The sequence below is a fragment of the Leucobacter sp. wl10 genome (assembly GCF_003569785.1).
GTDB lineage: Bacteria > Actinomycetota > Actinomycetes > Actinomycetales > Microbacteriaceae > Leucobacter.
Map to the genome: position 1 here is coordinate 1 of NZ_KZ984009.1, position 55986 is coordinate 55986.

Genomic DNA, 55986 nt, shown 5'->3' on the forward strand with positions numbered 1-55986 from the left:
GCCGGACCCCACACACCGTTCATCGGACAGACCCTTAGGCTTCCGCGACAGCGTGCGTCATGCGTGGAGTGCGCGGTCGATGTCGGCGCGGTGGGGCGCGGTGGCGGGGCCGGTTCGGGTGACGGCGAAGGCGGCGGCGATGTTCGCGCGTCGAACTGCATCGTGCAGGTTGTCGCCGCGGGTGAGTGCGGCGGCGAGCACACCGGTGTGGGCGTCGCCGGCACCGTTGGTATCCACGGCTCTTACTCGCATGCCGGGGATGAGGGGCGGTGTGTGCTCGGAGAGGTAGGCGCCGGCGTTCCCGTCTCGAAGAATCACGCGGCCGTGGAGATGGCCGGCGAGGGTGTCGAGGAGGGTGCGCGGGTCTTCCGCGGGGGCGTTGAAGCGGGTGGCGGCGAGGGCGGCTTCCCGGACGTTGAGGGTCCAGATCGTTGCGCGCTGCTGTAGAAGCGTCCACGCCTCATCGGCGATCTCGTGCACCAGCGGGGACGGGTCGAAGATGATGGTCGTCGCGGCAGGGAGGGTGGGGATCCACTTCAGCAGGGAGGCGCGATTGTGCTCGTGGAGGAGGGAGTAGCCGGTGACGTAGACGATGTCGTGTGCGCTGACCGCGGTGCCGGTGAGGTGCTCGAGCTGCACGTAGGTTTCCGCGCCCGGCGAGGTGACGAATGTGCGTTCCGTGCTGTCGTCGACCATCGCGACGGAGAACCCCGTGTCGGTGCCGGTCACGGGCGGGTTCGGCACCTCGATGCCCTCGGTTTTGAGGGCGCTGGTGACGATGTTCGCGAACGGGCCCTCGCCGATGGCGCCGAGGTAGGTGACGGGTGCGCCGTCGCGGGCGGCGGCGGCCATCACGTTGAACCCGCCTCCAGCCGTGATGTCGGTGGCGGAGGCGAGCACGTCCCCACCCGCTGATGGCAGGGCGGGGATGCGCAGCACGATGTCTGCAATCGCCTGACCGGTGTGCAGCACGCGCGGGGCCCGAGTGCTCATGCACGCACCTCATTCACTGGCGTGGCGCGTGGGGTGCGGGCGCCGCTGAGGGCGAGGTAGCCGAGGAACGCGACGGCAAGGGTGATCGCCCAGCCGAGCCCGTTCTGCCCGAACCAGGTGCTGTGGAGGGGCCCGGTGAACCAGGGCGCTGCCGCGGGGCCTGCCTGAGTGAACAGATAACCGATGATGATCGCGGCCGCCCACACCCCGGTCGCCCGCCACTCGATGCCGCCTCGGTACCAGTAGACCGAGCGTGAGGACAGCTCGAGCAGCGCGTCGCCGCCGTAGTCGCGGCGGCGGAGCATGTCGGCGATGAACACGCCCACCCACGCGGTGATCGGAACGGCTAGGAGCACGATGAAGGAGATAAACGGGTCGTAGAAGTTATCGGCGATGAGGAGGAAGTAGATGGCGCCGATGGTGGTGACGATGACATCGACGATCACCGCGTACACTCGCTTGATCCGCACCCCCAGGGTGAGGGTGGTCAGGCCGGCGGAGTACACCGACATGTGGTTGCTGACCAGCAGCCCACCGAACGCCGTGACCAGGTAGACGATCGCGAGCCACGGGGGCATGGCCTCGGCGAGGGCGCCGACGGGTCCGTTGGCGGCTGCGGCCAGGCCGGCCTCGCCGGCGCCGAGGACGCTCCCCAGGCCGATCAGCAGCACCAGCGGGATCCCCGCCCCGGCGGCGGCGCTGACGATCAGGCTGCCTGCCGAGACTCTGTCGCCCTGGTAGCGGGACATATCCGCGCCCGCGTTCGCCCACCCGATGCCGGTGCCGCCGGCGATGGTGCCGATGCCGATGATCACGGCGGCGGTCGATCCCGCGGGGGTGTTGAAGACGACCGACCAGTCGATGCGGGTGAGCAGGAAGATCGCGACCACGATGTTCAGGCCGCCGAACACCCAGGTCGCCCATTTCTGGATCACCATGAGCGTCGCGTGTCCGAGCCCGGACACGATCACGGTGCACACGACGAAGATGCCGATGCTGACCAGGGCGATCACCGGCACGTCTTTCGCCTTACCGCTGGTGCCGAACAGCAACGAGCTCAGTGCGATGAGCGCGAACGCGGCCGTCGCGGTATTCACCGTCTCCCACCCCAGCCGGGACAGAAGCGATACGACCGTCGGTCCGATGTTGCCGCGCACACCGAAAATCGCTCGCGACAGGGTCAGGCTCGGGGCATGGCCGCGTCGCCCGGCGATCGAGATCACCCCGACGATCGCGAACGATCCGAACGCGCCCACGGCCGCAGCGATCAGCGCCTGCCACAGGTTCAAACCGCCGTTGATGAGCGAGATACCCAACGGCAAACCGAGGATGGAGATGTTCGCGGCGAACCACGCCCAGAACAGCTGCATCGGCCTCCCCGTCCGCTCAGCCGGGGGTACCGGTTCGATACCGCGCTGCTCCACCGACCCCAATCTGGCGGGAACCGTCGCCACGCTGACACCGCCCGGCGACGCACTGGCGCCCGTCGAAGCGGGGCCGGCAGCTTCCGCGGGGCCGGTCGGTGTGATGCGGGTGGGGTCGGACATGGGGCTCTCCTCTGAGTCGTGAAAATTCCGAAGGCGGGTTCGCCGGTCAGGCCTGGACGCGGGTGTTGGATGCGGAGGTGGGGGTGCGCAGTGCGAGCAGCGCGGTTGCCAGCGGGTGCAGATCGAGGTCGTTGCGTTCCAGCACCTGGGCGGTGACCGCTTTCGGCCAGGCGGTGGTTCCGTGGCGGGCTCCGAGCACTGCTCCGGCGATCGCCGCGATCGTGTCGGTGTCGCCGCCGATGTTGGCCGCGTGCAGGAGCGTGCGATACGGGTCGGCACCGAACCTCGCGATCAGTGCGAACGCGGCAGGGACAGACTCCTGCGACGCGACTGAGGTACCGACGATCTCAGCGATAAACTCCACCGCCTCCGCCTCGCCCAGATCCGCCGCCGCCGCACTCGCCCACCGAATCCGCGCCCCCACAGATGCTCCCGCCACCCAATTCCCCGTCCCGGTCAACGCGTCAGCAGCCTGAGACGCTGCTGCGGTCAGCTCCGGGATACCGGTGGCGGGGTCCTCGAGAGCGACCGAGATCGCCGCGGCGACCGCCGCCGCCGCGGACAGTCCCAGCCCGGTGTTGTGGGTGATCCAGGACGCCTCTACCACCGCGGGCAGCAGGATGTCCTGATCGGGGCGGAAAGCGATGCCGATCGGAGCGATACGCATCGCCGCGCCGTTGGTAGTCCCGAACCGGCCGGGATCGTCATCCAAGGACGCGCCCTGCTGGATCGCCGCGATCGCGGCCTTCGTGGACGGGCCGAGCAGATCCCGCGACCCCTTCGCTTCCATGCCCCGTTCCCAGCTCGCGAGCGCGTCCGCGAACGTGCCGGCCGCGATCCGCCCTCCCCCGGAAACCAACAGCTCGCCGACCAGCAATGCCTGCTCGGTGTCATCGGTGATACTGCCTGCCGGCATTGACGGGGCGATCGGCTGCGCGTCGACCGCGTCCACCAAACCCGTGATCGACCCGTACGTGTCTGCGATCCGCTCTCGGCTCATCGACTGGGTCGGCATGCCCAACGCGTCCCCCACCGCCAGTCCCAGCAGTACTCCCACGGCACGGTCGACCAGGGGCGAGTGTTCGGAGCGAGGCGGGGCGGTCATGCGGGGTCTCCAAACATGACGGTGAGCCGGAAATGATCGGGGTCCAGGCGCGCGGTCACAAACTCCACCAGTCGCCCGTCCGCGCCGTAGGACCAGCGGTCGGTGCGTAAGAAGACCGCCCCCGCATCCTGCTCGAGCAACGCCGCTTCGGTCTCGTCTAGACGGGCCAGCCGCACATCCTGGGTGCCCGTCATCGCCCGCAGTCCCGCCCGGGACAGCGACGCCCATATCGAACCGTCCACCAACCCCGTCGCAGGCAGCTCGCGAAGGACGCCGGTCGCGGGTACGAACGACACCTCGTAGGATACCGGCTCCCCGGAGGCCATTTCGCGCACTCGTCGGATGCGCACCGCGTGCGCGCTCGAGCGCACAGCGTCCGCCGCGTCGACCTCAGGTGCTTGCGCCCAGTCGACGATGTCGATGCCGATCACGCGGGTGGCGACCTTGCCGCCCGCCTGCCGCAAGGCGCGCGCCCAGCCGAGGGACTGCTGCAAGGCGACTCCGTCGAAGGTCACAAACGACCCCACCCCGCCCACGGTGGTGACCAGGTTGCGCTGCTTCAGCTCGTCCAACGCCTGGCGGATGGTGCCGCGCGACACCGAGAACTGCTCGGCCAGCGCGACCTCGCCATCCAGCTGCTGGCCGTTGCGAAGCTCTCCGCGACGAATGTTCGTCTCGATCGCTCGCACCACCTGCGCCCGCTTCCCGAACCGCGTCCGAGCCCCGGCACCACCCGCCTGAGAGGGTTCCAGAGACCCCTCACCAATGATAGACATGTTCATACTTGTACACCTATTTGCGGTCGAAGGCAAACCCGGCGGTGCCCGCGCCTTCTTCCCGCGAAGCCGTGCTGCGGAGCGACGCGAGGGCAATGGGCACCTCCGCACCGCATCCACTCAGGGCGGTAACGGAAACAGCAAAGGCCCGGAACTCCGTAAGTGCTCGATGGACGCAACCGGCGCGGCGATCGCGACCGGATCCACTTCCACTTCCGGCGCGGCCTCCTGTACTGCGCCGAATGCTCCGACGAGGGACGGCTCAGTCGCCTCGTCTGCAGCCGGAACACCGGGCACGGCGGCACCTACGAGTACTACGTCTGCACCGCGAAACAGCGCGGGAAGTGCCGCATCCGCACCGTTCGCCTGAACGACATCGAAGCAGCCGCCGAACGGGCCGTCGCAGCAGAAAAGTTTCACACCGACGAACTCTCCGAAATACGTGACGAGGTGCGCCGCGCACTCCAACGCATGCAAGCCACAGAGAACGAGGAAAAAGACACTCTCCGTAGGCAGCTGCAGAAGGTCGAAGCTCAAGAAGAGCGCCTGATCGACCTCGCAGCAGAAGGCACCGTCACAAGCGCCAAGCTCCACGAACGCCTCGAAAACGTCACCCTGCACAAAGGCGCCCTCCAAGAGAGACTCAACCGCACCGGCACGCAACTGCAACACGGCATCGACGAAGTCCTCGCGTACGTCGACCTCCTCGAATACCCCGGCGAAATCTACCAGGTACTCCCCGAGAGTGTCCGTCGAGACCTTCTCGGTGCGTTCTTCGAGCGGCTGTTCGTACGCGTCACCGATGACAGCTTCCAACTCACCAGCGAACGCTCTGAAATCAACGCCGCCTTCCAGACCTGGCGCGCACGGCACCACCACACCGACCCGCGAGTAGGCAAGAAAAAGAGCAGGGCCTCCCGCGTTTCCATGGAAGACCCTGCTCAATACGTTTACCCACCTACTCAAACCAAAGGTTTGAACAAGCCGGTATTGGTCGGGATGACAGGATTTGAACCTGCGACCCCGTCGTCCCGAACGACGTGCGCTACCAAGCTGCGCCACATCCCGATCGCGTTTTCACGCAGGGATTACTCTACCGCGTTTCCCGCACGGGAGAAAATCGACGCTCACGAGGCGCGAACACCGAAACGCCCGCTGCCTCACTCGAGCGCCCGGCGCACCTCCCCCAGGATGGTGTCGGGCCCGATCCCGAGGCCGCGCATCCCCGACACGTACGCCGCCACCAGATCCGCCGCCCTGCGCTGGGTCTCCGCGTCGACGGCTGCCACCGGCGCGACGACGGTGCCGTTGCGGCCCCGCGTGATGAGGTACCCGTCGGCCTCCAACTCGCGGTACGCGCGGGCGACCGTGTTCGGGGCGAGCGCCAGCTCCGCCGCCAGGCGACGAACGGCCGGCAGCTTCGTTCCGGCCGGGATCTCCCGGCTCATGATCCGCTCGATCAGTTGGGTCCGCAACTGCTCGAACGGGGGACGCGGGTCCCGAGGATCGATCCTCGCTTCGATGTTCACGGTCGCTCCCCTCGATAGGCCGGATCACTGACGGAGGCGCGGGCGGCCCCTACTTCTGGTTCTTGAGGCGCGAGGCCGCACGCGCACGCAGCGAGCCCTCGAGCTCCACCTTGCGGATGCGCACGTTCTCGGGGGTCACCTCGACGCACTCGTCCTCGCGCGCGAACTCGAGGCACTCTTCGAGCGTGAGCTTGCGTGGCGGAGTCATCGACTCGAAGGTGTCGGCCGTGGAGGAGCGCATGTTGGTGAGCTTCTTCTCCTTGGTGATGTTCACGTCCATGTCCTCGTTGCGCGAGTTCTCGCCGATGACCATGCCCTCGTAGACCTCCTCGGCGGGCTGCACGAAGAAGGTCATGCGCTCCTGGAGGTTCATGATGGCGAACGGCGTGGCGACGCCGGAGCGGTCGGCCACGATGGATCCGTTGTTGCGGGTCGTGATGACGCCGGCCCACTCGCCGTAGCCGTGCGAGATCGCGTTGGCGATGCCGGTGCCGCGGGTGATGGTCATGAACTCCGAGCGGAAGCCGATGAGGCCGCGCGACGGCACGATGAACTCCATGCGCACCCAGCCGGTGCCGTGGTTGACCATGTTCTCCATGCGGCCCTTGCGGGCGGCCAGGAGCTGCGTGATCGCGCCGAGGTGCTCCTCGGGGGTGTCGATCGTGAGGTGCTCGTACGGCTCGTGGGTCTTGCCGTCGATCTCCCGGGTGACCACCTGGGGCTTGCCCACGGTGAGCTCGAAGCCCTCGCGGCGCATGTTCTCGACGAGGATCGCGAGCGCGAGCTCGCCGCGTCCCTGCACCTCCCAGGCGTCGGGGCGATCGGTGCCCAGCACGCGCAGCGACACGTTGCCGATGAGCTCGCGTTCGAGGCGATCCTTGATCATGCGGGCGGTGAGCTTGTGCCCCTTGACCTTGCCGACGAGCGGCGAGGTGTTGGCGCCGATGGTCATGGAGATCGCGGGCTCGTCGACCGTGATCGTGGGCAGCGGGCGCACGTCCTCGGCGTCTGCGATGGTCTCGCCGATGGTGATGTCCTCGATGCCCGCGATGGCCACGATGTCGCCCGGTCCCGCCTGCTCGGCCGGGTAGCGGGTGAGCGCCCTGGTGAGCATGAGCTCGGTGATCCGCACGTTCTGCACGGAGCCGTCGTGCTTCACCCAGGCCACCGTCTGGCCCTTCTTGATCCAGCCGTGGTGCACGCGCAGCAGGGCGATGCGGCCGAGGAAGGGCGAGGAGTCGAGGTTGGTGACGTGGGCCTGCAGCGGGTGCCCGTCGTCGTACCGCGGTGCGGGAACGCGCTCGAGGATCGTCTCGAACAGCGGTTCGAGGTCGGGGTTGTCGGGCAGCGAGCCGTCGGCCGGGCGGGCGTGCGAGGCGGCGCCGGCACGACCCGAGAGGTACACGGTGGGCACGTCGAGCACGGCGTCGACGTCGATGTCGGGGTGGTCCTCCGACAGGTCGGAGGCGAGTCCGAGCAGCAGATCCTGCGCCTCCCCCTCGACCTCCTCGATGCGGGCGTCGGGGCGGTCCGTCTTGTTGACCGCGAGGATCACCGGGAGGTGCGCCTCGAGCGCCTTGCGCAGCACGAAGCGGGTCTGCGGCAGCGGGCCCTCCGAGGCGTCGACGAGCAGCACGACGCCGTCGACCATGGAGAGGGCGCGCTCCACCTCGCCGCCGAAGTCGGCGTGCCCCGGGGTGTCGACCACGTTGATGACGATGGGGCCGTTCTTCGCGTGCGCGCCCTGGTAGGTGATCGCCGTGTTCTTGGCGAGGATCGTGATGCCCTTCTCGCGCTCGAGGTCGTTGGAGTCCATGACCCGGTCGTCGACCTCGGCGTGCGCATCGAACGAGTCGGTCTGACGCAGCATGGCGTCGACGAGGGTGGTCTTGCCGTGGTCGACGTGTGCGACGATGGCGACGTTGCGGAGGTCTTCGCGAGTGGCGAGAGCCATAGAGGTGGAGTCCTAACGAGACGAGCGGAGCGTCGGCGCGGCAGGAGGCCGGGTGCGGTGCGAGGCCTCGCACGCTGGCACCGAAAAGGCCGACGTGCAATTCTAACGGACGGAGCGTCTCCGGCTGCACCCCGATCGCATATTATCTGAGGGATGACCGCGCGCCGCAGACTCACCCCGGGACTGCTCGCGGTGCTCTCGTTCCTCGCGGCGGTGGGACCCTTCGCCACCGACATGTATCTGGCCTCGTTCACCGCCATCGCCCGGGATCTCGGCGCCCGGCCCTCGTCGGTGCAGCTCACGCTCACCGCCTTCCTCATCGGCATGGGCGTCGGGCAGCTGCTGCTCGGGCCGCTCTCGGACCAGAGCGGCAGGCGCCCCGTGCTCGTCGTCTCGCTCGCGGTCTTCGCCGCGTCCAGCGTCGCGATGGTGTTCGCTCCCAACATCGCGGTCTTCGTCGTGCTGCGCGCGCTTCAGGGCATGTCGGGATCCGCCGGCGTCGTCGTCTCCCGCGCCATCGCGGTCGACCTTTCGAAGGGGCCCGCCGCGATCCGCGCCATCAGCCTCATCGCGATGTTCGTGGGGCTCGGGCCGCTGATCGCCCCGCCGGTCGGCGGAGCGATCCTCACGCTCGGCGACTGGCGCGCCGTACTCGCGGCACTCGCCGCGATAGCGGTCGCCATGTTCGCCCTCGCCGCGTTCTTCGTGCCAGAATCGCTGCCCCGCGAGTCGCGCGGCTCCGGCCTGCGCACTGCTCTGCGCAGCTTCGGCGCGCTGCTCGGCGATCGCCGCTTCCTGCTGCTCATGTGCGTGTTCGGGCTCGGCTTCGGCGGCATGATGTCGTACATCTCGGCGTCGCCGTTCGTGGGTCAGGTGGTGCTGGAGATGCCGCCGCTGCTCTACTCGCTCGCGTTCGCCGCCGGCGCGGCGGCGATGATCCTGGCCAACTTCACCAATGCGCGCCTCGCCGGCCGCGTGCCCGCCAGGCGCATGATGCTGATCGGCACCCTCCTCTCGCTCGCCGCGGGTGCCGCCCTCACCGCCCTCAGCGCTAGCGGCGCTCTCTCCCCTGCGCTGTTCATCGCGTGCGCGTTCGCGCTCACCGGCGGCTCGGGCCTCGTCATGTCGAACTCGAGCGCCATCGCGCTGTCGCTCGCGGACGACACGCGGGGATCGGGATCGGCGCTGCTGGGGGCCTCCCAGTTCGCCGTCGGCGGCCTCGCATCGCCCCTCGTGGGAGCCTGGGGCGAGCACACGGCCCTGCCGATGTCGCTGTTCGTGCTCACCGCGTCGGCGCTGGCCTGCGCCGGTGCGCTGCGCTACGCGCTGCTGGCGCGGTAGCCGCGTCGACGCCGGCCGCGCCTCCGGGCGTCACGCCGAGGCCTCGCCCTCCCTCAACGCCCGCGCTAGTGCGCGGCGCTCGGCCTGTTCGGCCGGGTCGGGCACCGGCAGCGAAGCGAGCAGGCGCTGGGTGTAGGTCTCACGAGGTCGATTCAGGATCTCTTCGGCCGGTCCGCTCTCCACGAGTTCGCCGTGATAGAGCACCCCCACTCGATCCGCGAGCGCGTCCACGACCGCGAGGTCGTGCGTGATGAACAGCGATGCGAACCCCAGCTCGGCCTGCAACTCGGTGAAGAGCTCGAGCACGCGGGCCTGCACGGAGACGTCGAGCGCGGAGGTCGGCTCGTCGGCGATGAGGAGCTTCGGGTCGAGCGCGAGCCCGCGCGCGAGGGAGGCGCGCTGCCGCTGGCCGCCCGAGAGTTCGTGCGGGAAGCGATCCCCGTACCCCTTCGGCAGCTGCACGGCCTCGAGCAGCTCGTCGACGCGCTTCCGCGCACCGGCCGCGTCGCGCGCGAGGCGGTGCACGACGAGCGGCTCGGCGACGTTCTCCGCGATCGTGAGCAGCGGGTTGAAGCTCGACGCCGGATCCTGGAACACGAAGCCGATGTCGCGGCGCGCAGCCTTGAAGCTGCGCTCCCTGACTCCGACCATCTCATGCCCGAGCACCCGCAGCGATCCCCCGGTGGCGGTGGTGAGGCCGGCGATCGCCCGCCCGATGGTCGACTTGCCGGATCCCGACTCTCCCACGAGCCCGTACACCTCGCCGGCCGCGATCTCGAAGCTCACCCCGCGAACGGCCCTGAAGCCCGGGCGCCCCAGCCGGCCCGGATACTGGATCTCGAGCCCGTTCGCCGCGACGACGGCCTCGCTCGGCGCTTCCGCTTCGGAGCGGGCCCGCACACGGATCTTGCCGCCGCCCAGCTTCAGCACGGCCCCGAGCAGGTTGCGGGTGTACTCCTCGCGCGGGCTCGCGAACAGCTCCGCGACGGGGGCGCGCTCCACGACCTCGCCCCGGTACATGACCGCGACGTCATCGGCGAGATCGGCCACCACGCCCATGTTGTGCGTGATGAGCAGGATCGCGGTGCCGAACTCGTCGCGCAGCTTGCGCAGCAGGTCGAGGATCTCGGCCTGCACCGTCACGTCGAGCGCGGTCGTCGGCTCGTCGGCGACGATGAGCCCGGGCTCGAGCGCGAGCGCCATCGCGATCATCACGCGCTGCTTCTGGCCGCCGGAGAGCTGATGCGGGTAGTAGTCCACGCGCTCGCGCGGCTCGGGGATGCCGACCCGCTCGAGCATCTCGATGGCCCGCTCGCGCGCCTGCTTCCTCGACAGCCTGCGGTCGTGGGCCCGCAGTCCCTCCGCGACCTGCCAGCCGATGGTGAACACCGGGTTGAGCGCGGTCGAGGCCTCCTGGAACACCATGGCGACGTCGCGGCCGCGCACCCGGCGCATCTGCTCGGCGCTGAGATGCAGCACGTCGTTCTGCTCGGATCCGTCGCGAGAGTTGAGGATCACCGAGCCCGCGGCGACCGCGGTCTCGGGGAGCAGCCCGAGCACGGTGCGCGCCGAGACGGTCTTGCCCGATCCGGACTCGCCCACCACCGCGAGCACGCGCCCGGGTTCGACCGTCAGCGAGACGCCGTCCACTGCCTTCACCGGGCCGCGGTCGGTCGAGAAGGTCACCTCGAGATCCCGGATGTCGAGCACCCGATCGGTCCGGCTCATCGCCCGTCTCCTTCCGCCGCGTCCTCGGCGTTCACCGCTGCCGCCGACCCGTTCCGGGTCGCCTCGTCCGCCCCCACCGAGGTGTTCGCCACCGAGCCGCTTCCGGCCTTCGCACGGCGACGGCTGCGCAGCCTCGGGTCGGCGAGGTCGTTGAGGCTCTCTCCGGTCAGTGTGAGGCCCATCACCACGAGCACGATCGCGAGCCCCGGCCAGAGGCTGGTCCACCACACGCCGTTGGTCACGTCGGCGATCGCCTTGTTGAGGTCGTACCCCCACTCGGACGCGGAGTTCGGCTCGATGCCGAAGCCCAGAAAGCCGAGGCCCGCGAGGGTGAGGATCGCCTCCGACGCGTTCAGCGTGAACACGAGCGGCAGCGACCGCGTCGAGTTGCGCATCACGTGGCGGAACATGATCCGCCAGTGGCTCGCGCCCACCACCCGCGCCGACTCGACGAAGGCCTCGGCCTTCACGCGGATCACCTCGGAGCGCACCACCCGGAGGTACTGCGGGATGAACACCACCGTGATCGAGAGCGAGGCCGCCCAGATGCCGCCCCACAGATCCGACTGTCCTCCCGAGATCACGATCGACATCACGATCGCGAGCAGCAGGGACGGGAACGCGTAGATCGCGTCGGCGAGCATCACGAGCACGCGGTCCAGCCAGCCACCGACGTAGCCGGAGAGCAGCCCCAGGAACGAGCCCGCGAAGATCGAGCTGATCACCGCGATGACGATCACGAGAAACGCCGTGCGGGCGCCCCAGATCACGCGGGAGAGCACGTCGTACCCGGCGATCGAGGTGCCGAGCGGATGCGCCGCAGAGGGCGCCTGCAGCGATCCGAAGTCGCCGTCGGGGCCGGACAGCGCCGAGTAGCTGTAGGGGGCGAGGAGCGGAGCGAACAGCGCGGTGAGCGCGAACAGGCCGACGAGCACGAGGCCCGCGACCAGCATGCCCCGCTGCAGCCCGACGCTCTGGCGCAGCTGCTTGATCAGCGGCCAGGAGTGCCAGGCGCGCTCGCGGACAAGGGGGGCCGCGGTATCGACGGTCGTCATGTCAGTACCTCACTCGCGGATCGATCAGCGCGGCGATCACGTCGACGATGAAGTTGGTCAGCGCCACGATCACGGCGAGCAGCGCCACGATGCCCTGAACCGCGACGAAGTCGCGGGCTCTGAGGTAGTAGGCCAGTTGAAACCCGAGACCCTTCCACTCGAAGGTGGTCTCGGTGAGCACCGCTCCCGCGAGCAGCAGCGCGATCTGCATGCCGATCACGGTGATGATGGGAATCAGCGCGGGCTTGTAGGCGTGCTTGGTGACGAGCCGGAACTCGCTCACTCCGCGAGAGCGTCCCGAGTCGATGTACTCGCGACCGATCGTGCCGATCATGTTCGTGCGCACGAGGCGCAGGAAGACGCCGGCCGTCATCATGCCGAGGGTCAGTGCGGGCAGCACCGCGTACGACAGCACATCCCAGACGTTCGCCATGTCGCCCGTGCGGAACGCGTCGATCAGGTAGATCCCCGTCGGATTCTGCAGCAGCTGCAGCTGCAGCTCCGTGGCGACCGAGGCCCGGCCGGAGACGGGCAGCCATCCCAGCCAGACGCCGAAGATGAGCTTCATGATGAGGCCCGAGAAGAACACCGGCGTGGCGTAGGTGAAGATGGCGAACACGCGCAGGGCGGCATCGGGGCCACGATCGCGATAGTACGCGGCGAGCATGCCGAGCGGAATACCCACGACCAGGGCGACGAGCAGGGTGTAGACGGCGAGTTCCAGTGTCGCCGACCCGAACGTGAGGAGCACATCGGTCACGGGCCGGCGATCGCTGAGGGTCGTCCCGAAGTCTCCCGTGAAGACCTTGCCGAGATACTCGAGGTACTGCACGAGAACCGGCCGATCGTAGCCGGCCTCGGCGATGCGCTGGGCGAGCTGGGCCGGTGGCAGCCGATCCCCCACCGAGGCGGTGATCGGATCGCCGATCGTTCGCATGAGCAGGAAGACCATCGTCACCAGGATGAAGACGGTCGGAATGATGAGCAGCGCCCGCCACAGGATGTAGCGGCCCAGCCCTCCCCCGCTCCGCTGCTTCTTGGCAGCGGGCGTGGTCACAGCGGTGTCGGTGATAACCATGTGCACTTCCGGTGAAATGATGAAAGCGGGCGGACGCTCATGGCGCGCCCGCCCGCTTTCAGCCTATCTACTTCGTCAGCGTGCCGAAGCGGAACTTGAACGAGGGGTCGAGGGTGACGCCCTCGACGCCGTCGACGGCGACCGCGACCTGAGCGCCCTGCTGCATCGGGAGCGTCGACAGGTCCTGGGCGAGCTTCGCCTGCACCTGATCGAGAAGCGCCGTGCGCTCGTTGGGATCGACGGTGACCCGCTGCTGGTTCAGGAGCGAGTTCACCTCGCTGCTCTCGTATGCGTTCACGAGGAAGTTCTCGGGAGCGAAGAACGGCGTCAGATAGTTGTCCGGGTCGGAGTAGTCGGGGAACCATCCGAGCTGGTACACGGGGTAGAGGTCCTGGACGCGATCCTTCGTGTACTGCCCCCACTCCGTGGACTGCAGGTCGACCGTGAAGAGGCCGTCGGCCTCGAGCTGGCTCTTGATCTGCGCGTACTCCTCGGCGGAGGCCGCGCCGTAGCGCTCGCCCGCGTACTGCAGCTGCAGGTTCACCGGGGTCTCGACGCCCGCGTCCTGGAGCCGCTGGGCCGCACGCGCGGCGTCCGGGCCGCCCTTGCCGTCGCCGTACAGCCCCTTCAGCGAGTCGTTCGCTCCCAGCACGCCCTCGGGAATGTAGGAGTACAGCGGCGTGTACGTTCCCTTGAAGACGCCGGAGGAGATCTTCTCGCGGTCGATCAGATCGGCGGTCGCCTGGCGAACTGCCAGGGCCTTGGCCGGATCGGCCTGCTCGGTCGTCGCGCCGAAGGGCATGGTGTTGAAGTTGAACACCAGGTAGCGGATCTCGCCGCCGGGGCCCTTGACGACGTTGAGGCCGTCCGTGCCCTCGAACTTCGCGACGTCCGTGGCCGAGAGGCTGCGGAACGCCACGTCGACGCCCTTGGTCTCGATGGCCTGGCTGAGGTTCGACTCGTTCGCGAAGTACTTGACGTTGACGGCCGAGTTCTTCGGGGCGCCCCACATCCCCTGATAGGCGTCGTTCGCCTTGAACGCGGCCAGGTTGCCCTTGTCGAAGTTGTCCAGGGTGTACGGACCGGCGAACGGCTTGCCCTTCACGATGGCCGCATCATCGGCGACCGCGTCGGCCGGGAAGACGTCCTCGTCCACGATCGGACCGGCCGGGCTCGAGAGCACCTGCGGGAAGGTCTGATCGTTCTCCGACTTCAGGTTGAAGACCACCGTGACGTCGTCGGGAGTGTCGATGCTCTCGATGCTGCCGAGGAGGCTCGAGGGGCCGTTGGGGTCGGCGATGGCGATCTGACGATCGAAGGTGAACTTCACGTCGGAGCTCGTGAGGTCGTTGCCGTTCGCGAAGGTGAGGCTCGGCTTCAGCTTCACCGTGTACTCCTTGGGAGCGGTGAACTCGGCGGACTCAGCAATGTCCGGCTGCACCGTCGACTCGCCCACGGGGTTGTTCATCAGGAACGGGTAGACGTTGGTCATCACGGCGAAGGAGCCGTTGTCGTACGCACCCGCCGGGTCGAGGGAGGTGACCACCTCGGTCGTACCGACGGTGATCGCACCGCCCGAGCCGCCGGCGTTCGAGCCGCCGCCGTTCGATGCGCAGCCCGACAGTCCGAGCGCACCCGCTGCCGCCAGCGCGACGAACCCCAAGCCGATTCGTGATCGCTTCACTGGATTCCTCCTTGAAATTCCCACCCGCGCCGGGGCATGCCGATGAGCCGCCCCCCCACGAGAAGATCCGATGTCTGTAACGGATTCAGCCTAGCGAGCCGCCGAGACCCCCATGACCAAAACCGGCTCTCGTGACGGCTTCGTGATCGAGTTCTGTAGCTCCCCGAAAAAAGTTCGATGCGGAATCCGGTTCGAACTGTAAGGTTTCGCCATGCTCCGTCGAGCGCCGGCAGTATCCTGGGGCGATGAGGCTCCAGTCCGCCCGCACCCGACGGCTTCGCACTCGCCTGCGCTGGGAGATCGGCATCGTTCTCGCCCTCTCCTTCGGCGCCTCCGCCGTCTACGCGATCGTCTCGATCGTCGAGCGGGTGACGCGCGACACGGCGCTCGCATCGCAGACCGCCACGATCAACCGCCCGCTCGCCGAGCGACCGGAGTTCGATCTCGTCTACCAGCTGCTCGGCTTCGCGTTCGGGATCGCCCCCGTCGCCCTGGTCGCGTTCCTGCTCTGGCAGGGCCCGCGGCCGCACCTCTCGCGCCTCGGCCTCGGCGCTCCCGCGGGCGGCGGGCGCCTCGGATGGCTGCGCGAGGTCGGGGGCGGCGTCGGCCTCGCCGCCCTCATCGGCATCCCGGGCATCGGCTTCTACCTGCTCACGAAGTGGATCGGGATCAACACGACGGTGGTGCCGACCGAGCTCGACGCGTATTGGTGGACCGTGCCCGTGCTCGTGCTGCAGGCGCTCAAGGCGGCGCTCGGGGAGGAGCTGATCGTAGTCGCGTACCTCTTCGAGCGGCTGAAGCGGCTCGGAGTCGGCCCCGTAGCTACGGTGGTGTCGAGCGCGCTGCTGCGCGGCGGCTATCACCTCTACCAGGGCTTCGGCGGCTTCGTCGGCAACGTGATCATGGGCCTCGTCTTCGGCTGGGCGTACCTGCGCTGGGGGCGATCCGTCCCCCTGATCGTCGCGCACTGGGTCATGAACATCGTCAGCTTCGCGGGCTACCCGCTCGCCATCGCGCTCTGGCCGCAGCTCTTCGCCGCCGCTACTTGATGGTCTGCACGAAGGCGTCGGTGAGGCCCCACAGCTCGTCGTAGAGCTCAGGCGCCGCGGCGCAGCGCTCGGCCGGCTTCAGCACCTCGTATTGGCCGGCGGCGGTCTGCACCGCGCCCCAGTTGCCCTCGCAGGGGAACTGGGAGATGAGCGGACTGTCGAGCCACAGCTCCGCGTTGCCGTTCTGGAGCGTGTACTGGGTCATGCCGAACTTCGTGCTCAGCTGGCCGCTGACCCCCCACTGCGTGATCGGCAGCGTGCTCGTCTCGCCGACCTCCACCTCGGGCACCTTGTCGGCCTCGGTACCCTTGCCGTCGGTCGCGCCGGGATCGCCGGTCTGGGTCGGCTGGGCAGAGGTCCCGTTCGACTGCCCGGCGGGATCCGTGGTCGATCCCGCGTCTTCCCGGCCCCCGCGCGCCGCATTCACCACGATGATCGACGCGACGATCGCGAGGACCGCGATGACGCCGACCACGATCCAGGGCCGCGCCCGGGCCGCGCGCTCGCTCACCCGCGGGTGCTCCCGCGTCTGCGGGCCGCGCTTCCCCGCGGGCAGCTGGGCGGTGCGCACCCGCTCGGCCTGCTCCTGCGCGAGCCGCTGGCGGGCCGGAACGGGCCGCGGCTCGTCCGCCGACGGGCCGAAGAGTTCCTCGAGTGGGTCTTTACTCACGGTCCTACCCTAACGATTTCCGATGCCGGTTCCGTAACCGGGGCCTCCCGGCCCGCCCGGCGCGATCCGCTCGGCGAGGGCCGCGATGTGCGGCACGTCGGTGCCGCAGCATCCTCCGAGCGCGACCGCGTTCGGCGCATGCTCGCGCAGGCTCGCCTCGAGGCGCGCGAACGTCCGGGGGTCGTCCCCCTCCCCCGTCTCGTCGTGCCTCGCCGCGTTGAGCCGGAAGCCGACGATCCGGTCCAGCTCCGGAGCGCCCGCGCAGGCGGCCAGACCGGCCGCCGCCTCGTCCGGGTGCGCGCAGTTCACGAGAAACCCGCACGCGGCCCCGCCGGTCGCCGCGTCGACCTCGCCGATACCCTCCGCGAGGGTGCCACCGCCGGCGAGCCGCCCGTCGGCGTCCACGACGAACGAGACGGCGACGGGGATCCGCGCCCGCTGCGCCGCGCGCACCACGCCGACGCCCTCGGCGGCGTCGAGCGTCGTCACCGCGGTCACGCGATCCGCCCCCGCTTCCGCGAGCGCGCGCACCTGCGGCCAGTGATAGCGCTCCGCCTCCTCGGCCGTCATGCGCTGCGACGCATCGTAGTCGTCGTAGCGGGGGCCGACGCAGCCGTTCACGAGGATCTCCGCGGCCCCGCCGCCCTCACCGCCGGAACCGTCGTGCTCCTCGGCAGTTCCCCGCACCAGCGCGACCGCGTCCGCGTTGGCCCGATCGAGCGCTTCGGCGTCGTAGCCGAGGCGCTCGGCCCAGTCGGGATTCGCCCGCCAGGTCGGCGTGTCGAGCACGAGCGGAAGCCCGCGCCGCCGCGCCAGCTCGACGAACGGCCGGTAGTAGGCGCGCAGGGCCTCGCGCCCCTCGGCGCCGTCGAGCAGCACGAACGCCGCGAACTCGGGCAGCTCCTGCCCCAGACGATCCGCGAGCGCCGTCTCGATCCCGCCGTCCGTCAGCACCGCGCCGGCCGCGCCGAACCCCGCTTCCGTCTCGGTCATGCCCTCCTCCTTCGCCCCAGGGCCGCCCGGATCGCCTCTCGCCGCGCGTCGAACCCGCGCACCTTCGCGAGGTGCCGGTCCATCGCGCCGGAGTCGCGCAGCGCGAGGGTGCCCGGGTCCCCTCGCTCGATCCCCGCGCGCCACCGCCGAGCGATGAGCCCCATGCGGGCGTCGACGGCCTCGAGCAGGTCAACGGGCTCGACGGCGCCGTAGGCCTCGGCGGCGAGCGCCAGCCTGCGCGCCGCCTCGGCGGCCGGTATCTCGCGCAGCAGCGGCACCCCCGACCAGACCAGGAACGCGATGTCGTCGACGGGGCGTCCGGGCCCCGCGCGGTCCCAGTCGATCATGCCCGCGAAGTCTCCGCGCACCACCAGCCAGTTGTAGAGGCCCGGATCGTTGTGGCAGATCACCTGGCCGTCGCTCAGATCCTGCACCCCCTGCCGCCACTCGAGCGGTCCCGGGCGGAAATCGCTCACGACGTCGTGGAAGCGGCGGAGCCAGGCGGCCGCGCTCGCGAGCGCCCGGTCGCCCGCCTGCTCGGTCTCGGGATCGAGCGTCTCGCCGGGGAGATAGTCGAGCACCTCCCGGCCCTCGTCGTCGAAGCCGTGCACCCGCGGCACGCCGTCGAGGCCGTGCTCGCGCAGATGCTCCAGCAGTCGGTGCACGGCGGGCGTCCACGGACCCGTGGACCGGTGCACGCGGGCGTCGTCGCCGGGAGCGCCGATGCGCCACACTCCCCCGGATCCTCCGGGCAGGTACTCGGTGTCCACGTCTCGACCCTACGGCATCTCCCGGGCGCGCCGGACTACGCGCGGTGCACCTGCCGCTCGACCGCCCGCAGCTCCAGCGGGGCCGTGTGCGCGGGCGGCTCGCCGTGCATCTGCACGTGCAGCCGCTCCATGCGGGTGTCGAGCTCCGCCGCGATATCGGCCGCGAGCTTGAGCTCGCGCGTGAGCGAGTTCGGCACCTGGCGATCGTACTTGTAGTAGATCTTGTGCTCGAGGCTCGCCCAGAAGTCCATGGCGATGGTGCGGAACTGCACCTCGACCGGCACGTCGACGCGACCGCTCGACAGGTAGACGGGCACCGAGATGATCGTGTGCAGGCTCTTGTAGCCGTTCGGCTTGGGCGACTCGATGTAGTCCTCGACCTCCAGCACCGTGATGTCGTCCTGCTGCGTGAGCAGATCGAAGAGCTGGTACACGTCGCGGATGAATGCGCAGGTGACGCGCACGCCGGCGATGTCGTGGATCTCGCGGCGGATCTCGTCGAAGTCGTTGCTGAGACCGCGGCGCTCCAGCTTGGCCACGAGGCTGTCGACTGACTTCACCCGGCTCGAGACGTGCTCGATGGGGTTGTACTCGTGCATGTGCAGGAACTCCTCGCGCAGGATCGCGAGCTTCGTCTCCACCTCCTGCATCGCGAAGCGGTACTCGAGCAGGAAGCGCTGCATCTGGTCGCCGAGCGACCGCAGGGCGCTGGCGGAGATCGTGATCTCGTCGCCGCCGGCGTTTCCGCCGCCGATTCCCCTGGTCGAGCCCGTATCGAACGTGTCGAGTGCCGCAGTGCTCATGCGCCCCACCCTAACGAGCTTGATGATGAACGCGCTGAGACTTTCCGCAGCCGGTCATGGGCCGGGGCTCGTCCAGAGCAGCACGCCGTAGGTCTCACCGCCGGGAACCGGCACGAACCCCAGATCCATGTAGAGCATCTTCGCGCGCACGTTGCGCCCGTCCACCGACAGGCTGACGTGCCCGATCCCGCGCGCTCTCGCGGATGCGAGCAGCTGGCGGATCAGCAGCCGTCCGATGCCGCGACCGCGCCACGGGTCGTCCACCCAGACGCAGAACTCCGGGGTCGCCGCATCGATCCAGCCGTACCCCGGGCTCTCAGCGGGGAGGTGCAGCGCCCACGCCACGCCGACCGGTTCCTCCCTGCGCTGGGCCACGACGCCGAAGTCTCCGCGCTCGGGATCGAATCTCGTGTACCGAGACAGGTCGGGACGCTCCAGCACCTGCTCGGCGGTGAACAGCGGCGTCTTCCAGTTGAAGTTGCCCAGTGCGGCTGCGAGCATCAGCTCGTCCTCCCCCGCCCGGAGCGGGCGATAGGTCACCGTCGATGCTGCTGCTCCCATGCGCCCATCTTCTCTCCGGAATCGCTCCAGTCGGTTCAGCCGGAGACGACCAGTCGATCGTGCAGCCGCTCCAGCTGCGCCTCGCTGAGACCGTTCGCCAGCAGATAGTCGCGCACCGACCCGTACCGGCGCTCGATTCCGGAGAGGGCGCCCTCGATCGCGGCGATCGGGGTGCTGCCGACGAGGCCCTCGAGCATCGGGGTGATCTCGACTCCGGCTCTGCGCATGTCCTCGAGGCGCTGAACGAGCCAGACGTCGCGCAGGTGCTCGGCCGAGGCCGCGTAGTCGCCCACGACGTCGTCGCGGTCGACGCCCGCGGAGAGCAGCGTGAGCGCCGCGACCGCTCCGGTCCGGTCCTTGCCCGCGGTGCAGTGGAACACCGTGGCGACGGAGCCTGCGGGATCGTCATCGTCGGCGAGCAGCGCCACGGACGCAGAGAGGGTGTCGGAGTGCTGCAGGTAGATGAGCTCGGTGAGCGCGACGATGTCGAGCTTCTCGACGACGTGGACGGCCGCGTCGGGAAAGATCGGGCTGGCGACGAGCGACGCGCCCTCGGGGAGCATGTCCGGAAGATGCGCGCGCTCGCGCTCGTCGCGCAGGTCGACCACCCGCGCGACGCCCAGATCGCTCAGCTGCGCCCGCCCGCGGTCGCCGATGCGGTGCAGCGCGTCGGAGCGGAACAGCGCGCCGGAACGAATCGTTCCGCCGTCGGCACGATAGCCGCCGAGATCCCGGAAGTTGTAGGTTCCCTCGATGGCGATCAGGCGGTCCGTCATGCCTTCAACCTAACAGAGGCGCCGGGCTCGTCGGAGGGCCGGCCGGGCCGGTCTCCCGGGGGCTCTTCCCGGCCCTCGTGCAGGTACAGGTGCCGCGGCTCGGAGGGTGCTGCTCACGCCGCGGGGGCCGCGCTACTCGCCGTCGTGCTCCGCGCGGAACACGTGCACGAGCGCGTTCGCGTGCCCGTGGCCCATGCCCTGCTCCTTGAGGAAGGCGACCTGTTCCATGTGCTTCTTCCCCGCGACCGGTCGCAGCTCGGCCATCCACGCCTCGATGGTCTTCCCGTACTTCGCCTCGATCGACGGGAAGTACGACTTGGGTCCCTTCACCGGCTCAGCCATGGTGACCTCCTTGTTCCACGGGTACAGGCTATCGAACGGGCGGCCCTTCCGGAACGGTTCCGCGCGCCGCGCTCTCGAGCGGCGCGCGGCCGCCCGACGAGTCCCAGCTCATCCGGCTCGAGGGCGGTCGTCCCCTGAAGAGCCGGGGGCGGCGGCGCCCGCAGGAGCATCCGAGATCAGAAACCTCCGCAGCGCCTCCACGACGATGTCCGGGGCATCCGCGTGCACCCAGTGGCCGGCCCCGCGCACCGTCACCCGCCTCGTGCGCGGGAAGAGCGCGCGCATCGACGGCTCGTCCCCGTCCGCGACGTAGTCCGATCGCTCGCCGCCGATCCAGAGCACCGGGCCCGTGAACCGCAGATCCCCCGTGTCGGGGAATCCCATCACCGCGTCGAGCTCGGCGCGGAGCAGTGCGAGGTTCGGCTCCCAGCGGAACCCGTCTCCGTCGCGCCTCAGGTTCTGCAGCAGAAACCCGCGCACGGCGTCCTCCGGGATCCGCTCCCGCAGAACGACGTCCGCGTCGGCGCGGCGTTCGAGCCGTTCGAGGCGCACCTCGGCGAGCGCGTCGAGCAGCTGTCGGAAGTTGCCTCGGGAGGCCGCTCCCCCGACCGGGGCGATGTCGATGACGACCAGGCGCCGCACCAGGCCGGGATGGCGCAGCGCCAGAACCATCGCGACCTTGCCGCCCATCGAGTGACCGACCACGTCCACGGGCCCGTCTGCGGCGAATCCCTCCCGCAGGTGCTGAGCCACGAGATCGGCGATCTCGAGGTAGTCGAACTGATCCGTCCACCCGGACCGTCCGTGGTTCGGGAGGTCGACGAGCAGGCTCATTGCCTCGGGGGCGAGGGCCGCGGCGATGCTCGTGAAGTTCTTGCCACGACCGAAGAGGCCGTGCAAGAAGACCACGCGCGGTTGGGCGCCGCGCCGCGCCTCCCCGAGGATCGCGGAGTGGATCGGAGATGAGAGTCGAGGGGTCACATCCCCAACCTACCGGCGAGCACCCGTCATCCGTCGAGGCCCTCCTCCGAGAACCGGCGCGACCCGGCCCGTCGTTCACCCCGCGTTCGTCGGTGCGCCGCATTGCGCTGCGATAATGACGGCGAGATGGAAATCATCGGACAAGCGATCCCCCCGGCAGGCGCGATCGCCATGGGCGCGTTCTTCACGATCCTGATCATCGCGGTGGCGCTGGCCGTGATCGGCTTCCTCCTGCGGCAACGACCGTTCAGAGAGGAGAGGGCCAGAGCTCTCAGCCTCGCAACCGCCGGCACCCGCACCCCGGCGCTGGTGCGCGCGTGGAGCCGGGAGTCCGCCACCGAGAAGGCCTCGAACCTGCGGCTCACGGTGAGCTTCGCGGCCCACGGCGTCGAACGCGAGGTCGAGGTACCGGTCCGCGTCGATAAGGATCTCATCATCGGTTTCGCGCCCGGTACGACGATCCACCTGCTGATCGATCCCGCCGACCCGGCGCGGGTGTGCGTGGACCGCTCGCTCAGCCCCGTGGAGGTGCCGCGCAGCTGAGGAGCCGCACGGCGCGACGGGCGCGAGCTACGCGCCGAGATGCGGCCGGGCGTTGCGAACGGCTCGGATGATCGCCTGAGGCCGCCTTCCCGGCCGAGGAGGCGCACCGGATTCGGATCGGCTCAGCACGTCGACGACCGAGAACCCCGCATCCTCGATCCGAGAGGCCAGCAGACCCGCCGGCCAGTAATAGGCGTCGATGACGGCGTGGTCGAAGGGCTCGAGGTCGGTTCCGGTGAAGAAGCCCACGAGAAGCGAGCCGCCCGGTCGGATGCTCCTCGCGAACTCCGCGAGCGGGACGCCGATGTCCGCCGGGTCGGTGTGGATGAGGGAGTACCAGGCGAGGATCCCGCCCAGACTCCCATCGGCGACCCGCAGGTCCTCCGCCCGCCCGTCCCTGAACCGGCACTCCGGATAGCGGCGCCGCGCAGCGGCGAGGAACTCGGCCACCGGTTCCACGCCCTCTACCTCGACGCCCGCCGAACGGAGGAGGTCCGTCCACTGCCCCGGCCCGGACCCGACGTCGAGGACGAGCCCCTCGACGCCCCTCGCCCACTGCAGCACGCGCTCCAGGTCCGACGGCGCCGCGTCGTCGATGCTCCCCACCGCCTCGATGTACTCGGCGGCCCTGGAGGCGTAGGCGGCGCGAACGGACTCGAGGCTCATCGGGCAACGCTAGCACGGCGGCAACGACATCTACGTCCAACACATCCCCCAGTGGGACGGTGAGAAGGGCGCGGCGGCCCGATCCCCGCCGTGCTCAGCCGAGCCGATCGACGCTCGCGGCGACCACCGGGAGAAGGATCTTCTCCTCGGCCATCTCCAGGAACGCGTCGACGTCGCCGCGGGAGTAGGAGATCTGCTCGCCGTCGACCACGTAGGCGCTCTCGCTCCGGCCGAAGTACTGGCCGTAGGGGCGCGCGTCGAGCACGATCCCGAACGAGATGCTCTGCATCTGGCAGTCGTACCTGCGCTCGGTGACCACGCACGAGGCGCCACCGACTCGCACGTCTGTGCCGCTCTTGTCGGAGGTGTTGCGCTCGACGAACTCCGCGCTGCCGGCGGCCTCGACGGTCGTCGTGAACGAGACCGCGACGTTGCCGTCCTCGAGCCGCAGACCGTCCACCGGAAACCCCACCGCGGTCTCGCAGTCCGCCTCCGGAACCGTGGCCATGCCCCCGCCGGGACCGCCCAGACTCAGAATCCTCAGCTTGCGCTCCCTGCCGCTCTGCGCCACCCCGTCGAGCTGCGGGAGGATCGCCGAGAGCGTCGCCTCATCCGTGAGCGCGCACGCGGACGGCCACCGGTCGAAGACGAACGCCCCGGACTCGTCGAGCGGGATGTCCAGGCTGACGGGATCTCCCACCGCCTCGGGCTGCGACACGATCTCGATCGGCTCGACCGCGGCGTCGGCCGACGGCCCGGACGATCCCGGTGCCGCGGCGCAGCCCGTTACGAGCAGCACGGCGCAGACGCACCCCGCGGCTGCGAGCATCCTCTTCCCCATACCTTCGAGCATATGCCGCGGCACGGGACAAGGCAGAACGGTGGGGTCGAACCGCGACCTGGCGCCCGGCACATATCGAAGCCCGGCGATCCCCGCGCGTTCGAGGTCGCTGAACCCGAGGTCATCCACGAGCATGACGACCACGTTCGGGGGCGCCCTCCCGGGCGGTGCTCCGCGGCGGCCACCACGGCTCGGAGTCCGAGACGAAATCGCTCGCGACGCCGCCGAAACCCGCGTACGCCTCACTCGTCGCCTTCCGCCCCCGCAGTGCCTCGGGTCCGTTTCCGGCCTCCGGCCGATCGATGAGGGTCGGAGACGTCCGGGAGGTCCGGGAACTCTCCCCTGATGAGCGCCCCCTCGAAGAGCACGGCGTCGGGGGCGGTGTCTCGGATCCGATCAGGGTCGACGGTCATCGGATCCTGATTCAGGATCGCGAGGTTGGCGTGCTTGCCCTCTTCGATGCTGCCCAGCCGATCCCCGAGGCGGAGCTGGAGCGCACCGTTGCGGGTATACCCGTCGAGCAGATCCTCCCTGGAGATCCTCGCATCCGGCGCCTCCCGCATCGACGTCCCCGGGACCGTTCCGCGGCTCGGTCCGAGCGTCTCCTCCGGATCGAGGCGGGTGTGCGCGATCTGCATCCCGAAGTAGGGATCGGCGCGGTGCGCCTCGTAGTCCGACACCACGTCGCTGCCGTAGCTCACGACGCCTCCGCTGCGGATGATCGCGTTGAACTGGTACATGCGCACGAACCGGTCCCACCCGAGCCACGCGGCGGCGCCCAGGCCGAAGTATCCCCCGGACCAGTGGCAGGTCCAGTTGATGAAGACGCCGAGGCCCGCAACCCGCTTCATGTCCTCCGGGTCGACCAGCTCGGCGTGGGCGAGGGTGACCTGCAGCGCCCAGGCCGCTCCGGCCGTCGCGCGGGCCTGCTCGACCGCGTCGAGCGCGACGCGGAAGCCGTTGTCCCCGACGACGTGGAGATGCAGGTCGATCCGTTCCCCGTTGAGGATGCGCATCGCCTCCACGAGATCGTCGCGTCCCATCCTCAAGACGCCGTGGTCGTGCTCGTGTCCCTCGAGCGCGAACGGTTCGAGCACCGAACTGGTTCCGATCTCGTTGGTTCCGTCGAGGAAGAGCTTCAACGCGTTGACCCGGATGAGGGGGCTGCCGAAACGTGCCTCCAGCCGCCTCACCTCAGAGATCGCATCGGACAGGTCGTCGAGGGAGCTGAACTGCACCGCACCGTGGTAATGCATGTTGAGCCTCCCCCGTCGTTCGAGCTCGGCCGCGCTGCCGAGGAGGTGCTCATCGGTGATCGCGTCGAAGAGCGCCGAAACCCCCTGGCTCGAGAGCGCATCGATGAACGTCGAGAGCAGCTCGGGCGTGGCGCGCGTCGGAGGAGCCCACCCGATCTTCTGCCACATCCGGTCTGCGAACAGGGTCCAAGCCCCCTCGAGCACGTGCCCGGTCGGGGTGACGCCGTCTGCGCCTCGCTCGAACTGCATGGCGTGGTCGTTCGGATTCGGCGCGATCGGTGTGGACGCGTCGACCTCGAGCAGCTCGAGCATGCGCGTGTTGATCGTCGCGGCGTGATCGGAGCTGTCCTGCATCAGCACCGGACGATCGGAGACGTACTCGTCGATGATCGCGGCCGAGGGGCCGCCGGGCCCCCAGACCCCATCGGAATCGTAGTACTCCGCGTAGATGAAGGGGACCTCGGCCGGAGGGTGCTCCTCCGCGTACGCTTGGAGATGGCGGAGCTGGCCGCGGACGTCGCCGCCCGCCGGGAGCGCGAGGTGCCAACGGGTCAGCACGAGCGAGGGATGGGTGTGCGCGTCGACGATCCCGGGCACGATCGCGCGGCCGCGGACATCCACGACCCGGGTGCGCGCACCGACGAGGGAGGCGACCGCCCGGTCCCGGCTCTCGCCGACGAAGACGATCGTCTTGCCCCGGATCGCCACCGCCGAAGCGTTCGGCCGCCGCGCATCAGACGTGTAGATGCGCGCGTTGGTCAGCAGCAGGTCTGCGGGCTCCTCCGGCGCCGCGAGGGCGTCTTCAGGGCGTGTCATTTCTCTCTCCGTTCTCACGAGTGCTTCCTGGTCGTGCCCGATGCTGCCGGGAACGGCTCGGGCTGCGGCCGGTAGCTCGACGATCTCGAGCACTTCTGGCGGTCCGTATGACGCGTACTGGACCGCGCGAGCCTTACGTGGCAAGCTGACGCCTCCGAGGGATGGGGCCGACGGGCGCGATGTACTCGCCGCGTCAGGCGCCGGAGTAGGCGATCGCCTGGGCGGCGCGCATCAGGGGCTCGCCGACCGAGTCGACGTCGAACTCCCGGAATGAAACGAGCGCCAGCACCAGAGGCTTTCCGCTGACCGCGGAGCCGGGAACCACCGCCGCCGCGCTGTAGCGGCCGGGCATGATCTTCCCGAGGCCGAGCGCGAATCCCCGGCTCCGCGCCTCGCGAACCTCCGGGGCCTCGTTCTCGGTCTCCGGCCGCGTCGCCGCGAGCGCGGTCCGGATGGTGAGGGGGCCTTCGGGATGACGGAACCCCGGCGGCGTGTACACGTGGAGGGCCGAGGACGTAGGGGTCTTCGCGAGGACAGTGGTCATCTCGTCGCCGTCTGCGTCGATCAGCATCGCCGTCATGCCGGTCTCGTCCGCCAGCGCGGAGAGAATGGACTCCAGGCCCGCCGGGAATCGGCTCGAATAGGCGTGGGCGAGCTCGAGTACGCCCGCGCCGAGGTGGTAGCGCTTGTTCGCGTCTCGATGAACGAGACGATGACGCACGAGTGCCTGGAGGATGCGCCCGATCGGAGCCCGTTGCGTGTTGAGCGCCCTCGCGAGCTGGTTGATCCCCAGCCCCTCGGTGTGCTGCGCGAGGAGATGGAGCAGCTCGCCCGCTCGGTCCACGGTGGTCGAGATCGGGGCGGCGCCTGGTTCTGCGGTCATTCGGATCGTCCTTGCTCGAGGGTGTCGACGGCTACCAGCCTAGGGTCGGGGAAGCGCTCTTCCGTCGTCTTCGGCGGAAGAGACCGGCGCGGCGGGCGGGCGGCGTCATCGGGGCTCACCGGGGCTCCATCCCTCGTGGATACGTCGAGGCCTCGAGCGGCAGCAGCACGGCCCCCAGCGCTCCGTTGGCCAGTGCGCCGTGCTCGTCGAGCCCGAGGTACTTTCCGGTCGACCGGTTGTTCGCGAGATCCAGCAGGAACACCGAGGAGCTGAGCGCCGCTTCCTCTCGGAAACCGAACACGTAGAGGTTCTCCGCGAAGCGCCAGTAGGTGGCCTCATCGGTGTCGTTGGCGCCCGGTTCCCAGCCGCGGATGCACTGCCAGGCCACCGATGAGGAATTCAAGTAGATCTGCTCGAACACGAGGTCTGCCGAGTAGACGCTGAGCAGGCGGCGACCCAGCAGCTCCGCGGTGGGGCCGGGCTGTTCGACCCCGGCGGCCTCCACACCTCGGAGCATGCCGAGCGCGAAACGGTGCTCGAAAGCGACGGGTACGTCGTGACGGGAGGTGTCCGCGACGGTTTCGACGAGGAGCGTCCGCCCGGTCGCGCGCTGGAGAACGAGCGTGAGCGAGCGCCGTGCGTCGGAGGAGCGGCACCAGATGTCCACGAAGAAGCAATCGACCGCGGCTTCGACCGCGTCGTAGGGATCGGTGCCCCCGGTGCCGTCGGGCAGCCGCCACGCGACCGTGTGCTCGCCGAAGTCCAGCGCGAGTTCGCCGTCGGGCAGGGTCACCGCGTACGCTCGTCCGGTCAGCGCGGACGACTGAGGAAGACGATGCTCGAGCAGACCGCTCACCTCGCGCGGGCTATCCGTCGGGTTCATGCGCGACTCACGCTCCATTCTGATGCACGAGAGCGCCGCCGACATACGTCCGTTCGACCCGGCAGCCCCCGATCTCGCTCGCCGGGAGCTCGAGCGGATTCCGGTCGAGCACCACGAGGTCCGCCCGGTTCCCGACGCGGATGCTTCCACCGGCATCGTCGTGATTCGCCCACGCCGAACCGGCGGTGAAGGCGGTCAGCGCCGCCGCGAGCGGCACCTGCTCGTCGACGCCGAGAGGCGGGATCCCCGGGGGTGCTCCGTAGAGCGTCCGGTTCACCGTCGCGTGGACGGCCGCGAGGGGATCCGCCGGCGAGACCGGCCAGTCGCTCCCCATCGCGAGGGGAGCCCCGCTGCGGTGTATGCGGCCGTAAGGGAACTGCGCGTCCTCCCGCACCGCGCCCAGCTGCGACCGCGTCAGGTCGTCCTCCCCGGCTTCCCGCCCGGCCCAGAGTCCCTGAAGGTTCGCGATGACCCCGAGCTGCTCGAACCGCGGGATGTCCGAGGGATCGACGAGCTGGAGATGCGCGATCTGGTGGCGCCGGTCGCCGGTGCCGTTCGCGAGCTGGGCGCGCTCGACGGCGTCCAGCGCGTCCCGCACCGCGCGGTCTCCGAGCGCGTGGAAGTGCGCCTGGAGGCCCGCCCGATCGATCTCCTCGACGACCGCGCGGAGCGTCTCCGGGTCGATGAACGAGAGGCCGCTGTCCCGCGCGTCATGGCCGCAGCGATCGTGATACGGCTCGAGCAGCGACGCGGTACCGGTCTCGACGACGCCGTCGAGCATGATCTTCACGCTCCGAGCACTGTATCCGGAGCCCAGAGCCGCGGCCGAGTCGCGAGCCGCGGCGAGTTCCGCCACCCGCTCGACGATGAGCTCCACCGGGCAGTCGCGCTCCCACCAGAGCGCCCCCACCACTCGCGCCGTCAGCCACCCGGCGGCCTGACCTCGAAGATAGGTCTCATGGCTGGCGGCGCCGACACCGGGCCGGAGCACCATGGCGTCCTGCCAGCCGACGATGCCGCAGGAGTGCAGGTACCGCTGGGCTTCGCGCAGCGCCGCGTCGTAGTCGGCCTCGGTCTCCTCCGGGGCGAGACGCTCGACGAGCTTGCCCGCGCCCTCGTGCAGCAGTCCGGTTGGCCGCCCGTCTTCGTCGCGCTCGATACGGCCGTCGGCGGGATCCGGCGTGTGCTCGTCGATGCCGGCGAGTCGCAGCGCGAGCGTGTTCACCCACATCGAATGGTGGCCGTGATCCGGAAGGCACACCGGCCGGTCCGCGACGACGGCGTCGATGTGCTCGCGATGCGGCCCGGCGGCCGGGAACGCCTCCGCTGCCCATCCGCCCCCGATGATCCACGACTGCTCCGGGTGGGCGGCGGCGTACTCGCCGATTCTGCGCTGGTAGCCCGAGAGCGTCGTCTCGTCGAGGAGATTGCACCGCAATCGCTCGATTCCGGCGCGTATCGGATGGGCGTGGGCGTCGATGAATCCGGGAAGGAGCAGCCGGTCGCCGAGCTCCACCACCTCTTCGGCCCGGGCGAGGTACGGCGCCACCTGCTCGTCCCCCACCGCCGCGATCGTACCGTTCTCGACGGCGACCGCGCGTGCGATCGGCTCCTCCGATCGGGCGGTGAAGACGACGCCGTCGCGGAAGACGGTCACTCCTGGGTTCGCATATGCCATGGCACTCGCCTCACATTACCTGGATCGAGGATGTCGGTTCGGGGATGTCGGCGCGGTGGGTCGGCACCCACCCCGGCCTGGGAACGCTGTCCCGAAGCTGTCTGGTGTACGGGTGCTGGGGGTCGCGCAGCACCTCGGCCGTGCGCCCCCGTTCGATCACCTGACCGCTCTGCATGACGACGACGTCCTCGGTCAGATGCCTCACCACGGCCAGGTCATGGCTGATCAAGATGAACGTCGTGCCGAACTCCACCCGGATATCGGTGAGCAGGTTGAGGATCTGCGCCTGGATCGAGACGTCGAGCGCCGCCACCGCCTCGTCCAGGATCACCACCTCGGGGTTCGCCGCGAGCGCCCGAGCGATCGCGATCCGCTGCATCTGCCCGCCCGAGAGCGCCCCCGGCCTCGAGGTGCGCTGCCGGGTGTCGAGACCGACGAGATCGCACAGCTCGATGACCCGGTCCCGCCGCGCGCTCCGGTCCAGCTCGGCCCGGTGGATGCCGAGCACCTCCGCGATCACCTGCTCGGCCGTGTACCTCGGATCGAGCGAGGAGTACGGATCCTGGAACACCATCTGCACCTCGCGGGCGCGACGACGCCGTTCCGCGGCGGACCTCGCGGGCGCGCTGCGATCGCGACCGAGCACCGTGATGGTGCCCGAGGACGGGCGGAGCCGGCCGATGATCATGTTCGCGAGGGTCGTCTTGCCCGATCCCGACTCCCCCACGATCCCGAGGGATCCGTGCCGTGGAAGCTCCAGGCTCACCTCGCGAACCGCGGTGACGCGGCCGAACCGCTTGACCACGCCGGACACCTCGAGAATGTTCTCAGACGCCATGCTGCTGCACCTCCCGGAGCGCGGAGGCGGCGTGCAGCTCATCCGCCCGGATGCACCTCACGGTCCCGCCCTGGGTTTCCTCGAGCGGGATGGGGCCCGAGCGGCACTCGTCGACGGCGAAGCGGCAGCGCGATGCGAAGGCGCAGCCCTCCGGCGCCTCGAAGGCGCTGAGCGGACGCCCCGGGATGGCCGGGAGCCGGTCCAGTGTCCGCTCGAGGGGCGGCCGCGCTGCGGCGAGCGCCGCGGAGTAGGGGTGCCTGGCCTCGTGGTGCAGCAGGCTGCTGCCGCGCACCTCGACGATCTGCCCCGCGTACATCACGGCCGTGCGGTCGCAGATGGCGGCGGCGAGATCGAGATCGTGCGTGATGAAGAGCATCGACATTCCCCGCCGTCGGCGCAGCGCGTCGAGCAGGGCGATCAGGTCGGCCTGCGTGGTCACGTCCAACGCGGTACTGGGCTCGTCGGCGAGCAGCAGCTTCGGTTCCATCAGCAGCATCGCGGCGATCAGCACCCGCTGCAGCAGGCCGCCGGACAGCTCGTGCGGGTACTGGCCGAGTCGCCGCTCCGGGTCGGTCACCGCGAGGTCGACGAGCGCCTCGGTTGCGAGGCGCCGGGACGTGCGCCGGTCCACCCGGCGCACCGTGCGCAGCGCCTCGGTCATGAAGTCGCCGATCGTGCGCACGGGATTGATGTGCGCCCGCGGGTTCTGGAACACCATCGCGACATCGGCGCGGTGCGCCCGGAGCGCGCCGCCCCGGAGCGACCACACATCGCGGCCGAGCACGCGCACGGACCCCTCGACGCGAGCGTTCCGCGGCAGCAGCCTCCCCACCGTGCGCGCCGTCATCGACTTGCCGGAACCCGATTCGCCGACGAGCCCGAGCGATTCCCCCGCCTCGAGCCGCAAGTCGATGCCCCGGAGCACCTCGCGGTGCTCCCCGGCCACCGGAAGGGAGACCCTCAACCCGCTGAGTTCCACGATCGCGTCGTCCATCAGCTGTCCTCCCCTTCCTGGAGCATGCGTTCGCCGAGCACGTTGACGGCGACGACGATGGCGACGATCAGCAGACCGGAGGTCAACGACTCCATCGGGTAACCGGAGAGGATGCCGTTCTGCCCCTGCGACACCATGACGCCCCAGTCCGCGGCCGGCGCCTGCACGCCGAGGCCGAGGTAGGAGACCGCGGCGAAGGTCGAGATCGCGTAACCGAAGGTGAGCGTGCCCTGCGCGACGACCGACGGGAAGACGTTGGGCAGCAGGTGCCTGAAGCACACCGAGAGGCCGGACGCCCCCTGGAGCTCCGCGGCGATGATGTAGTCCTTCGCCCGCTCGCGCAGGGCATCGGCCCGGACGATGCGCGCGAGGAAGGGGATGAACGCGATCGACAGCGCGACGATCGGCCCGGTCATCCCGCGCCCGAACACGGCTGCGGCGAGGATCGCGAGCAGCAGGCCGGGGAAGGAGAACACGAGGTCGAACGCGGCCGAGATGACGGTGTCCATGCGGCCTCCGAACCACGCCCCGGCGATGCCGAGCGCGGAGCCCAGCACCACGCTCACGATCGTGATGATGGTCGGAGCGAGAATCGCGGTCTGTGCGCCCGCGAGCAGGCGGCTCAGCAGATCCCGCCCCTGGCTGTCGAAGCCGAGGGGGTGCCCGGCGACCGGCCCCACGAAGGCGTAGGCCTGGTCTGGAAGCGTCGGATCGTACGGGGCGAGCAGCGGCCCGAAGAGGGCGAGCAGGAAGACGAGCGCGATCACGGCGATGCAGATCGCGGGTACGACCCCCCGCACCGAGGTGGTGGAGCGCTTGGCCCGGCGCCTCGTGCGCGGCAGCGCGGCCGCCTCGGCGCTCATGCCCCGCCCCCGAACCGAACGCGCGGATCCAGCAGGCCGTACGACACGTCGATGATCGTGTTGATGACGACGAAGATCAGCACGTAGATGACCGCGATGCCCTGCACCACGGGGAAGTCGTTGTAGGAGGCGGCCTGCACGAGCGCGCTGCCGAGCCCGTTGATGCCGAAGGCCTGCTCGACGATCGCGGTCAGCGCGATGAGCGACGCGATGGTGAGACCCATGACCGTGGTGACGGGGATCATCGCGTTGCGGATCACGTGCCTGCGGGTGGTCGGGCCCGGAGGGATGCCGCGGCTGACCGCGGTCTGCACGTGCTCGCGCCCCATCTCCTGCCGCACCGAGGTTCGGGTCACGCGGCTCACGACCGACAGCGAGGCGACCGCCAGCGCGACGGCCGGCAGGGTCAGATACCAGATCCGCTCGGGATACCCGTCGCCGGCGCCGCGGGTCGGGAACCAGCCGAGCGCGACCGAGAAGACGCCCAGCAGCACGATCGCCGTCACGAACGGCGGCACCGCCATGAGCACGGTGGTACTCGTCAGGATCGCGGTGTCGGCGAAACCGCGGCGCAATCCGGCGATGATCCCGGAGCCGACACCGATCACCGCGATGATCGCCGCGGCGTAGACGGAGAGCTCGAAGGTGACCCCCATGCGCTGTCCGATCACGTTGGTCACCTGGTCCGAGTACATGAGGGAGTTGCCGAGGTCGCCGCGCAACAGGTCGCCGAGCCAGGCGATGTAGCGCAGGAAGAAGGGATCGTCCAGGCGGTACTGCTCCCTGAGCGCCGTCTCCATCTCCGGAGCGATCGTGCGTCCACGGGACAGGGCGGTGATCGGATCCCCCGCGAGATAGAGGGAGGAGAAGACGAGGAACGTCGAGACGAGCAGCGTCATGACGCTCGCGATCAGGCGCCGACGCAGGTATGCGCCCAGCCCGGCGAGGCGGTGGGAGCCGCCTCGCCTCCGCCTGGTCGAGGCGACGGCCGAGCTCATGATCCGGCCCCGGGGCGCGCGTCTGGCGCCGCGTACCATCCGTCGCGCCGCTCGATGGCCCGGGCCGCGGCGAAGATCGCGCGCTCCTCGTAGGGCCGGCCCACCAGTTGCACGCCGATCGGCACGCCGTTCGAGTCGTGGCCAGACGGCACCGACATCACGGGGCAGGCACCGAGCACGTTGAACGGCACGGTGAGCGCGACCTCGAGCAGATCGAACCAGCGGCGCCCGCCGATCTCTACCGCGTCCTCGCCCGCGTAGTCGAGATCGGCGAAGATCTCGGTGCTGCCCATGGTGGGGCACAGCAGCATGTCGTAGTCGCGCAGCACCGCCGACAGGGCGAGCCAGAGCTCGCCCTCGATCTCCTGCGCCTCGGGGAGGCTCCCGCCCTCCGCGCGCTTCGTGTGGGCGGTCACGTTCGCGATCAGGGGAGCCGAGATCTCGCCGGGGTGCGCATCGAGATACTGATGGAACCCGCCGAACGACATCGCGTAGTGGATCGTGGCCGCGCGCAGCACCCGCTCCATCGGCAGGGAGAGATCGACCTTCTCGACGGTGGCGCCCGCCGCGCGCAGCACCTCGGTCGTGCGGGCGAGGGAGGCCCGCACCTCGGGGGTGACGGGCCAGTCGCCCAGATCGGTCGACACCGCGATGCGCAGCTGCGACACCTGCCCGGCGTCCGGCGCGGACACCCGCGGCCAGAGCGAGGCGGGATCCGACCAGTCCGGCCCCGCGGTCACGCTCTGCATCAGGGCGACGTCGTCGACCGTGCGCGCCATGGAGCCCAGATGGAGGTAGTGGTCGAGATTGGCGGGCGACTCGATCGGAATGGTGCCGCGCGTCGGCTTGTAACCGACGACTCCGCACATGCTCGCCGGGATGCGGATCGAGCCCGCGATGTCCGAGCCGGTCGCGAGGGTCGTCGTGCCCGCGGCGAGCGCCGCCGCGGAGCCCCCCGACGAGCCGCCGACCGCGTATCGGGGGTTCCACGGGTTGCGGGTCACCCCCCACAGCTTGGAACTCGTGATGCCGGCGGCGGCGAACTCCGGGATCGTGGTGCGCGCGTGCACGATGGCGCCGGCCTCAATCAGCCGTCTGGCGAAGACGGACGTGTGCTCGGCCACGACGTCCCTCATCGGCAGCGATCCCATGGTGAACGGCTGTCCGGCGATGCTGTCATCGGCCTTCACCGCCACGGGGATGCCCTCGAGCGGGCGTGCGGAGTCGCCCCCGCGCGCCCACCGCTCGGCCGCCTGCTCCGCCTGGGAGCGGGCCTCGTCGTAGAAGGTGTGTCCCAGGGCGTTCACCGTCGGCTCGATCTGCTCGGCGCGGGCGATGACCGCGTCGAGCAGATCGACCGGCGAGAGTTCACCCGTGCGGAACATCCGCAGCGCCTCGGTGGCGGGTGTGTAGGCGAGGTCGCTCACTGCTCGGCCGCTCCCACCATCCGTGCCCAGGGGCCCGCCGTGTAGCCGGTGCCCGAGGCCGGCGGGCCGGTGATCTCCTTCGACATCACGAGTGAGTAGTGCTGCTCGGCGAGCGGAATCAGCGGCAGATTCTCCGTCACGATCTTGTCGGCCTGGGCGACGAGGGTGGCCCGCGCGATGGGGTCCTCCGTCTGCCGCGCGCGCGTCAGCAGGTCGGTGACCTTCGGGTCGCTCCAGCCGCCGTAGTTGTAGAGGGCATTCGGCAGCACCACGGTCGTGAGGTCCGGGCCCGGTTCCGCGAACATGCCGCCGGTCGAAGTGCTGGCGACGTCGATCCCCTGCCGCGCGGACGGGTCGTAGAAGATGCTCGTGTAGTCGGCCACGGCGAAGTTCTTCAGCTCGATCTTCAGCCCGATCGCGCTGCCCGCCTGCACCACCGCGTTGGAGGCCGCGGTGATCGACGGCAGGCTGGTCGATGCCATCACGATCGTCTCGCCCTCGACGCCGGCCTCCGCGATCAGCTGCTTGGCCCGGGCGAGATCCTGAGTCATCGGCTTCAAGCCGCCGAGCACCTTGTCGTAGGCGTCCTGCACCTGGCTCCAGACCGACGAGTTCGTCGAGCTCCGCGGCACGGATGCCTGGCCTCCCGCGTATGCGACGCCGAGGTACGCCTTGCGATCCATCGCCAGCGACAGCGCTTCGCGGACGCGCAGATCGCCGAGCACCCCGTCGAAGTTCATGACCGCGAGCGCATCGATGGTGGTGTTCCAGCCCGACGTCACGGTCACGCTGTCGTCGGCTGCGAGCTGTTCGTACCCGGTGATCACGGGGTTGAAGGTGCCGTCGATGCTGCCGCTCGTGAGGCCTGCGTTCAGATCGGCCCCGCCGGGGGCGGCGACGAAGGTGATCTGGGGCACGAGCGCCGCGTTCTCGGCGTCCCAGTAGTTCGCGTTGCGCTCGACGACGACGTCCCCTCCCGCCTGCCACGACTTGAGGGTGAACGCCCCGGTGCACATCACGTTGCCCGGGGGCGTGCCGTACTCGGCGCCGAGACCCTCCGCGTACCCCTTCTTGATCACCGTGCTCGCGGAGGTCGCGAGGAACCCGCGGAGCCAGTAATCGGGCTGTGCGAGCCTTACGGTGACCTCGTTATCGCCGGTCACCGCGAGGCTCGCGATGTTCTGCAGGCCGTCGGCGTACAGGCTGAGGGCCGGATCCTTGGCTCGCTCGAGGCTGTAGACGACGTCCTCGGGCGTCACCGCGGTGCCGTCCCAGAAGGTGACGCCCGGCTTCAGGGTGATCACGAGTTCGGTGGGTCCGGTGTACTCGGCCGATTCTGCGAGCCACGGGGCGATGGTCCCGTCGCCCTCTTGCATCAGCAGCCCCTCGCAGAGAGAGTTGAGCACCGAGCCCTCCGGCTGGTCCATCGCCTGGATGGGGTCGAGCGACGCCACAGGGCGGTAGTTGGCCCAGGTGATCGGGCCGTACTCGCCGACCGCGGCCGGCGTGGTGTTCTGCAGGTCTCTCGAAGCCGCCGCATCCGCGCCGTTCGCGGTCGGGGGCGCCGCGCCGCATCCCGTCAGAAGCAGCGCGACGCTCGAGCCGAGTGCGGTCGCGGCGAGCCACACGCGGGCCCGTGCATGTCGGTGTTTCATCATTAGCTACTCCTCGTTGAGTGAGAGTGGTCGGAACTCGGTCGTCCGGGCGAGCCGAGTCGATATGTCGGGAGGGCGTCCGCCCTCGGATCTACTCGGCCGCGCCCTTCTTCTGGAACTGCTGCAGCCACTCCTCGGAGGGCTGCTCGCGCTCGTGCTGCGGATGCGGCCCCGGGATGTATCCGATGCCGCCGATCTCGATCTCCGGCCCATCCGGGTGATCCTTGGACATCAGGTACTGCCCGACCCGATCGAGCGATGCCTCGACCATGAGCGCGTGGCTCGCGGCCGTCAGCATGTCCCGGTGTATCCGCTCGAGGCGGTTTCCGCGGAAGACCGCGGGCGAGCCCGCCTGCTGGAAGATGAGATCCACAGCCTGCCGGGACACCTGGACCGCGTTCACGACCGCGGCGTGCAGCCTCACGCGAAGATCATACGGGATCGGCCACTGCTCGACGGCTTCGTCGTACGCCTGCGCGGTGAGGTTCCAGAGGTGCGTGCGCGCCGCATCGATCATCGTCGCGGCCTTGCCGAGCGAGACCTGGTGCAGCTGCTCCTTGCCCATCTTGGCCTGTCGGTACGAGCCGCGTCTCGCCGAACGGCTGACCAGTTCGAGGTACTCCTCGATCGCCGCCTTCCCGAGGCCGAGGGCATGAGCCCCGTGACCCATGATGTTGAACCAGTACCGGTACAGCGCCCGGTCGTACGGACGCTTCCAGATGCCCGCCTCGTTGACCATCTCACGGGGGACGAAGATGTCCTTCACCTCGAAGTCCCCCGATCCGGTGCCGCGGAGCCCGTGGCCGTGCCACGTATCGATGAGCGTGGCGTCCTTGGCGGGCCACATCCCGACGATGAACCACGGCAGCCCGTCTCGGTCGTTCGTCACGGGCTCATCGTTCTCGTCGTAGAGCACCGAGCGCCCCGAGAGCCAGTTCGCCTCCGGAGAGCCGCTCGTGAACGACCAGCGGCCGCTGATCCGGTAGCCGCCGGGCACCCGGACCGCCTTGCCCGCGGCCCGGCCGATGTTCGATGCCGTGATCCACCGATCCTGCTCGAGAAGCCTCTTCATCACATCCGGCTTCAGGAAGGTCTGCCCGACGTGCAGCATGCACAGCCACCCCACGGACCCGTTCACGCGGCTGATCTCCTCCATCGCGTCCATCCACTCGAGCGGGTGGACCTCGAGACCGCCGAGCTCCCGGGGCAGGAAGGCCCGGTACATGCCGTTCTCGTACAGCGCGTCGGTGATCTCGTCGGGAATGCGACGCTCCTCCTCGATGACCTCCTCGGCCTCGAGGAGCATGGGCTCCAGCTTGCGCGCCTCCTCCAGGAGCGTCGGGCGCCCGTGCACCTCCGGGTAGGGGGCCGGATACGGAGCAAGCGAGTCCTCGCTCGATACGTCCACGGTGACGTCGGTAGTGCTCATCGACAGGTGTCCTCAATCTCAAACCGGCTTAAGTACAATAAAAGTACTTGATGAATCTTTAATATACCTAGTTTCGACTTCCTCGACACCCTTGTCAAGCGCGTCGTCGAGATCTTTCAAGACTCATAAAAGTACGGGTTGTGTCACTTACTGCACCCTGCGCACCCGGGACGCCCTGAGGCCCCGGGCGCCCGAACGAGAGCGACGACCATCTCCGTCGGGCCCGATAAGTATTAAAAAAGTACTAGTTGTAGCTCTATGTATACCCAGCTTAGGCTCGTACGTATCCGCACCGCGAGGGAAAGGACCGATCCGGTGGCTGTACTCGATATCTCACCAGCGCACACCGTCCATCAGGACCCGCGCAGCTTCCGGGACGCTCTCGGACGCTACGCGACCGGCGTCGCGGTCGTCGCCGCCCTCACCCCGGAGGGCCCCGTCGGCATGGCGGTGAACTCGTTCACCTCGGTATCTCTCGATCCGCCCCTGATCGCGTTCTGCCCCATGCGCACCAGTCGGTCGTGGGCGCAGATGAGGTCCATCGGGAGCTTCTCGGTGTCCGTGCTCCGCGATGTGCACGAAGACGCCGCGAGGCTTCTCTCGAGCAAGAGCGCCGACAAGTTCTCGGCCCATGACTGGCGCCCCGGGCCCTCCGGCCACCCGGTCCTCGCAGACGCGCTGGTGTGGTTCGACACGGTCATCGAAACCGTCACCGACGGCGGCGACCACGAGGTCGTTCTCGCCCGGGTGAACGGCTGGTCCGATCCGAGCAACGATGCTCCGCTCGTCTTCTTCGGCGGCCAGTATCGATCGCTCGAAGCCCCGATCGGCTAAGGAGCTCCACGTATGCGCATCCTCATCGTCGGATCCGGGATCGCCGGCCCTCTCACCGCTCTGAGTCTCGAGCGCGCCGGATTCACGGACATCGTGATCGCCGAGCGCAATGAAGAGATCCGGGGGCTCGGCGTCGGGATCAATCTGCTGCCGCATGCCGTGCGCGAGTTCACCGAGCTCGGTATCGCGGATCGGACCGCGGCCCTGGGAGTCGAGCCGAGCACGCTCAGCTACTACAACCGTCACGGACAGCGGATCTGGAGCGAGCCCCGCGGCCGGGCCGCCGGCTACGACTGGCCCCAGCTCTCGGTGCACCGGGGCCGCCTGCAGGTCGAGCTGAACGAACTGGTGAAGGAGCGTCTCGGCGGTGTCCACCGGCTCGGCCGCAGGCTCATCGACGTTCAGGGCAGCACCGCCGTTCAGGGCAGTACCGCCGTCTTCGAGCTTTCCGACGGGAGCAGGGAGGAGATCACCGCCGACATTATCGTCGCGGCCGACGGCATCCACTCGGCGGCCCGGAAGCTGCGCTTCCCCGGAGAGGGCGATCCTATCTGGAGCGGTCTCACGCTGTGGCGGGGCACCGCCTTCGTGGAGCCCTACCTCGACGGCGCCACGATGATCATGGTCGGCGACGCCGACCAGAAGTTCGTCGCCTACCCCCTCGGCCCGGTCCGCGAGAACGGCACGCAACTCATCAACTTCATTGCCGAGCGTCGTTGCGAGGGCCTGCCGGGCGCCGACTGGAACAGACAGGTCGAGCGGGAGCCCATCGCGGAGTTCTTCGAGGGGTGGAGCTACGGCTGGCTCGATATCCCCGGAATCATCCGCTCCTCGGAGGAACTGCTCGAGTACCCCATGGTCGATCGCGACGCGCTGCCGGGGTGGACGTTCGACCGTCTGGCCCTGATCGGGGACGCGGCCCACGCGATGTACCCGAACGGCTCGAACGGCGGATCGCAGGCCACCCTCGATGCGCGCACCTTCGCCTACCGTCTCGCGACCGCGGATAGCATCGCATCCGCGCTCAAGGCCTACGAACAGGATCGGCTCCCGTCGTGCACTGCCCTCCTCGCGCTCACCCGTCAGACGGGGCCGGAGCGAGTGATGCAGCTCGCCTACGAGCGAGCACCGGAGGGATTCTCGGACGTGCACGAGGTCATCTCGCAGGAAGAGTTGGAGACCATCGCCGCCGATTACAAGCGCGCGGCGGGCTTCCACCCGGACAGCCTGAACGCCCGCTCCTCGCTGAACGCGCGAGTGGCGAAGTGATCGGCCCGCTCCCCACCCCGACCTTTCTCTGGAATCGGTCTGCGAGATCGAGGTGCGCCTCGGCGGTCCGGTCGACTTCGGTGTGACCCGAGACGGGCATCGCCGCTTCACTCCGATCATCGGCGGCTCGCTGCGGGGGGATTCCGGGAAGCGCTCTGGAGGGCGCGAGCGCCCGGATCCTCACCGGCGGAGGCGATCGCCAGCTGCTCCGCCCCGACGGGGCGATCGAGAAGCTTCTATGGCGGCGCCGAAGCCCACCGTGTCACCCAGCCGGTGAAGGATCCCGGCGACGCCGGGAGGGCTCGGCGAAGGTCCCGCACCCGTACCGCTCCCAGATCTCCACGAGCTCATCCGGACCCCGGCCCCGGTACTCCTCGCCGCTCTCCGCCGAAACGGCTGCATGAGGAACGAAGTCGGCGATCTCAACCCAGCGGAGCGCGGCGCAACGAGACATCGAAACGCCACGCGCAGCCTCTCGCCCTCACGTGGAACTGACGCATGATTCGCGACTGTAGAATCAGTCGAACTGGAAGGACGCGGAGGCGCAGATGAGTATACCGGCGGGATGGTACGACGATGGTTCGGGGCATCGGCGTTGGTGGGATGGACAGCAGTGGACGAATGACTACGCTCCGGTCCAGGGCGGAGTCATCCCTGCGCAACCCGCTCCGGGCGCGGACTCGGACACTGCTGCTCCGGTGATATCCACCCCGGCGGCCGGTCGAGTGTCGCCGGTTCTGGGACTCGTCGGCCTCGGGTTAGCGGTGCTGGGCACGATCCTCGCGTGCATCCCGGCGGTGTTCGGTGTCGGCGCGGTGCTGCTGCTGGCCGGGTTCGTGGTGTCGCTGGTCGGGCTGTTCACGAAGAACACGGCGAAGTGGCCGTCGATCGTGGGCATGATCCTCTCAGTCGTCGGCGGCGTCATCGGCAGCATCGTGCTCGCGATCGTGCTGGCGGCGAACCTCGCCGGCCCGGTCCTTCCGACCGCGCCGACCGATGCCCCGCCGTCGACGACGGAGCAGCCGTCAGACACGCCCACCAGCGACCCGAGCGAGACACGCCCCTCCCCGGAAGAGATCGCGGAGGGATACGCGGAGATGCTCCTCGCGGGTGGCATCACGACCTATGAGGACATGCCTGACTTCTATCCGTGCGTCGGGCAGCAACTCTATGACTCGGACTTGTCGGATGAGGCGCTCCGGCTCATCAGCACCGGCCAAGACCCGCCCGATTCGGAGTACGACGCTGCCTCCCAGATACTCCAAGACGTGGTCTTCACGTGCGACCCTAACGGCAGAGGCGTGTCCTGACGTGTGATCGTCAGTCACGGACGTCGGCCGGACGCGTCGCACCGTTCAAGGCCGGATCGGCGTATGGGAAAGGGCGCATCTCCCGCGCAGGTGGCCTCGCGTCGCATGACCCGTGTCAGTTCTCGATCCCCGAGACGCGCCGGATCCCAGCGTTCTACACGTTGAAACGCCACTCGCAGACGTCGCCGTCCTGCATCACGTAGTCCTTGCCCTCCATGCGGGCCCTGCCCTTGGCGCGCGCCTCGGCGACCGAGCCGCACTCCACAAGATCGTCGAACGAGATGATCTCGCCCTTGATGAAGCCCTTCTCGAAGTCGGTGTGGATCGCGCCGGCCGCCTGCGGCGCCGTGGCGCCCTTCTTGATGGTCCAGGCGCGCGCCTCCTTGGGGCCGGCCGTCAGATAGGTCTGCAGGCCGAGCGTGTCGAAGCCGACTCGGGCGAGCTGGTCCAACCCGCTCTCCTCCTGGCCGATGGATTCGAGCAGCTCTTTCGCGTCGGCCTCGTCGAGCTCGATGAGCTCGCTCTCGATCTTCGCGTCGAGGAAGATCGCCTTCGCGGGTGCCACGAGCGCCGAGAGCTCGTCGAGCTTCGTCCGATCCTGCAGCACGGCCTCGTCGACGTTGAAGACGTAGAGGAACGGCTTCGCGGTGAGGAGGCCCAGTTCCTTGATCGGCTCGAGGTCGATGCCGGCGTGCGAGAGCACCTTGCCCTCGTCGAGCGCGGCCCTTGCGGCCTTCGCCGTCTCGACCACGGAGGCGTCGATCTTCTTGTTCTTCAGTTCCTTCTCGAAGCGCGCGAGCGCCTTGTCGAGGGTCTGCAGGTCGGCGATGATGAGCTCGGTGTTGACCGTCTCCATGTCGCCCGCGGGGTTCACGTCGCCGTCGACGTGCACCACGTCGGGGTCGCTGAAGCCGCGCACCACCTGCGCGATCGCGTCGGCCTCGCGGATGTTCGCCAGGAACTGGTTGCCGAGACCCTCTCCCTCGCTCGCACCGCGCACGATGCCGGCGATGTCGACGAAGCTGACGGGGGCGGGCAGGATCCGCTCGCTGCCGAAGATCTCGGCGAGCTTGCCGAGCCGCTCGTCGGGCAGGCTCACGACGCCGATGTTGGGCTCGATCGTCGCGAACGGGTAGTTCGCCGCGAGCGCGTCGTTGCGGGTGAGCGCGTTGAACAGGGTCGACTTGCCCACGTTGGGGAGTCCTACGATGCCGATAGTCAGAGCCACGAGGGATCAGTCTACGCGACCGGCTCATCATGCCCGACGGCGACGTCTGCGAGTGGCGATCTTCGAGTTGACGCCGAGGGTGCTCCGGCGGGAGCCGATAGCGCGGGGCCAAGAATCGGAGTTCGGCGGCTTCTACGGGCAGTCGCTGACGTGACTCGGGCCTCTCATGCGCCCGACCGCCGATTCTGGTCGTCGAGGGTCGACGGTGCTGTTGGCGGATTCGTGGACACCGACGACGACGACGACCGCATCGAACTCGCCTGTTTCGTCATCGCTTCCCACTGGATAGGATCGGTCTGAGTGTGGTTTCGGCGCTCGAGAAGGGGATGAGGATATTGAGCGAGCGGCAGCTGGTGTTCCGGGATTCGCAAGGGCACAGGCGTTCGTTCACGATGGGCGATCGTGACCATCTCAAGTTCTCGAAGGCATTCGACGACTTCCTCAAGAAGCATGTGAGCGAAGACAACTCGACCTTTCGTCTGGAACGCGTGCTGACCGATGAGGTATTGATCATCGAAACCGAGTTCGGCATTATCGGACGGGTTCGCAACGGCGAGCGCCCTGAGGTCGGGTACCGCCGCTACGAGCGTCGCACCGACGCCGCAGAATTGCAGCTGCGCTTCGCCCATAGCGGTTATGGCGCTCTCGACGCGCAAGGCCCGTGGACTTCGGACCGTGAGAGTCTGCTGCCTGGCGACACGTTCGAGAACCTCGAACTCGCGTGGGCGCGAGAATGGCGCAGACACGAGCAAAGGCGGCAAGAGGTGGCCGCGATGCCGAAGCTTGATAAGCAGGCGCTGAAGCAGTTCTGCCAGGCGTGGGCCGACAGTGGGTACAACGAATACGTCGGCGACTCGGATATGCGCTATGTGCTCTTCGACGGTCGAACGCTCGACGAGGCCGGCGCAGCCCGGGACGAGCTGCTGCGGGCGGTCGAGATTCTGGGGCTTCGGATAGCCGAGGGTCCGGCCGGTGCTCCCACCGGTGAGATTCGGGTGCACTCCGACCCGCGCGTGGACATCGAACTCGAAAAGTGGTGACGAGGGAGCAGCCCACTCCAATCGCTCTCACCGGCAAGCGCGGACGGCTCGTTCTCCGCGGCGGAAGCGGAAGGGCTGGACGACGGCGATCTGCCTGCAACGAGCCAGTCATCGAGATCCGCGACGTCGCAGGCCGGCTCCTCCCTCGGCTCGTGGCCGAGCCTCCCCGTGACTCCGCGTTCTGGCGGGGGCTCGTCAAGCCGCAGATTCCTCGCGACCACGGCGGTATCACGCCATAGCCTCCGACTGACGCAGGCGTCTTGCCCGTGGCCGGTTCGCCATGGACTGTGCGGCGACGCGGGCGAGTGGCGCCCCGGGAACCGCGCGACCGCTCAGTTCGCCCCGTCGAGGTCCACCACCTCGAACTCGAGCAGATCCGCGCCGGTGGCGACCGGCCTGCGCGGCTGCTCACCCTCCCCGTGGGCGGCGGCGTTCTCGCGGGAGTCCCGCCACGCCTCGAAGTGCTCCTCCGTCTCCCACTGGGTGACGACGAAGTAGCGCTCCTCGCCCTTGACCGGGCGCAGCAGCTGGAAGCCCTGGAAGCCGGGCGACTCGTCGACCGCGTGCTTGCGGGCGGCGAACCGGGCCTCGAGCTCCCGCCCCTTCCCCTCGGGAACGGCGATGGCGTTGATCTTGACGACGGGCATGGGGCACCGGCCTTTCACTCTTCCCGCTCTGCGGACTGATTCATATGATGAACACCTCCACCGTACCGCGCGCCCGGATCCCGCGCACCCGCATCCCGCGCGCCCCCGCAGAACCGCCCCTCCGAGTGGCGCCGACCCGCGGAAATGCTACGGTGGTCCGCATGGGAACTCTGTGCAGCGCGCCCGATCGGCGCGCCGTCATCCGGGATCGCCGCGCCTGACGGCGCGATCCTGAACCTCGCCGCCGACCCCGCCGCGCGTCTCCTTTCGCGGCGCGCGGGAGTCGCGCGGCTTCGACGCGCCGACCTCCGAGCCCGCTCGCGCCCGGATCCCGGCCGATTCCGCCTGCCCCGGGCGCCCCACCACGTCTTCGGATGGAGCGCAATCATGCACCCCGCCTCCTCTCACCATTCCCACCCAAGGTCCCGGTACGGCGGCCGCCACGAGCTCGGCCAGAACTTTCTGCGCCACCGGCCGACGATCGAGCGCATCGCGCAGCTCGCGCGAGGCACAGCAGGCACGATTCTCGAGATCGGCCCGGGCGACGGCGCACTGACCTCGCGCCTCGCCGAGCTCGGCTGTCCCCTCGTCCTCGTCGAGCTCGACGAGCACCGCATCCGCCGTCTCCGCCGCAGCTTCCCGCGTGCCGAGGTCGTTCATGCGGACGCCATGCGCGTGACCTTCGACGCGGCGCTCGTCGTCGGGAACCTCCCCTTCCACCTCACGACCCCGCTGCTGCGCAAGCTGCTGCGCTCCCCGCGCTGGGAGCGGGCGATCCTGCTCACCCAGTGGGAGGTGGCGCGCAAGCGCGCCGGGATCGGCGGCGGCACACTGCTGACCGGCCAATCGGCTCCCTGGTTCGAGTTCCGGCTGCGGTGCCGCGTGCCCGCTCGGGCCTTCCGCCCTGTGCCCGGGGTCGACGGCGGCCTGCTGGACATCTCGCGCCGCGGTGCGCCGCTCGTCCCGGTCGCGGAGCGGAACGCGTACGAGAGATTCGTGCGACGCGTCTTCACCGCGCGCGGTCACGGCCTCGGGCAGATTCTGCAGCGGGGGCTCGGTCTCCCACGCGCCATGAGCGCATCAGCGCTGCGGGAGGCGGGCCTCCCCGCCTCCGCGCTGCCCCGCGACATCACCGCGCAGCAGTGGGCGGCCCTCTGGCGGGTCGCCGGGTCGGGACGGGCGTCGCCCCGGCCCGGCTCCGGAGGGGACTGATGCGGTGCGCGTCCCCGAACGTCGGACGCGTGTGCCAGGGTAGATGCGTGCCCGTCGACTTCACCGCCATCGATTTCGAAACCGCCAACAGCCATCCCTCCTCCGCCTGCGCGGTCGGCCTGGTGCGGGTGCGGGAGGGCCGAGTGGTGGATCGCGCGGAGTGGCTCATCCGCCCGCCCGCAGCGCACGCGGAGTTCCTCCCCTTCAACATCAAGATCCACGGGATCACCGCAGAGATGGTGACCGAGGCGCCCGAGTGGGCGGCGCAGCTCGTCGAACTGCGCGACTTCATCGGAGACGACGTGGCGGTCGCGCACAACGCGAGCTTCGACATGGGCGTGATCCGCGCCGCCTGCGCCGAGACGGTCACCCCGACCCCGAGACTGCGCTACCTCTGCAGCGTGCAGGTCTCGCGCAAGACCTACGAGATCCCCTCGCACCGGCTCCCCCTCGCGGCGGCGGCGGCCGGCTTCGGCGAATTCGCCCACCACAACGCGCTCGCCGACGCCGAGGCGTGCGCGGCCATCGTCTCGGACGCCGCACGGCGTCACGAGGCCGCAGACCTGGCCCAGCTCGCCAAGAAGACCGGGCTTCGCATCCAGCAGCTCAAGGCGATCCCGCTGAAGCTGTGAGGCCGGTGCCGCCCGGTCGATGAGCGCTCCAGCGGCGCGGAGCCGGCTCCGACCGACCCGCCGCGACCCGACGGTGCCTCTCCGTCTCCGAAAATGTCGGAGGGACCTGAGACCATGTCTGCATGGCAGATCTCGCTCCTCTCCTCGCACTCCTCGCCGCACTGGTCTTCGGCGCCGGGGGCTTCTTCGCCGGCCACCGCCTCGCGTCCGCCTCCGGCGCGCGTCGGGCCTCGGACCTCGCGGCTCAGGCCGAACGGGAACGGGCGTTGGCGGTGCAGCAGGCCAGGCTCGACGCCGAGGCCGGCGCGCGTCTGCTGCGCGAGGAGCTCGCGGCGGCGGAGACGCGGGTGCAGGGTCTCGAGGATCGGCTGCGCGACGCGCAGGAGAGCGCTCGGCAGCGCTCCGAACTCGACCGCGAGGAGCAGCGGGTGCTGCAGCAGCTCGCTCCGCTGCGCGACGGCCTGGGCAAGCTCGAGCGCACGGTGACGACGTTGGAGCAGCAGCGAGCGACCCAGCACGGCGAGCTGACGGAGCAGTTGCGGCAGGCCGCGCGGGCCGAGGAGAAGCTGCGCGGCACTGCGGAGAGCCTCGCGGCGGCCCTGCGCTCGAACAACACGCGCGGCCTATGGGGCGAAACCCAGCTGCGCCGCATCATCGAGGCGGCGGGAATGCTCGAGCACGTCGATTTCGAGGTGCAGCAGCAGTTGACCACTGAGCGCGGCGCGGCGCGGCCCGACCTCGTGGTGCACCTGCCCGGCGGCAAGTCCATCGCCATCGACGCGAAGGTGCCGTTCGACGCGTACCTCGAGGCGCAGCATCTCGGCGAGAGCGCCTCGAGCACCGACGAGGCCTCGGCGAGCGAGAGCGGGGCCGCCGCCGAGGCTCGACGGCGGGCGCTGCTCGCCAAGCACGCCAAGACGCTGCGCGAGCACATCGTCGCACTGAGCAACCGCGACTACTGGTCGGCCCTTCCCGACTCCCCCGAGCTGGTGGTCGCCTTCGTGCCGAGCGAGTCGCTGCTCTCCAGCGCGCTCGACACGGATCCGCTGCTGCTCGAGTACGCTTTCGAGCGACGGGTCGCGCTCGCCTCCCCGGTCAGCCTCTGGGCGATCCTCAAGTCGATCGCGCACAGCTGGCGGCAGGAATCGCTCACGACCGAGGCGCGCACCCTCTTCGACCTCGGCCGCGAGCTGCACTCCCGGATCGGCCGCACGGCCTCCCACCTCGACAAGCTCGGCCGCACGCTGTCCCGCGGAGTGCAGGACTACAACGCCTACATCGGGTCCCTCGAGCGCCAGGTGCTGCCCACCGCGCGCAAGATCGGCGCCCTCAACGGCGACAAGATCGGCATCGAACCCGCCCAGCTCGAGGACGCCGTGCGGCCCCTCGTCGCGCCGGAACTGCGCCCGGACACGAGCGAGGGCCCGGACGGTGACGTCTGAGCCCTCGATCTCCTTCGGCGCCGGATCAGCTCCAGCGGTCCGGATCCATGTCGCTGATGACGTGGCGGATCGTGCCCGAGTGCGAGCGCATCACAATGCTCTCCGCACGCACGAAGGGCCCTCGACGCTGCACGCCGTCGACGAAGTCGGCCGAGGTGATGCCGGTCGCCACGAAATAGCAGTTGTCGCTGGCGACGAGATCGTTCGCCTCGAGCACCCGGTCGAGATCGTGGCCCGCGTCGATCGCCCGCTGGCGCTCCTCGTCGTCCTTCGGCCACAACCGCCCCTGGATCACGCCGCCGAGCGCCTTCACCGCGCAGGCCGTGATGATGCCCTCGGGAGTGCCGCCGATCCCGACGCACATGTCGATGCGCGAATCCCAGCGAGCCGCGTTCACGCCGCCCGCCACGTCGCCGTCCATGAGGAGGCGGGTGCCGGCGCCCGCGCCGCGGATGTCGGCGATGAGCTGCTCGTGCCGGGGCCGATCCAGCACCGCGACGCGGATGTCGGACACGTCGACGTTCTTGGCCCTGGCCAGGGCGCGGATGTTCTCACCGATGGGCCGTCGGATGTCGACCACGCCGACGCCCGCGGGACCGCAGACCAGTTTGTCCATGTAGAACACGGCCGACGGGTCGTACATGCTGCCGCGGTCCGCCACGGCGATCACCGAGAGCGCTCCGGGCCGCCCCTCGGCCGTCAGGCGGGTGCCGTCGATCGGGTCGACGGCCACGTCGCACTCGGCCCCCTCGCCGTTGCCGACCACCTCTCCGTTGTAGAGCCAGGGCGCATCGTCCTTCTCGCCCTCGCCGATCACCACGGTCCCGTTCATGTTGACCGTCGCGAGGAAGCGGCGCATCGCATCCACCGCGGCGCCGTCGGCGGCGTTCTTGTCGCCGCGGCCGATCCACGGCGTCGCGCGCATCGCGGCCGCCTCGGTCGCGCGCACCAGCTCCATAGCGAGGTTGCGATCCGGCTGCCATTCACCCAGCGATACAGGTTCCATCATGCCCCCAAGCCTAGCCCCTAGACTGGATCGGGACAGCGGCCATCGCCGACTCGCTCAGACGCAAGGAGACCCCCATGCCAGTCGCGACTCCCGAACAGTACGCAGCCATGCTCGACGCGGCCAAGTCCGGAGGCTTCGCGTTCCCGGCGGTCAACGTTTCGAGTTCGCAAACCGTCAACGCGGCGCTCCAGGGCTTCGCCGAGGCGGGATCGGACGGCATCATCCAGGTGAGCACCGGCGGGGCCGACTACTTCGCGGGGCACACGGTGAAGAATCGCGCGGGCGGGGCGATCGCGTTCGCGAAGTACGCCGAGGAGGTCGCGAGGTCCTACGACGTCACCGTGGCGCTGCACACCGACCACTGCCCCGAAGAAGCGCTCGAGGGCTTCGTGCTGCCGCTCGTCGCCGCGAGCGAGGAGCGGGTCAAGAACGGCGGGCTGCCGTACTTCCAGTCGCACATGTGGGACGGTTCGGCCGTGCCCCTCGGCGAGAACCTCGACATCGCCCGGCAGTTGCTGCCCCGCCTCGCCGCGATCGGCGTCATCCTCGAGGTCGAGATCGGCGTGGTCGGCGGCGAGGAGGACGGCGTCAGCCACGAGATCAACGATCAGCTCTACACCACGCTCGACGACGCGGTCGCCACGGTCGAGGCGCTCGGCCTCGGCGAGCGGGGCCGCTACCTCACCGCACTCACCTTCGGCAACGTCCACGGCGTCTACAAGCCGGGCAACGTCAAGCTGCGCCCCGAGCTCCTCGCGGAGATCCAGGCGGGCCTGCAGCAGAGGTACGGCACGGGTGAGAGGCCGCTCGACCTCGTGTTCCACGGCGGTTCGGGATCCTCCCCCGAGGAGATCGCCGAGGCGGTGCGCAACGGGGTGATCAAGATGAACATCGACACCGACACCCAGTACGCGTTCACCCGGGCCGTCGCAGACTACACGTTCAAGAACTACGACGGCCTGCTGAAGATCGACGGCGAGGTCGGCAACAAGAAGCAGTACGATCCCCGCGCCTGGGGCAAGGTCGCCGAGGCGGGCATGGCCGCCCGCGTCGCGCTGGCGGCCGAGCAGCTCGGCTCGGCCGGGAAGTCGGTGAGCGCATAGTGGCAGAGCAACCGCGACCGGAGAACGAGCCGCGCCGCCGCGCGCCGCAGTACGGCGAACTGGCACCGGAGGGCTGGGAGTGGAAGCCCCCGGTCGACGGGACCGCGGCCTCGACCTCCCAGCCTCCGAACGACGGCACGCGACCGGGATCCTCGCCCGTGCCAGGCGTGCCGCACAATCTCGGCGCCGGCGACAGCGCACCCGCCTCGGCACCCGCAACCGATTCCCGACAGGAAGAGACCGGCCCCTCGCCGTACCGAGCGGAGCAGCCCCAGGCCGCGCCCGCTCCCCCCGCGGAAGGACGCAGGCCCCGTGTCGCCGACCGGGTGATCACGATCGTTCTGCTCGTCATCGGCGCGTTCGGCACGCTCAACTCGGCGGCCTCGTTCTTCGCGCTGGACTCCCAACTGCGCCTCACCGCCAGCATGATCGGCATCGAGTCGCCCGAGGTGGCGGGTTGGGTCAAGACGCTCGGCCTGGTGAGCGGGCTCGCGGTGCTGCTGCTGTACGCCGTCACCGTGATCTTCTCGATCCAGCGCATGCGCGCCGGAAAGCTCGCCTTCTGGGTCCCGCTCAGCGCGGGGGCCATCGCGGTGCTGCTCGCGCTGATCATCCCCATGATCGCGATGGGCGGCGCTCCCGAGATCATGCAGCAGCTCGAATCCGACCCCACCGGGTCGCTCGACCGCATGATGCAGTACCTGCAGGAAGGCCAGTAGAGGCGAGCCGACGCGCCGCGGGGAACCGCTCCCCGCGGCGCGCCACACGGGAACGCGAACGTACACGCTCGCGAGGCAGGTGCACGCTCACGACAGCCGGGCCGCTCGGGGCGGCGAGTCAGCTCCGCGCGCGGCCCCCGAGTGCCCGGGAATCCGGCGCCCCCGCCGCGTCCCTCCGCAGTTCCTTGGGCAGCGAGAACACCAGGTCCTCCTCCGCGGTGACGGCTGCCTCAACAGCCGAGTACCCGGCATCGGCGAGGTCGTCGAGCAGTTCCTGCACGAGCACGTCGGGCACCGACGCCCCGCTCGTCACGCCGACGGTGCGCACCCCCTCGAGCCACTCCTGCCGCACCTCGCTCGCGAAGTCGACGCGATGGGCGGCCTTCGCTCCGTACTCGAGCGCCACCTCCTTGAGGCGCACGGAGTTCGAGGAGTTCGCCGATCCGACCACGAGCACGAGGTCGGCGCGCGGCGCGATCTGCTTGACCGCCACCTGCCGGTTCTGCGTGGCGTAGCAGATGTCGTCGCTCGGCGGATCCTGCAGTTTCGGGAAGCGGGCGCGCAGGCGCCGCACCGTCTCCATGGTCTCGTCGACCGAGAGCGTCGTCTGCGACAGCCAGACGAGCCGTTCGGGGTCCACGACCTCGAGCGAGTCGACGTCGTCGGGCGAGTTCACGATCGTGACGTGATCCGGTGCCTCACCGCTCGTGCCCTCGACCTCCTCGTGGCCCGCGTGCCCGATGAGCAGGATCTCCATGTCCTGCTTCGCGAAGCGCACCGCCTCTCGATGCACCTTGGTGACGAGCGGGCAGGTGGCGTCGATCGCGTGCAGGCCCCGATCCTCCGCAGCGCTCACCACGGCGGGCGAGACGCCGTGGGCCGAGAACACGACGTTGGCGCCCTCCGGCACCTCGTCGACCTCGTCGACGAAGATCGCCCCCATCTTCTCGAGCGTCTGCACCACGTGCACGTTGTGCACGATCTGCTTGCGCACGTAGACGGGCGCGCCGAAGCGCTCGAGCGCCCTCTCGACGGCGACGACGGCGCGGTCCACCCCCGCGCAGTAGCCGCGCGGAGCCGCCAGCAGCACCCTCTTCGGGCCGTCGACCGGCAGGTCCTTCAGGCGCCCCGCCTCGCGGCGCAGGCGCGGCATGGCGAGGCTCACAACCGGCGCGCCGACGGTGCGCTGATCCCGCCCCGCCGGTGCCGCCGGTGCCGCCGTCGCCGCTGTCGCCCCGCCCATGCACTCGATGTTACCCCCCGTCGCTGATACCGCCGCCGCTCCGGCGAGCTCCTTCCTGACACTGCGAGTCCGAGGCCGCCGATAGGCTGGTCGGCATGGCAGAGGCAGCATCCACGGCCCCGGCGACCCGCGAAGCCCCCTGGCCGGTCGGGCTGATGAGCGAGAAGATCGCGGCCTGGATCGACCGGCTGGGACAGGTCTGGATCGAGGGCGAGATCACGCAGTGGCAGCTGCGAGGCGGCCACGTCTACGGCAAGCTGCGCGACCTCTCGCAGGACGTCACCGTCAGCTTCACCGTCTGGCGCTCGGTGGTGCAGCGGTTCACGAGCGACTTCGCGCAGGGCGACCGGGTGATCGCGCTCGTGAAGCCGAACTTCTGGGTGAAGGGCGGCACGCTCACCGTGCAGGTGTTCGAGCTGTCGCACGTGGGACTCGGCGAGCTGCTCGAGCGCCTCGAGCGGCTGCGGCGCCAGCTGCAGGGCGAGGGGCTCTTCGACGCGAGCCGCAAGCGGGCGCTCCCCTTCCTGCCCGGACTCATCGGGCTCGTGACGGGCCGCGACTCCGACGCCGAGAAGGACGTGATCCGCAACGCGACGCTGCGCTGGCCGGGGGTGGGCTTCAGGGTGCACTACGCGGCGGTGCAGGGCGATCGGGCCGCGGCCGAGGTGGCCGCGGGCATCGAGGCGCTGGACCGGGATCCGGAGGTCGAGGTGATCGTCGTGGCCCGCGGCGGCGGCGACTTCCAGAACCTGCTGCCTTTCAGCGACGAGCGGGTGGTGCGGGCCGCGGCGAGCGCGACCACGCCGCTCGTCAGCGCGATCGGGCACGAGGCGGATCGGCCGCTGCTCGACGAGGTGGCCGACCTGCGCGCCTCGACCCCCACCGACGCGGCCAAGCGCGTGGTGCCGGACGTCGGCGAGGAACTGGCCGGCATCGACCAGGCGCGGGCGCGGATGAGCGGGCGCCTCGGCCAGTTGCTCGCCCACGAGACGGACCGCATCGCGCAGCTGCGGGGACGCCCGGCGCTGGCTCTCCCCGAGCGCATCGTGGATGAGCGGGCCGAGGAGCTCGTGCGCTGGATCGCGCGCGGAACAGAGCTCGCGGAGCGCACCGTCGAGGACCGGGGCCGATCCCTCGCCGAAGCCCGGGCCCGCCTCGCGACGCTCTCCCCCAGGGCGACGCTCGAGCGCGGCTACGCGATCGCGCAGCTCGTCGGCGCGGACGGCGAACCCGCGGGGGTGCTGCGCAATCCCGCCGATGCGCCCGCGGGCACCGCGATCCGGGTCTCCCTCGCGGAGGGCGGGATCGCGGCGACCTCGGACGGGCCGGCGTAGCGGGTGGTGACTCGCAGTAGCACTTCGCTGACAATCGCCCTCATTGAGCCGAAGTCTTGAGTTACTCCCAGATCTATCTCCAGGGCTCATCGGCGGGCCGGGGTACGGATACGGTGCCATTGGAGGTACCGACATGCCTACAGTCCTCAAATTCTTGGCCTACCGCCTATTCTTCTACAGCAACGAGGGCGATGAGCCTCCGCACGTACATGTCGAGCGTGACGGCTGCACGGCAAAGTTCTGGATTCGGCCGGTAGCATTGGCGCACAGCCGACGGTTCAGCTCGGTCGAACTGAACCGGCTGAGCGACGTCGTGAAACTCCACGAAGCCCAGATCGAGGAGGCCTGGCATGAGCACTTCGATACTTGACGCATCCGCCGTCGATGTCCAGTTCGATGACCATGAGCTCCGCGTGCTGCTCCGAGACGGCCGCTCGATCATCGCCCCGCTCTCCTGGTTCCCCCGCTTGCAGCAGGCGAGCACTACTGCTCGCAGCAACTGGCGTCTTATCGGCAATGGCGAGGGCATCCACTGGACCGACCTCGACGAGGATCTCTCGGTGGCCGCCCTGCTGCGGATCTCCTGAGCAGTATCCGGGGTGCGCCAATGGCACAGGGTCTGAAGCCGTTCGCGCGGCCGCGTGCAAGATGTCGGTAATCTCGGCGCCGAGGCTGCCCGTCGTCATGCGGAACGAGAAGGTGGCGTAGACGCCGTCGATCGCGAAGGCCGTCTCCAGCGGGCCGGCCGGCTCGTCGAATCGGTCGCTCCCGGGTCGGTCCCGGCCGATCCCGCTGAAAAGAGCAGAGGGAGCACGCTCCGACGTGTAAGGGGCGGCCCGGACGCGCGCAGGGCCGGCCCAGAGAGGTCCACGGCGCCGCCGGGTAGACTGGGCCGCATGAGTGCCGAGACACCCGCAGACGCCGCCGTGCTCAGCTACGAGGAGGCGCGCGACGAACTCGTCCAGGTGGTCGGCCGCCTCGAGCAGGGCGGCACCACACTCGAGGAGTCGCTGCGGCTGTGGGAGCGCGGCGAGGCGCTCGCGGCGCGCTGCGAGGAGTGGCTGATCGGCGCCCGGCAGCGCCTGGAGGCGGCGCGGCAGGGCGCGACGCCGTCCGAAGACGGAGGCGCGTCGAACGAGAACAGGGCCGGCGCGTAGACCATGGCGAAGAAGCAGAAGCCGCCGGCGGTCGTCGCCGAACTCGGCCGCCCCGAGACCCCCGCGGAGACCGCGGCCCGCAAGGCGAACGACAGTCGCCTCTACCGCGACCGCAAGACCATCAACAACCTCGCCTTCTCGCTGCTCGTGAGCCTCGGGCTCGTGCTCGTGATCTTCCTCATGGTTCCGCGCGGCACGGGCGGCTTCGCCGAGCAGTCGGTCGACGTGCAGCAGCTCGCCTCCGATGCGGCTCCGACCGCGGGGCGCACCCTCGCGGCTCCGCAGGTGCCCGACGGCTGGAAGGCCAAGTGGGCGGGCCTGCGCCAGAGCGGCGGCGTCACCTCGTGGCAGATCAACTACACCACCGTCGACGAGGCGACCGGCTCCGAGGCATACGCAGCGGTCGCTCAGGGATTCACCGCCGATGGCTCGCCCCCCGACAGGTCATGGGTCGAGGATCAGCTGGAGCAGCAGCAGCCCACCGGTTCCGAAGCGCTCGGCGGCATCGAATGGACCGTCTACGACTATCCCGATCGGAATCCCGACCGAAGCAACATGCTCTTCGGTCTGCAGGGCGAGTGGAACGGCGACACGATCCTCGTCTACGGCACCGACGACCCCGCGACCCTCCGAGAGCTGGCGACCCAGGTAGCCGACTCGCTCGCCACCCCCGAGGAGCAATGATGACCGCACCCCGCGTGACTCCGCAGCAGGCCTGGGACGCCTTCGCCGCGGGCAACGAGCGCTTCGTCTCCGGCACGTCCGCCCACCCCAACCAGGACGTCGAGCGGCGCTCCGAGCTCGTGGGCTCTCAGGCCCCCGACGTCGCGCTGTTCGGCTGCTCCGACTCCCGTCTCGCCGCCGAGATCATCTTCGACTGCGGACTCGGCGACCTGTTCATCGCCCGCAACATGGGGCACGTGGTCGCCGAGTCCATCACGGCGTCGATGGAGTACGCGGTCACCGAACTCGGTGCGGCCCTCATCGTGGTGCTCGCCCACGACTCCTGCGGCGCCGTCGCGGCCGCCATCGACCAGACCGGCCGCACGCCCTCTCCCGTCACGGACTCGGTGCGCAACACGCTGGCGCCGATCCAGCCGGCCGTGCAGCGCCTGTGGCTGAGGGACAACCGGGACACCCCGTACGCGGATGCCTCCCGGATCGACGCCAACGCCGTGGGGCGCATCCACCTGACCGCGACGGTCAGCGCGCTCCTGCGCACCTCCCGCGCGATCAGCGACGCCGTCGACGCCGGCACCCTCGCGATCGTCGGCTGCCAGTACCGACTCACCGAGGGACGCGCCGTTCCCTACTCTGTGGTGGGGCCAGTCGAGCTCGACCTCGCGCCGCTCGGCTGACCGCCCGCCTTCCCTCCGAAGCCCCCTACCCGCCGCCCTGCGTCCGCGAAGCGGATCGCAGAGTCCACTCCGACACGAAGGAAGACCGTGACCGATAAGCACAGCGACGCGAACGCCGAGATCGAGTACCGCATCGAGCACGACACGATGGGCGAGGTCCGCGTTCCCAAGAACGCCCTCTACGCCGCCCAGACCCAGCGCGCAGTCGAGAACTTCCCCATCTCGGGCAAGGGTCTCGAGCCCGCCCAGATCGTGGCCCTGGCCCGCATCAAGCGCGCGGCCGCCATCGCGAACAGGGAGCTCGGGATCCTCGAGGTCGGCGTCGCCGCAGCAATCGTGACGGCGGCCGAGGAGGTCATCGGAGGCGCCCACCACGACCAGTTCCCGGTCGACACCTACCAGACCGGCTCGGGAACCTCGTCGAACATGAACATGAACGAGGTGCTCGCCACGCTCGCCACGAAGCACCTCGGCGCGCCCGTGCACCCCAACGACCACGTCAACGCCTCGCAGTCGTCGAACGACGTGTTCCCCACCTCGGTGCACATCGCCGTGACCGGCGCGCTCATCGAGCGGCTGAAGCCCGCGCTCGAGCACCTCGCCGAGGCGCTCGAGGCGAAGGCCGAGCTGTGGAAGACGGCGGTGAAGTCGGGGCGCACCCACCTCATGGACGCGACGCCCGTCACCCTCGGTCAGGAGTTCGGCGGCTTCGCCGCGCAGATCCGCTACGGCATCGAGCGCGTCGAGGCCACGCTCCCCCGCGTCGCCGAGGTGCCCCAGGGCGGCACCGCCGTCGGCACGGGCATCAACACCCCTCTCGGCTTCCCCGAGAAGGTCATCGCCGAGATCGCCGCTTCCAGCGGCCTGCCCATCACCGAGGCCCGCAATCACTTCGAGGCGCAGGCCAACCGCGACGGCCTCGTCGAGGCGTCGGGCGCGCTGCG

At 69.5% G+C, this 55986-nt stretch carries 54 protein-coding genes, 1 tRNA gene and 2 pseudogenes (1 of these 57 only partly in view); 21 read left to right on the forward strand and 36 right to left on the reverse strand.

Annotation, left to right across the window (positions count from 1 at the left end; all coding sequences use genetic code 11):
- Positions 1-57 precede the first annotated feature (57 nt).
- The 4 genes from D1J51_RS15470 to D1J51_RS15485 are packed head-to-tail and all read right to left on the reverse strand — an operon-like array spanning position 58 to position 4337.
- The gene (locus D1J51_RS15470) at positions 58-993 is read right to left on the reverse strand and encodes a PfkB family carbohydrate kinase (RefSeq protein ID WP_119076742.1); all 936 of its coding nucleotides are present in this window, start codon (positions 991-993) and stop codon (positions 58-60) included.
- Positions 990-2540, reverse strand: a complete 1551-nt coding sequence (locus D1J51_RS15475) for a purine-cytosine permease family protein (RefSeq protein ID WP_119076744.1) — start codon at positions 2538-2540, stop codon at positions 990-992. Before D1J51_RS15475 ends, D1J51_RS15470 begins: the two co-directional genes overlap by 4 nt.
- A 46-nt stretch (positions 2541-2586) precedes the next feature.
- A complete protein-coding gene (locus D1J51_RS15480) occupies positions 2587-3645 on the reverse strand; it encodes an ADP-ribosylglycohydrolase family protein (protein ID WP_119076746.1) in 1059 nt (352 codons plus the stop codon).
- A complete protein-coding gene (locus D1J51_RS15485) occupies positions 3642-4337 on the reverse strand; it encodes a GntR family transcriptional regulator (protein ID WP_162903885.1) in 696 nt (231 codons plus the stop codon). Before D1J51_RS15485 ends, D1J51_RS15480 begins: the two co-directional genes overlap by 4 nt.
- A 246-nt stretch (positions 4338-4583) precedes the next feature.
- On the opposite strand from D1J51_RS15485, the pseudogene D1J51_RS18690 reads away from it, so the two are divergent.
- Positions 4584-4760, forward strand: a pseudogene (locus tag D1J51_RS18690) (hypothetical protein); the annotation flags it as partial.
- Positions 4761-5412: 652 nt separating this feature from the next.
- Here D1J51_RS18690 and D1J51_RS15495 read toward each other — a convergent pair.
- The 3 genes from D1J51_RS15495 to typA all read right to left on the reverse strand — a co-directional run bounded on the left by D1J51_RS15495 (position 5413) and on the right by typA (position 7904).
- Positions 5413-5489: transfer RNA gene (locus D1J51_RS15495), tRNA-Pro, on the reverse strand.
- Positions 5490-5581: 92 nt separating this feature from the next.
- Positions 5582-5950: a GntR family transcriptional regulator gene (locus D1J51_RS15500; protein WP_119076751.1), complete on the reverse strand. Its 369-nt coding sequence runs from the start codon at positions 5948-5950 to the stop codon at positions 5582-5584.
- A 49-nt stretch (positions 5951-5999) separates the two neighbouring features.
- Positions 6000-7904, reverse strand: a complete 1905-nt coding sequence (typA, locus tag D1J51_RS15505) for a translational GTPase TypA (protein ID WP_119076753.1) — start codon at positions 7902-7904, stop codon at positions 6000-6002.
- A 153-nt stretch (positions 7905-8057) separates the two neighbouring features.
- Here typA and D1J51_RS15510 point away from each other — a divergent pair, with 153 nt between their 5' ends.
- Positions 8058-9245: a multidrug effflux MFS transporter gene (locus D1J51_RS15510; protein WP_119076754.1), complete on the forward strand. Its 1188-nt coding sequence runs from the start codon at positions 8058-8060 to the stop codon at positions 9243-9245.
- A 30-nt stretch (positions 9246-9275) separates the two neighbouring features.
- On the opposite strand, the gene D1J51_RS15515 is transcribed toward D1J51_RS15510, so the two are convergent.
- The 4 genes from D1J51_RS15515 to D1J51_RS15530 all read right to left on the reverse strand — a co-directional run bounded on the left by D1J51_RS15515 (position 9276) and on the right by D1J51_RS15530 (position 14790).
- Complete coding sequence (locus D1J51_RS15515) at positions 9276-10973, reverse strand: dipeptide ABC transporter ATP-binding protein (RefSeq protein WP_119076756.1); 1698 nt, start codon at positions 10971-10973, stop codon at positions 9276-9278.
- The gene (locus D1J51_RS15520) at positions 10970-12028 is read right to left on the reverse strand and encodes an ABC transporter permease (protein ID WP_119076758.1); all 1059 of its coding nucleotides are present in this window, start codon (positions 12026-12028) and stop codon (positions 10970-10972) included. Before D1J51_RS15520 ends, D1J51_RS15515 begins: the two co-directional genes overlap by 4 nt.
- Position 12029: 1 nt before the next feature.
- Positions 12030-13106 (reverse strand): ABC transporter permease, encoded by a 1077-nt coding sequence (locus D1J51_RS15525; RefSeq protein ID WP_119076760.1) that lies wholly within the window; start codon positions 13104-13106, stop codon positions 12030-12032.
- Positions 13107-13173: 67 nt separating this feature from the next.
- A complete protein-coding gene (locus D1J51_RS15530; protein ID WP_240423349.1) occupies positions 13174-14790 on the reverse strand; it encodes an ABC transporter substrate-binding protein in 1617 nt (538 codons plus the stop codon).
- A 245-nt stretch (positions 14791-15035) separates the two neighbouring features.
- Here D1J51_RS15530 and D1J51_RS15535 point away from each other — a divergent pair, with 245 nt between their 5' ends.
- Positions 15036-15839 carry a CPBP family intramembrane glutamic endopeptidase gene (locus tag D1J51_RS15535; RefSeq protein ID WP_119076763.1) on the forward strand — a complete coding sequence of 268 codons (804 nt, stop codon included), beginning with the start codon at positions 15036-15038 and terminating at the stop codon, positions 15837-15839.
- Here the strand turns inward: D1J51_RS15535 and D1J51_RS15540 are convergent.
- The 8 genes from D1J51_RS15540 to D1J51_RS15575 all read right to left on the reverse strand — a co-directional run bounded on the left by D1J51_RS15540 (position 15832) and on the right by D1J51_RS15575 (position 21735).
- Complete coding sequence (locus D1J51_RS15540) at positions 15832-16509, reverse strand: hypothetical protein (protein ID WP_119076765.1); 678 nt, start codon at positions 16507-16509, stop codon at positions 15832-15834. The genes D1J51_RS15535 and D1J51_RS15540 overlap by 8 nt on opposite strands.
- 9 nt (positions 16510-16518) lie before the next feature.
- Positions 16519-17502, reverse strand: coding sequence for a homocysteine S-methyltransferase family protein (locus D1J51_RS15545; protein ID WP_119076767.1), 984 nt, complete (start codon positions 17500-17502; stop codon positions 16519-16521).
- Positions 17499-18272 (reverse strand): phosphotransferase, encoded by a 774-nt coding sequence (locus tag D1J51_RS15550; protein WP_119076768.1) that lies wholly within the window; start codon positions 18270-18272, stop codon positions 17499-17501. The genes D1J51_RS15545 and D1J51_RS15550 overlap by 4 nt, the downstream gene beginning before the upstream one ends.
- Positions 18273-18307: 35 nt before the next feature.
- Positions 18308-18955 carry a GTP pyrophosphokinase gene (locus D1J51_RS15555; protein WP_240423353.1) on the reverse strand — a complete coding sequence of 216 codons (648 nt, stop codon included), beginning with the start codon at positions 18953-18955 and terminating at the stop codon, positions 18308-18310.
- Between the two features lie 174 nt (positions 18956-19129).
- Positions 19130-19636 (reverse strand): GNAT family N-acetyltransferase, encoded by a 507-nt coding sequence (locus D1J51_RS15560; RefSeq protein WP_119076770.1) that lies wholly within the window; start codon positions 19634-19636, stop codon positions 19130-19132.
- A gap of 35 nt (positions 19637-19671) precedes the next feature.
- The gene (locus D1J51_RS15565) at positions 19672-20412 is read right to left on the reverse strand and encodes a tyrosine-protein phosphatase (RefSeq protein ID WP_119076772.1); all 741 of its coding nucleotides are present in this window, start codon (positions 20410-20412) and stop codon (positions 19672-19674) included.
- Between the two features lie 132 nt (positions 20413-20544).
- Positions 20545-20754: a DUF4287 domain-containing protein gene (locus D1J51_RS15570; protein ID WP_119076774.1), complete on the reverse strand. Its 210-nt coding sequence runs from the start codon at positions 20752-20754 to the stop codon at positions 20545-20547.
- A gap of 108 nt (positions 20755-20862) precedes the next feature.
- Entirely contained in the window at positions 20863-21735 is an 873-nt protein-coding gene (locus D1J51_RS15575) for an alpha/beta fold hydrolase (protein ID WP_371414096.1), read from the reverse strand.
- A 126-nt stretch (positions 21736-21861) separates the two neighbouring features.
- Here D1J51_RS15575 and D1J51_RS15580 point away from each other — a divergent pair, with 126 nt between their 5' ends.
- On the forward strand, positions 21862-22278 hold the full coding sequence (locus D1J51_RS15580; RefSeq protein WP_119076776.1) for a DUF3592 domain-containing protein: 417 nt from the start codon (positions 21862-21864) through the stop codon (positions 22276-22278).
- Between the two features lie 27 nt (positions 22279-22305).
- Here the strand turns inward: D1J51_RS15580 and D1J51_RS15585 are convergent, their stop codons facing one another.
- The 13 genes from D1J51_RS15585 to D1J51_RS15645 all read right to left on the reverse strand — a co-directional run bounded on the left by D1J51_RS15585 (position 22306) and on the right by D1J51_RS15645 (position 37505).
- Positions 22306-22944: a class I SAM-dependent methyltransferase gene (locus D1J51_RS15585; RefSeq protein WP_119076778.1), complete on the reverse strand. Its 639-nt coding sequence runs from the start codon at positions 22942-22944 to the stop codon at positions 22306-22308.
- A 94-nt stretch (positions 22945-23038) separates the two neighbouring features.
- Positions 23039-23785 carry a hypothetical protein gene (locus tag D1J51_RS15590; RefSeq protein WP_162903887.1) on the reverse strand — a complete coding sequence of 249 codons (747 nt, stop codon included), beginning with the start codon at positions 23783-23785 and terminating at the stop codon, positions 23039-23041.
- A gap of 242 nt (positions 23786-24027) precedes the next feature.
- Complete coding sequence (locus D1J51_RS15595; RefSeq protein ID WP_162903888.1) at positions 24028-25857, reverse strand: amidohydrolase; 1830 nt, start codon at positions 25855-25857, stop codon at positions 24028-24030.
- Between the two features lie 193 nt (positions 25858-26050).
- The gene (locus tag D1J51_RS15600; protein WP_119076784.1) at positions 26051-26740 is read right to left on the reverse strand and encodes a helix-turn-helix domain-containing protein; all 690 of its coding nucleotides are present in this window, start codon (positions 26738-26740) and stop codon (positions 26051-26053) included.
- Positions 26741-26855: 115 nt separating this feature from the next.
- Complete coding sequence (locus D1J51_RS15605; protein WP_162903889.1) at positions 26856-27623, reverse strand: MoaF C-terminal domain-containing protein; 768 nt, start codon at positions 27621-27623, stop codon at positions 26856-26858.
- Between the two features lie 7 nt (positions 27624-27630).
- Positions 27631-29301, reverse strand: coding sequence for an amidohydrolase (locus D1J51_RS15610; RefSeq protein ID WP_119076788.1), 1671 nt, complete (start codon positions 29299-29301; stop codon positions 27631-27633).
- 10 nt (positions 29302-29311) lie between these two features.
- A complete protein-coding gene (locus D1J51_RS15615) occupies positions 29312-30139 on the reverse strand; it encodes an ABC transporter ATP-binding protein (protein ID WP_119076789.1) in 828 nt (275 codons plus the stop codon).
- The gene (locus D1J51_RS15620; protein ID WP_119076791.1) at positions 30129-31133 is read right to left on the reverse strand and encodes an ABC transporter ATP-binding protein; all 1005 of its coding nucleotides are present in this window, start codon (positions 31131-31133) and stop codon (positions 30129-30131) included. The genes D1J51_RS15615 and D1J51_RS15620 overlap by 11 nt, the downstream gene beginning before the upstream one ends.
- Positions 31133-31996: an ABC transporter permease gene (locus tag D1J51_RS15625; RefSeq protein ID WP_119076793.1), complete on the reverse strand. Its 864-nt coding sequence runs from the start codon at positions 31994-31996 to the stop codon at positions 31133-31135. Before D1J51_RS15625 ends, D1J51_RS15620 begins: the two co-directional genes overlap by 1 nt.
- Positions 31993-32994 carry an ABC transporter permease gene (locus D1J51_RS15630; protein WP_205547965.1) on the reverse strand — a complete coding sequence of 334 codons (1002 nt, stop codon included), beginning with the start codon at positions 32992-32994 and terminating at the stop codon, positions 31993-31995. The genes D1J51_RS15625 and D1J51_RS15630 overlap by 4 nt, the downstream gene beginning before the upstream one ends.
- A complete protein-coding gene (locus D1J51_RS15635) occupies positions 32991-34421 on the reverse strand; it encodes an amidase (RefSeq protein ID WP_119076795.1) in 1431 nt (476 codons plus the stop codon). Before D1J51_RS15635 ends, D1J51_RS15630 begins: the two co-directional genes overlap by 4 nt.
- Positions 34418-36079 carry an ABC transporter substrate-binding protein gene (locus tag D1J51_RS15640; RefSeq protein ID WP_119076798.1) on the reverse strand — a complete coding sequence of 554 codons (1662 nt, stop codon included), beginning with the start codon at positions 36077-36079 and terminating at the stop codon, positions 34418-34420. The genes D1J51_RS15635 and D1J51_RS15640 overlap by 4 nt, the downstream gene beginning before the upstream one ends.
- 88 nt (positions 36080-36167) lie before the next feature.
- Entirely contained in the window at positions 36168-37505 is a 1338-nt protein-coding gene (locus tag D1J51_RS15645) for an acyl-CoA dehydrogenase family protein (protein ID WP_119076800.1), read from the reverse strand.
- Positions 37506-37820: 315 nt separating this feature from the next.
- On the opposite strand from D1J51_RS15645, the gene D1J51_RS15650 reads away from it, so the two are divergent.
- The 4 genes and pseudogenes from D1J51_RS15650 to D1J51_RS15660 all read left to right on the forward strand — a co-directional run bounded on the left by D1J51_RS15650 (position 37821) and on the right by D1J51_RS15660 (position 40918).
- Positions 37821-38339: a flavin reductase family protein gene (locus D1J51_RS15650; protein ID WP_162903890.1), complete on the forward strand. Its 519-nt coding sequence runs from the start codon at positions 37821-37823 to the stop codon at positions 38337-38339.
- A 12-nt stretch (positions 38340-38351) separates the two neighbouring features.
- Positions 38352-39608, forward strand: a complete 1257-nt coding sequence (locus D1J51_RS15655; protein ID WP_119076804.1) for a flavin-dependent oxidoreductase — start codon at positions 38352-38354, stop codon at positions 39606-39608.
- A 548-nt stretch (positions 39609-40156) separates the two neighbouring features.
- Positions 40157-40237, forward strand: a pseudogene (locus D1J51_RS18695) (DUF2510 domain-containing protein); the annotation flags it as partial.
- A gap of 135 nt (positions 40238-40372) precedes the next feature.
- A complete protein-coding gene (locus D1J51_RS15660) occupies positions 40373-40918 on the forward strand; it encodes a hypothetical protein (protein ID WP_240423351.1) in 546 nt (181 codons plus the stop codon).
- Positions 40919-41072: 154 nt separating this feature from the next.
- On the opposite strand, the gene ychF is transcribed toward D1J51_RS15660, so the two are convergent.
- Complete coding sequence (gene ychF, locus D1J51_RS15665; protein ID WP_119076807.1) at positions 41073-42146, reverse strand: redox-regulated ATPase YchF; 1074 nt, start codon at positions 42144-42146, stop codon at positions 41073-41075.
- Between the two features lie 302 nt (positions 42147-42448).
- On the opposite strand from ychF, the gene D1J51_RS15670 reads away from it, so the two are divergent.
- Entirely contained in the window at positions 42449-43186 is a 738-nt protein-coding gene (locus D1J51_RS15670; protein ID WP_119076809.1) for a hypothetical protein, read from the forward strand.
- 332 nt (positions 43187-43518) lie between these two features.
- Here the strand turns inward: D1J51_RS15670 and D1J51_RS15675 are convergent, their stop codons facing one another.
- Entirely contained in the window at positions 43519-43833 is a 315-nt protein-coding gene (locus D1J51_RS15675) for an antibiotic biosynthesis monooxygenase family protein (RefSeq protein WP_119076811.1), read from the reverse strand.
- 387 nt (positions 43834-44220) lie between these two features.
- On the opposite strand from D1J51_RS15675, the gene erm reads away from it, so the two are divergent.
- The 3 genes from erm to rmuC all read left to right on the forward strand — a co-directional run bounded on the left by erm (position 44221) and on the right by rmuC (position 47119).
- Positions 44221-45045: a 23S ribosomal RNA methyltransferase Erm gene (gene erm, locus D1J51_RS15680; RefSeq protein WP_119076813.1), complete on the forward strand. Its 825-nt coding sequence runs from the start codon at positions 44221-44223 to the stop codon at positions 45043-45045.
- Positions 45046-45092: 47 nt separating this feature from the next.
- On the forward strand, positions 45093-45677 hold the full coding sequence (locus tag D1J51_RS15685; RefSeq protein WP_119076815.1) for an exonuclease domain-containing protein: 585 nt from the start codon (positions 45093-45095) through the stop codon (positions 45675-45677).
- Between the two features lie 122 nt (positions 45678-45799).
- Positions 45800-47119: a DNA recombination protein RmuC gene (gene rmuC, locus D1J51_RS15690; protein ID WP_119076816.1), complete on the forward strand. Its 1320-nt coding sequence runs from the start codon at positions 45800-45802 to the stop codon at positions 47117-47119.
- A gap of 25 nt (positions 47120-47144) precedes the next feature.
- On the opposite strand, the gene glpX is transcribed toward rmuC, so the two are convergent.
- Positions 47145-48128 (reverse strand): class II fructose-bisphosphatase, encoded by a 984-nt coding sequence (gene glpX, locus D1J51_RS15695; protein ID WP_119076818.1) that lies wholly within the window; start codon positions 48126-48128, stop codon positions 47145-47147.
- A 74-nt stretch (positions 48129-48202) separates the two neighbouring features.
- Here glpX and fbaA point away from each other — a divergent pair, with 74 nt between their 5' ends.
- Entirely contained in the window at positions 48203-49231 is a 1029-nt protein-coding gene (fbaA, locus tag D1J51_RS15700) for a class II fructose-bisphosphate aldolase (RefSeq protein ID WP_119076820.1), read from the forward strand.
- Positions 49231-49950 carry a DUF6264 family protein gene (locus D1J51_RS15705; protein ID WP_119076821.1) on the forward strand — a complete coding sequence of 240 codons (720 nt, stop codon included), beginning with the start codon at positions 49231-49233 and terminating at the stop codon, positions 49948-49950. The genes fbaA and D1J51_RS15705 overlap by 1 nt, the downstream gene beginning before the upstream one ends.
- A gap of 118 nt (positions 49951-50068) precedes the next feature.
- On the opposite strand, the gene D1J51_RS15710 is transcribed toward D1J51_RS15705, so the two are convergent.
- Positions 50069-51103: a 4-hydroxy-3-methylbut-2-enyl diphosphate reductase gene (locus D1J51_RS15710; RefSeq protein ID WP_119076841.1), complete on the reverse strand. Its 1035-nt coding sequence runs from the start codon at positions 51101-51103 to the stop codon at positions 50069-50071.
- A gap of 185 nt (positions 51104-51288) precedes the next feature.
- Between D1J51_RS15710 and xseA the strand changes: the two genes are divergently transcribed.
- The 7 genes from xseA to D1J51_RS15745 form a co-directional block, all read left to right on the forward strand.
- Complete coding sequence (gene xseA / locus D1J51_RS15715; RefSeq protein WP_119076823.1) at positions 51289-52527, forward strand: exodeoxyribonuclease VII large subunit; 1239 nt, start codon at positions 51289-51291, stop codon at positions 52525-52527.
- Positions 52528-52660: 133 nt separating this feature from the next.
- A complete protein-coding gene (locus tag D1J51_RS15720) occupies positions 52661-52897 on the forward strand; it encodes a DUF4160 domain-containing protein (RefSeq protein ID WP_119076825.1) in 237 nt (78 codons plus the stop codon).
- Positions 52878-53114 (forward strand): DUF2442 domain-containing protein, encoded by a 237-nt coding sequence (locus D1J51_RS15725; RefSeq protein WP_119076826.1) that lies wholly within the window; start codon positions 52878-52880, stop codon positions 53112-53114. Before D1J51_RS15720 ends, D1J51_RS15725 begins: the two co-directional genes overlap by 20 nt.
- Positions 53115-53423: 309 nt before the next feature.
- Positions 53424-53684 (forward strand): exodeoxyribonuclease VII small subunit, encoded by a 261-nt coding sequence (locus D1J51_RS15730; protein ID WP_119076829.1) that lies wholly within the window; start codon positions 53424-53426, stop codon positions 53682-53684.
- Between the two features lie 3 nt (positions 53685-53687).
- Entirely contained in the window at positions 53688-54368 is a 681-nt protein-coding gene (locus tag D1J51_RS15735; RefSeq protein ID WP_119076830.1) for a DUF4245 family protein, read from the forward strand.
- On the forward strand, positions 54368-55042 hold the full coding sequence (locus D1J51_RS15740) for a carbonic anhydrase (RefSeq protein ID WP_119076832.1): 675 nt from the start codon (positions 54368-54370) through the stop codon (positions 55040-55042). The genes D1J51_RS15735 and D1J51_RS15740 overlap by 1 nt, the downstream gene beginning before the upstream one ends.
- A gap of 87 nt (positions 55043-55129) precedes the next feature.
- Positions 55130-55986: the 5' portion of a class II fumarate hydratase gene (locus D1J51_RS15745; protein WP_256386027.1), read on the forward strand. Its footprint extends 571 nt past the window's final position; 857 of the gene's 1428 nt are visible here — the first part of the coding sequence; the start codon lies at positions 55130-55132; its stop codon lies beyond the right edge, outside the window.

Bases quoted from the DNA above. Each gene is read 5' to 3' on its own strand.
- D1J51_RS15675 (WP_119076811.1), bottom strand. From the start codon at position 43,833: ATGCCCGTCGTCAAGATCAACGCCATCGCCGTTCCCGAGGGGAAGGGG.
- D1J51_RS15580 (WP_119076776.1), top strand. From the start codon at position 21,862: ATGGAAATCATCGGACAAGCGATCCCCCCGGCAGGCGCGATCGCCATG.
- xseA (WP_119076823.1), top strand. From the start codon at position 51,289: ATGGCAGAGGCAGCATCCACGGCCCCGGCGACCCGCGAAGCCCCCTGG.
- glpX (WP_119076818.1), bottom strand. From the start codon at position 48,128: ATGATGGAACCTGTATCGCTGGGTGAATGGCAGCCGGATCGCAACCTC.
- D1J51_RS15605 (WP_162903889.1), bottom strand. From the start codon at position 27,623: ATGAACCCGACGGATAGCCCGCGCGAGGTGAGCGGTCTGCTCGAGCAT.
- D1J51_RS15735 (WP_119076830.1), top strand. From the start codon at position 53,688: ATGGCGAAGAAGCAGAAGCCGCCGGCGGTCGTCGCCGAACTCGGCCGC.
- D1J51_RS15585 (WP_119076778.1), bottom strand. From the start codon at position 22,944: ATGAGCCTCGAGTCCGTTCGCGCCGCCTACGCCTCCAGGGCCGCCGAG.
- D1J51_RS15470 (WP_119076742.1), bottom strand. From the start codon at position 993: ATGAGCACTCGGGCCCCGCGCGTGCTGCACACCGGTCAGGCGATTGCA.
- D1J51_RS15560 (WP_119076770.1), bottom strand. From the start codon at position 19,636: ATGGGAGCAGCAGCATCGACGGTGACCTATCGCCCGCTCCGGGCGGGG.
- D1J51_RS15720 (WP_119076825.1), top strand. From the start codon at position 52,661: ATGCCTACAGTCCTCAAATTCTTGGCCTACCGCCTATTCTTCTACAGC.
- D1J51_RS15730 (WP_119076829.1), top strand. From the start codon at position 53,424: ATGAGTGCCGAGACACCCGCAGACGCCGCCGTGCTCAGCTACGAGGAG.
- fbaA (WP_119076820.1), top strand. From the start codon at position 48,203: ATGCCAGTCGCGACTCCCGAACAGTACGCAGCCATGCTCGACGCGGCC.
- D1J51_RS15480 (WP_119076746.1), bottom strand. From the start codon at position 3,645: ATGACCGCCCCGCCTCGCTCCGAACACTCGCCCCTGGTCGACCGTGCC.
- D1J51_RS15725 (WP_119076826.1), top strand. From the start codon at position 52,878: ATGAGCACTTCGATACTTGACGCATCCGCCGTCGATGTCCAGTTCGAT.
- D1J51_RS15615 (WP_119076789.1), bottom strand. From the start codon at position 30,139: ATGGCGTCTGAGAACATTCTCGAGGTGTCCGGCGTGGTCAAGCGGTTC.
- D1J51_RS15595 (WP_162903888.1), bottom strand. From the start codon at position 25,857: ATGACACGCCCTGAAGACGCCCTCGCGGCGCCGGAGGAGCCCGCAGAC.
- D1J51_RS15565 (WP_119076772.1), bottom strand. From the start codon at position 20,412: ATGACGGACCGCCTGATCGCCATCGAGGGAACCTACAACTTCCGGGAT.
- D1J51_RS15510 (WP_119076754.1), top strand. From the start codon at position 8,058: ATGACCGCGCGCCGCAGACTCACCCCGGGACTGCTCGCGGTGCTCTCG.
- D1J51_RS15625 (WP_119076793.1), bottom strand. From the start codon at position 31,996: ATGAGCGCCGAGGCGGCCGCGCTGCCGCGCACGAGGCGCCGGGCCAAG.
- D1J51_RS15710 (WP_119076841.1), bottom strand. From the start codon at position 51,103: ATGCCGCGCCTGCGCCGCGAGGCGGGGCGCCTGAAGGACCTGCCGGTC.
- D1J51_RS15640 (WP_119076798.1), bottom strand. From the start codon at position 36,079: ATGATGAAACACCGACATGCACGGGCCCGCGTGTGGCTCGCCGCGACC.
- D1J51_RS15545 (WP_119076767.1), bottom strand. From the start codon at position 17,502: ATGACCGAGACGGAAGCGGGGTTCGGCGCGGCCGGCGCGGTGCTGACG.
- D1J51_RS15525 (WP_119076760.1), bottom strand. From the start codon at position 13,106: ATGGTTATCACCGACACCGCTGTGACCACGCCCGCTGCCAAGAAGCAG.
- D1J51_RS15570 (WP_119076774.1), bottom strand. From the start codon at position 20,754: ATGGCTGAGCCGGTGAAGGGACCCAAGTCGTACTTCCCGTCGATCGAG.
- erm (WP_119076813.1), top strand. From the start codon at position 44,221: ATGCACCCCGCCTCCTCTCACCATTCCCACCCAAGGTCCCGGTACGGC.
- D1J51_RS15475 (WP_119076744.1), bottom strand. From the start codon at position 2,540: ATGTCCGACCCCACCCGCATCACACCGACCGGCCCCGCGGAAGCTGCC.
- D1J51_RS15655 (WP_119076804.1), top strand. From the start codon at position 38,352: ATGCGCATCCTCATCGTCGGATCCGGGATCGCCGGCCCTCTCACCGCT.
- D1J51_RS15590 (WP_162903887.1), bottom strand. From the start codon at position 23,785: ATGGGGAAGAGGATGCTCGCAGCCGCGGGGTGCGTCTGCGCCGTGCTG.
- D1J51_RS15555 (WP_240423353.1), bottom strand. From the start codon at position 18,955: ATGCAGCGCTTCCTGCTCGAGTACCGCTTCGCGATGCAGGAGGTGGAG.
- D1J51_RS15645 (WP_119076800.1), bottom strand. From the start codon at position 37,505: ATGAGCACTACCGACGTCACCGTGGACGTATCGAGCGAGGACTCGCTT.
- D1J51_RS15515 (WP_119076756.1), bottom strand. From the start codon at position 10,973: ATGAGCCGGACCGATCGGGTGCTCGACATCCGGGATCTCGAGGTGACC.
- D1J51_RS15600 (WP_119076784.1), bottom strand. From the start codon at position 26,740: ATGACCGCAGAACCAGGCGCCGCCCCGATCTCGACCACCGTGGACCGA.
- D1J51_RS15520 (WP_119076758.1), bottom strand. From the start codon at position 12,028: ATGACGACCGTCGATACCGCGGCCCCCCTTGTCCGCGAGCGCGCCTGG.
- D1J51_RS15740 (WP_119076832.1), top strand. From the start codon at position 54,368: ATGACCGCACCCCGCGTGACTCCGCAGCAGGCCTGGGACGCCTTCGCC.
- typA (WP_119076753.1), bottom strand. From the start codon at position 7,904: ATGGCTCTCGCCACTCGCGAAGACCTCCGCAACGTCGCCATCGTCGCA.
- D1J51_RS15610 (WP_119076788.1), bottom strand. From the start codon at position 29,301: ATGGCATATGCGAACCCAGGAGTGACCGTCTTCCGCGACGGCGTCGTC.
- D1J51_RS15620 (WP_119076791.1), bottom strand. From the start codon at position 31,133: ATGGACGACGCGATCGTGGAACTCAGCGGGTTGAGGGTCTCCCTTCCG.
- D1J51_RS15630 (WP_205547965.1), bottom strand. From the start codon at position 32,994: ATGAGCTCGGCCGTCGCCTCGACCAGGCGGAGGCGAGGCGGCTCCCAC.
- D1J51_RS15535 (WP_119076763.1), top strand. From the start codon at position 15,036: ATGAGGCTCCAGTCCGCCCGCACCCGACGGCTTCGCACTCGCCTGCGC.
- rmuC (WP_119076816.1), top strand. From the start codon at position 45,800: ATGGCAGATCTCGCTCCTCTCCTCGCACTCCTCGCCGCACTGGTCTTC.